Genomic DNA, 57,671 nt, shown 5'->3' with positions numbered 1-57,671 from the left:
TTAACGGTCGCGCTAGAACATCTCAAACCGCTGCTGAAGAAGCAGCAACCTGGCACGCGAGTGTTTTCGCTTTCGTTGTCATTCGCCACAGGACTGTCGGCTCCCAAAGAAGCGGTGGGCGAGTTGTTCCAGCGAGCGATGCAGACGCCCGCGAAGAGTAGCTTGGAGGTGCACTCCGCGACGGTGAACTATTTGCTGCCACGATGGCACGGAAACCCGGGTGATTTTGAGAACTACATCGAACGAGTTTGCGAGCAATTGGGCGGCGCTGACGGCGATGCCATGTACGCTAGGTTGATAGTCAGCATCGCCCGCTATTACCCTAGCGGGCAACCCGCCAGTGACTTCATGCGATTCGATCCTGACCGAGTCTTGGCGGGAATGGATGCGTACTATGCCAAAGACCGAACCAGCACACGTTGGTTTGAATTGGCGGAGCGACTCTTTCAGCGGGAGCAGGATGCGGAAAGACTTTCGAAGCTCCAGCAATTGATCGTTCGTCACCGGATTTATTTTGGAGAGTGATTGCGTTCGGATGAGAATAACATGACTACCTGGGATGACTATCGCCACCGCCGCAATATTGCTTGGATCGTGCTGCTGACCTATCTTCCCGGCGTGTCCATCGTATCCATTGCGATGCGGCAGTGGAGTAGATCCGAAGATGCTACGATTGTCCTTGCCGTTGCTTGGATGGTGGCGTACGTAATTGCTGCCCGGCGGTGTAGTCACTTCGCGTGTCCTCGCTGCGCCCAGCCTTTCTTTATGTGGCACTTCACCTACCATGTTTTTACCCGGCAGTGCCTGCACTGCAATCTTCCGAAATGGTCCGATCCTGGCCGTCAGGGTATCGGGTCTCTCGATGCAGGCCATACAAATGACGCCATGGAATGCCCGGTATGCCACCAAACGATCGAATCTGACAACGACACTTGTGATCAATGCGGCTGGTCGTACTTAGAACAAAGCGATGCGCACGAAATCGCCGACAGTGCCAATTCAAGTGGGCCGTCGTTTCCGACGGCCCGTTGACTCGATACATTTAGGTCCATTCGGGTTTTTCGTGGGTAACTCCAGCGTGTTGGATTTTAGAGGTATGGCGGTGGCGTCCGAAATGAGCGATGCCATCTCTGAAAAAATGCGGGATGAACGCCAAGTTCAAACGCCCGCGGTCTCGGGTAGCTGAAATTCGATGCCCGAGATTTGATTGCTTGCGCATTTGCGACGCGATACGATGACAGTACCGCCGGTCGTATCGTGTGTCACTGAGTGCATGATCAAGCGTACGCTACGAATAACGGCGTTGCACTGGAGCATTCAGGTTCAGCCATGCAACTGGAGGCGAGCGATGAAATCAAATGCGGAACGATGGCGAGGGATGGCGGTCTGGATGGGTTTGGTCTGTCTGGTGTTGCTGCTGGCGCCGTCCCTGTCGGCACAAGAACCCAGGCTGCGGGCTATTCTCACCGGGCATACCGGTGCGGTCGTCGGTCTGGCGTTTAGCCCGGATAGCAAAACTTTGGTATCGGCCAGCTATGATGGGACGCTGAAAACATGGGACATGACCACGGGCAAGGAGCGAGCAACCCTGGGCGAGTACAAAGGCTGTCTCGGCTACGTTGCGTTCTCCCCCGACGGGAAGACGCTAGCAACCGGTGCAATCGGCTCGCCAATCTCCTTCCCCGACCTCGGGGACGTCAAGTTGTGGGACGTCGCCACTGGCAAAGTACGGAGCATCCTCAAGGGGAGTGTTGATGATCTCCTCACGGGAGCGGCCGGTGAGGATGTCCACGCCGTGGCATTCAGCCCGGACGGCAACACGCTGGCCGCGATGAACGGCGACGTCACGCTCTGGGACCTGGCCACCCACAACGAGCGAACCGTTCTGACGGGGCATACCGAAGAGGATCGGGAGACGAGCGAAGCCGCCTATGGTGTCATGTCCGTGGCGTTCAGCCCGGATGGCAAGACGCTGGCGGCGGCAAGTCGTGACATGACCGTGAAGGTCTGGGACGTGGCGACCGCCAAGCGGTCCACCCTTTCAGGACATACCCATGCGGTCTATTGCCTGTCGTTCAGCCCGGATAGCAAAGCTCTGGCGTCGGCCAGCGGCGACAAGACCGTCAGGCTCTGGGACCTGGCCACCAACACGCAGCGGGCCATTCTCAAGGGGCATGCCGAACCAGTAACGTCGGTAGCATTCAGCCCAGATGGCAAGACCCTGGCCTCAGCGAGCTACGACAAGACTGTCAAACTCTGGGATGTGGCCACCGGCACGGAGCGAGTCACACTCAGGGGAACCCAGGCCGTAAGATCTGTGGCGTTCAGCCCGGATGGTCGGATGCTGGCCTCTGCCGGCGGATCGATCAGCAACGCGCCGGGCGAAATGAATGTCTGGGACATCGCCACCTACAAATAGACAGGACTCGAGAGAACAGCCGCGTGAACTGGAGTGGCGATTCACGCCGGGACTGAAATCAACGTCAACCATCGCCACACGATTATGCCAAACATTCTATCCTTGAAAACGGCATGCGCCGCAGCTACACACTGCTCTCATTTCCAGGGTATGACCCTGGCGATGAGCTTTCGCTTTACTCTGCATTTCTCAACCTAACCGTTCACCGATTTGGCAATTTCGTCGTGGATCGCTCCGCCGATCCATCGCTTCTCCAAATCGGTATCCAATGCTGGTCGACGCTGGACACAACGGTAGGCAACTGATCAGCGACTATCATATGCCACTCGTAGTTGCTCCGAAGCCTAGCGGCATCACTTTCCTTACCTCCTCCCAAACGCTCCAGTCGTCTGGTTCGTGTCAATCCGCGACTATCCGTGGGTGCAACGCTCCCTTGCAAATCCGAGTAAATGCGTGCCGCTTTTGGAAACCTGTTGTGCTCACACCGGTCCTCCGTGGTGGCATTGCGCGAGAATCTCAGCCAGATCGAACGCCAGGTTCCAGTGCCGCAGTCTCGGGCTGCTGAAAATCACTGCGCCGAGAAGATTTCTAGCCGGCGTATTGGCGAGGCAATCCGATAGCGGAATCGCCGGTCGTGTAGTGTGTGGCTAAGCGCGTGATCAACGGTGCACTAGGAACAACGGCGGTGTACAGGAGGAACGCGTCACCTCCACGGCGGCGGTCGGAGTCGCTATTTTGCCGCCTCTGCTGCGCTGCCACGTTGTCCGGTTATTGCAATTCGTTCTGAAGCGAACATGTTCCATGCGTAAAACGACACTCACGCTCAATTCAATCGTCGTCGTATTCTTCATCTGCTTCCTTGCTTACACGTTCATTGCACAAGAGCATCTTGGATCTCTCGCTCGCGATTTTGTCACCGAAAAGACGCTTGACTACTCCAATCCAATCGTGGAAATCGCCGACAAAGCACTCGGTTCGCCGTTATCCAAAAAAGCCCTGTCGGATGCACAGGCAACCGCCATCCGCAATGAGATTGCGAATTACCAGAACGATCCCAGAGCTTACATTGCAGATTTGACCCGCCAGCAGGTACACGAAGCGCGGATGGCAAACGGAAAGCCACTGATCGAAAACGTCGCTTCCATCAAGGCCAAGATACGGACGTTTTACGATAATACCCTCAGCGCTTTGATCGCTGACCTTCGGGTTTTTTCGGTCTCAAATCTGATTGCTGGATTGATCGCATTTGGCTTGGCATATCGTTCTTCATCGGAAATACGCAAACCGATCGTCTGGTTTTCATTCCTGATCTTTGTTGCCGTGCTCTACTGCTCGTATTTGTACATTGACGACCTCACATTTTTTCGCATCCTGTTTCGGACGCACATGGGTTGGTGGTATTTTGCTTTCTTGTGCGTCACGATTGTCGCACTTCACTTGGACTACGGTCGGTACGCGAATTCCAGAGAACAAGGTGATGCGCACGAAGTCGCCGACAGTGGGAATTCAAGTGGGCCGTCGTCTCCGGCGGCCCGTTGACCCGTTGACCCGATACACTTTGGTACCAAGTGGTCTGCTAGTTGACGCTGCATGCCAGGCAGACTCTCGATCAAACGGGTGCGGGGACCGATCGTAAGTGCGCGGTAGACGTGTCCCAAATGGAAGCGTGGACGTAAGGCGTCTGGTAGGATAGGACGGGGTAACCCCGTCGCGTTGGCCAACCCATGGCCACGTCGATGCCCAATCGCAACGCGATCCAACGGCGAACCGGCGGCCCGTCTGGTTCCTAATGGACACTCGTCTCTCGGTTCCCACTGATCACCACCGTTCCCTGTGCTAAGTCATGTTGATTATCGACGATCGTAAATTCGTTCTTACCAAGTTCGACACTGAAGACGAACTTGAACGTGTTGTCGTTGCCAACGCGGAGTACATCTTTGGGCCGTCGTCAATTTATCTCCCAAAATCCCTGATTCGCACTGCCGATGGTGCAGGAACGATCCCCGACGGATACGCAATCGACCTTGATGGGATGCGCTGGTACATCGTCGAAGCGGAGGTCAGCCAGCACAGTGTATGGAGCCACATCGCCCCACAGGTTGCAAAGCAAATAATTGCTGCCAACAACCCAGTGACAAAGCAAAAGCTGATCGAGACGGTCATTGACCGTGTTCGTGATGATGAATCGCTTCAGGAAAAGTTTGCCGAGCAAAACATCGAACCGATCGATTATCGACAGGCCCTCGCTCACATATTTGCAACGGATCCAATCATTGGGATGCCAATTGACGCTGTGAAAAACGACCTCCGTGAATGGGCGGCTACGCTCAAGGTCGACGTTCGACTCTGGATCGTCCAGAAATATGTCGAATTCAATAATCCACAGAGCATTGCGTATGAGATTCCCGAGGAATTTCGTCCCGTTTTTAACGCATCACCCGATGAGTCAAAGACGACTGTACAGGTTGCGAGGTATGACGTGTCGCTCACTGACCTCATTGAGGCAGAATTGATTTCTGTCGGTCAAAGGCTTGAAATGCGCTACAAGCCAAGAAACGGAGATCAGAAAATTTACGAGGCCTTTGTTCAAGATGATGGTTCGTTGCAAGTGTTAGGCCGATCGTTCTCGGCCCCAAGCTATGCTGCATTGTTCGGCATCCAAGACGCCGGCAGCGCACGGTCAACTGTCAACGGCTGGACGGCTTGGAGGCTTGACGACGGGTCGACTTTGGCTGACATCCGCGACCGCCTGTTGTCTAATCGCATTGGGCAGTTCGACATAAATGACAGGTAGCAATCCAATGCAACTGAGTTGGAAAGTCGGGCGTTTTCAAATAGGCGATCAGCTCTCGCCGCCGGTTGTTCGGCGGCGTTGAACTGAATTAAATTGCTCCGATGTGAGGTGTGACACTTCGCAGGTGGCTGTCCGCATCGTTGGAATCGCTGTCGCCGTGTTGGACGACACGCGGGGTCGGCACCGCGTGCTCACGGTAGCACCTCGATCGTGATCGGGTAGCTGGTAATGCCTTTGTCCGTTTGCGCCTCCAGGAAAAACGATCGCCGGCCCAACTGGCTGACGGGATCGGCGGTGAGGAAGAACTCGCGCTCGGTCATCCCTTGGAGGGCCAGGAGTCCGTTAAGTCCAATATTGTCGACGTAGACGCCTTGCGTTGTATTGTGCCCAGCGGTCTCGTTGCCGAACTTGACTTCACCGTCGAATCCGTCTTGCCGGTCCAGGACGACGCGGGCTGATACGGTTTCACCGCGTCGGATCTGCAATGTCCAATCTTTGCCCGCTTCCACGGTTCTGTCTGAGGGCTGGAGAACTGGGATGACCTGAGGCCTCTCGCCGACTTCCAGCTGGCCCACCGGCCCGACGGTCCGCTCGACCCTCTTTCCGTGGATCTGGGCGGTCGCTGTGATTAACGGAGATCGGCTGCCAACCCAACCCTGATGATCTTTGGGAATATACAGCGTCCCTTGGGCGTACCGCTGCCCTGGTTCGATCGTCAGTGGGGTATTGGCAATAACACCGGGTGGCAGGTTTTCGATTTCGAAAACAACGGGGCCATCGAACCCATCGATGCGATCGACGCGCACTGTGAACTCGCGACCAGATCCCTTGCGGAGCTTCTCCTTGACCGGATCGATCGAGGCGGTGAATCGAGGTTGGGCCGCTCGGATCGAGCAGGTGTAGCCGTAGTCGTCTCCGCCCTCGGCGCGTGTATCGGTGATCCGAGCAACGAAAACGCCGTCATGCGGGGCAGTAAACAGCAGCCGGCTGTTCTTACCTGCGATTCGCATCGGATCGTCATCATTATCGTAATACAGATCAAAGACGGGCAATCCGTTGGCAGTGGGGGATTCGCCGACTGCCAGTTCACGAACGATGTAGGCGGGTTCGCCGAGCGCGTGGGTCAAGTGCGACGTGCCGAAGTAGGTCCAACGTTCGGATTCGTTGGGGTAGACATTGAACCCGGAATCCGGGCCGCGGGGATACATCGACAAACGCACGACTTCACCCGAAGCATACAGATACTCGTTGAGGCTCATTTCACGCCAATTGAACAAGCGAAGATCATTGGTTTGGCTGCTGTTCTTGCCGCGGAATGTAAAGTACGTATCACGCACTGCTTGCAGCCGAGTCCGCAGCACGGGATTGCCATTGTGGTCGAGCACGGCAACCCGAGGATCGAGATTTCCTTCCGAATTCGAGTCCACGTCAATCGCCCAGACCTCTCCGCGGCGAGCCGTCCAGCGATAAAAGTCCTCTTGGGCAGGCAGCGAAATCTCGCCGGTGATTTCGGCTCCACGCGGGACATCGACCACCGCGGCGCTGTTGAAAACATCCTCGCTGACGTGCGTCGCCGCAGACTCATCTATTTTCCGAAGTTCGCCCAAGTCGAGATAGATCGGCAAGAGCTTTTGAACGTCTTGATCCTTGCTCGCTGCCAGTTTCGGGATGGATCGATGGGCAACCTCGCCGTTCATTAACGAGACAAACACGTGGCGAGAATCGGCGTCGATGCACAGGTCGCTGCCACTTTCGGGCAACTTCGGCAGGCTAGCGACTTGGCTCCAATCCGAAACACGCAGTACTTTCAGGTTTCCTGATTCGCAAAGGACGACGATGAACTGTCCGTCGGGTGTGATGCTGAAATTCACCAGCGGCGACTCGTCGACGAAGCGGGTGGCCAGGAGCGGATTGATCTTGGGAGTGTCGGTGGACCGCAGCGACCAAACCCGCAGTCGGTTGTCCGCGCTGGCCGCGATCACGAACTTTCCGTCGTGGGTAATGTCAACGGCCAACACTTCACCTTCGGGTTGGCTAAGCGTGTCGAGTCGTTGGCCCGATTCCACATTCCACACCTTCGCGGTCTCATCGGCACAGGCGCTGACTAGCAGTTTGCCATCGGGTGAGAAGGCCAGGTCGAAGATTGCTCCGTTATGACCGAGCAGCTTGCTGATCGGCTCGCCGCTGGCAACGTCCCACACCACAATCTCCCGGTCGTATCCAGCGGTCGCGACCCGCGTTTCGTCGGGTGAGAACACAGCGGCGTACAACGTGTCGCGATGACCAACCCACTCCTTTTCGAGTGTGCCCGACGCGACCGAAAACAGCAACGCGTTTCCATAGGCACCGGCCACGCCTGTCGCGACGAGGAGTTGGGAGCCATCTTTGGAAAACGTGACAGCATTGACCTTGCCGAAGTCTGCCTCGAGCAGCGAGATCGGTTTTTCGTTCTCATCGAGAATTGTGATCTCACCGAACCGTGCAATGGCCCTGTATTTGCCATCACGAGAGACCGCGATTGCCGTAACGGGTAGGTGCGCCGTGTCCTTCGTCGCGATCTCTGGTGTTCGTAATGGTCGCTTGCAAGGCAGTTTGCTAGCAGGGCCGTTTGCACCTTGATCGATCCAATCTTGGAGCAACGAAAACTCCTCGTCGGTCGGTTGCGCCTCGCCCTCCGGTGGCATCGCCGGTTCCATCTTTCCCGACACCATCAAGAGCATACGACTGCTGGCGGCGGCCCCGGGTGTCACTGCCGATCCCGAATCGCCACCGGCGATAAGAGCCTTGTGGGAATCCAGCGCAAAGCCGCCCTCGCCATCTCCGCTCGTGTGGCAACCCACACAGTAGGTCTCCAGGATCGGTAGGACGTCTTGGGCGAAGTCGACAGGCTCCGCCGCTGGGACAGCGACAGGCGAGGTTGCCAATGCGACCAATACAAACAGCTTGAGGACGGGGATGCAACGTGTCATGGAATGAGCGGCGTCAAAGGGTGGTGATCGATCAGTGATTGAAAACGAACTCGGTGCTGGTAACGACGCTCCACGCGACGTCCTGCAGCGCGGTCAGCCGATCCTCACCATACTCCTCGATCACACTCTGCAATCGATCTCGCTCCTCATCGGTGGGATGGCGGGACAGACCGCTGAGGAAGAGGTGATCGATGATGGCTGCGTCGCTGGCGTCTGCATCGACCATCCGGGCGATGACCCCTTCACTGTCCGCCAGTTTGGTGTTGAGGGTATCGCCATTGGACAGGTGCAGCACTTGGACCATGCTCGGTTCGCTGCTGCGTTCGCACTCGCAAACGATTTCACGCGGGTTTCGCCCGAACGTTTGCAGGAAGTAGGAATCGACAGCCGAGTCGTACAATTCGATCGCCCGCGTACCGGGTTCGTAGAAATCCGTTTTCTGTCGATCGGCACCTGAGAACGAGACTGCGGTAAAGCTCGTTTGAGTTTCCAGAGTTTGGTCGATCGAATCGAGCAACACCTCCGCCATCATGCGGCGTGGGTAGTAGCGGCTAAGGTATTTCTGTTCGTCGCGATTTTCGTCCAAAGGTAAACTGCTGCGGCCGTACGTGGCGCTGCGGAGAATGGCTCGCATCAGCGATTTGAGGTTAAAATCCGCATCAATCAGGTGTTGGGCCGCCGCCGTCATCAACGGTTCATTGGACGCCGGATTGCTATGCCGCAAATCATCGACTTGCTCGACCAAACCGCGACCAAAGAAGTTCGCCCACACACGATTAGTGATCGCGCGAGCAAAATACGGATTAGAGGAATCGGTCATCCATTCGGCCAACGCGATCCTTCGGTCGGCGGGATCATCGATCGGCAGTGGTTCCGCATCCAGCGCCGCCGGTGGCTGTGGCTTTCCGCTCTGGGGCTGAATCAAATCTCCTGTGTCGGAAACGTACAGAGTGCGATGTCCGTTGCCGTTTCGTGAGTCGCCGCCCCAGCCTTTCGCTCGCACGCGGGCGAATAGATTGGCCATGGAGTAGTACTGATCATTGGTCCATTTTTCCAGCGGATGGTTGTGGCACTTGGCACAGCCGATCGATAGGCCCAGAAACGCTTGGCAGGCGTTCTCGGTCATCTCCTCAGGGGTTTGGTGAAGCGCGTAGAAATTGGTCGCTCCGTTTTCGATGCTGCTGCCGGTGGCCGTTAAGACATCGTTCACCAATTCGTCCCATGGCTGGTTACGCTCGACAGCAGCGTGCAACCACTGGTAATAGGCCTTGACCGCATCGGGACGCAAGCGATTGCCGTTGATCAGTAGCACGTCGCTCCAGCGGTATGTCCAGTAGTCCACGAAGTCGTCGCTGGCCAGCAAGCGATCGATCAACTCATCGCGGCGGGTCTCACTGTCGGCGGCGAAGTAGCGTTCGCGTTCTCGGTGTGTGGGGAGGCGACCGATCGTATCGACCGTGGCTCGGCGGAGAAACGTCTCATCGTCGCAGGCCGGTGAGGGCCGCAGCCGTAGGGTTTGGAGCTGCGTCAGGTTCAGCTCGTCGATGAAGTTTCTCCGTTCGGCGACGGCATAGACGTCAGCAGGGATTTCGTTGGGATACGGGACCGTCATCCGGGCCAATGCCACCCGGCTGCCGAACCAGACCAGAATCGCCGCCTCGCCGCTGCCACGGACGAGGACCTTGCCATGCTCGTCGACGCTCGCGATCGATTCATCGGTCGCGGTGAACTGGGACCAATGGGTCACATCGACGATGGTCTCATCGTCGTAGTGGGCATGAACGAGAATGCGGGATTGATCGCCGGGGGAGAGTAAAGCGGATTCAGGCGAGACGCTGATCCGTACCAGCTGTGGGTCGTCAGCCTCGGGCGCGGCCGCGCCAGCAGCGATCCAGTCCGCGATGACCTGGTAATCGCGTGACGCAGTGTCCAGTTTCAGACCTCCCTTGTGAGGAAGAGCAGCCGACGGTTTCGCCAGCACGAGACTCTGCCCGGGATCTCCGATCTCAATTCGTCTCCCGTGTGCCTCCCGCGTGATTGCCAGGTAATCAGCGTCGCTGTCGTATCCCTTGAGTGACAGCCGGAATCCACCTTTGCCCGCCAAGGCACCGTGGCAGGCGCCCGCGTTGCAGCCTGCTTTGGTCAAGATGCTCTGCACATCGTTGCGGAAACTCCAGTTGTGTTCGCTGTTGACACCGGTGACTTCGACCTCGGCGGTGGCGGTCCGGCCTGCGGACAGGCGAGCGGTGATCGTCGCGTTGCCGCTGGATACCGCGTGGGCCACTCCACCGCGAATCTCCACGATCTCCGGTGCATCGGATTCGAGCTGGACTTGATCCGAGGGAACGATCGCGGAAATTTGGTTTTCGCGAACCGTGACGGTCGACAGTTGCTGTTGAGATTCGCTTCCCGAGAGCAGGAAGGCTTCCGGCAGCAATCGAACTTCTTCAGCGGGCGAGACGGCAACACCGACAGAAAGTAGGAATAGGAAGGTGAAAATACGTATCATCAAACTATCGATGGTAGGGTGGGAATGAGCGGCGGCAACCGAGGGAAGCTCGGTGTGGTAGCGATGCTCGGGAACGAACGGTGGACGCCGCCCAACCGAACATGCCACCAGGTGGTGACCCGAGGCCGTCTATGCAAACAATTCGCTGATTTCGCGGACACCGAAATCTACCAGTGGGAAGGGGCGGCCGCCGGGACCTGGCATCTCGGCGTGCAAATCCAGTCCGAGGCTCTTGAAGATCGTCGCGATGATCTCGCCCGGGTTCGTCGGTCGGTCCGCGGGCACGCCTCCGATCGGATCGCTGGCGCCGATCGCGCGACCGCCCTGCACGCCGCCGCCTGCGAAGGTGCAGGAGAAGCATTGTGGCCAGTGGTCGCGGCCACCGGCGGGGTTCACCTTGGGCGTGCGACCAAATTCGGCCAATCCACAAACCATCGTGTCGTCGAGCATGCCGCGTTCGTCCAAGTCAGCGATCAACGCCGAATAGGCTTGATCGTACATCGGCGCGACGATGTTTTTCATCCCTTCGATCGTCGTGAAGGGTTTACTGCCATGGATGTCCCACGTGATCTCGTCGAATACGGTCAGAAACGTGTTGACGGTTACGAATCGAACCCCCGCCTCGATCAATCGCCGAGACAGCAGGCAGCATTGGCCAAAGCGGTTCATGCCGTAACGCTCACGGACAGCGGTGGGTTCTTTCGATAGATCGAATGCTTGACGCGCCTGCGGGCTGTTCATCAGCCGATAGGCAGCTTCGAAATTCTTGTCGAGCAACTTCGCTGTTTCGGTTTCCTCGAATTCCCGCATGCGGTCTTCGATCGCCGCTCGCATCCGGCGGCGGCGATCGATGCGAATGTCGCCGAGTGTCGATGGCGGTAACAGATCGGGAACCTTGAAATTCTCTTTGCTGGGGTCGGCCATCAGTGCGAAGGGGTCGAAGGCTTTGCCGAGAAACCCGCCCGCCTGTCCGTTGGGTAAGTTGCCGCCGCCTCGGCCCATGGTTTCGGGCAAAACAACGTGGGCGGGCAAATCGCTGCGCCGACCTCGCAGGTACTGCACCACCGCACCCGCGTGCGGGAAGTTCACGCCGCCGGTGAACTGACGGCCGGTCTGCATCATCTGCCAACCCGCGTCATGGACCGCCGCAGCGGTATGATGACAGGACCGGACAATTGAGAACTTGTCAGCGACCTCGGCATGCCTCGGCAAAATTTCTGATAGCTGAAAATCGCCTTTCGTCGAGATCGGCTGGAAGGGACCTCGAATCTCCGCAGGTGCATCCGGCTTCATGTCGAATGTGTCGAGTTGGCTCGGCGCACCGAGATTGAAAATCATGATGCACGAGCGTTTCTCGCTTGCCGGATCGACTGCGCCGCGCTCCGCAGCAGCGAGTAACTGGGGCAGCCCCAGCCTGATCGCGCCGAGCGTTCCGACCTGAAGGAAGTCGCGACGCGTCGTGCCGTTGCAAGTGTGAGATTGGCCGCGTGAGGTGAGATTGAACATAGGGAGGGGACCTGGGTGGGATTTCACAGCGGCGGCGTTGCTGCCGCCCCGGTGTGATTGGGGCATATTCTACCACGTTTTCGCTGCGGATGAGCCCCTCACCGCTCTGCACCGATCAGCCCGTTGCAGTCTCTGCTGGAGATTCGGTCTCCTCGTGAGATTCGGTTTGCGGAGGTTGCTGAGCGTCGTACAAACCAAATGCCCGGAAAAGCAACGGCGCCCAAAGCGGCAAGAAAATCAGGAACTGCGCCATCAAGCCGCCGTTTGCGATCCCCATCGCCGGTCCGACACCTTCGCGAACCACCGGTACGATCCACAGCATTGGGATGAGGAAGAAGTAGGCGACTTCGGCAACGAAAATTCGCGTGATGGCACGGGCAGCCCCCGGGAACCCCTTCCAAAGGCACGTGCTCTGGTAGATCAATGCGCAGTAGAAGCAGACGCAGATTGCTGCCATCAAAAAGTAGGCAAACCGAAAATACGGCGGGTCGATCGGGCCACCTTCGCTAACGCTGAGAAGCGAATCCGGAGGTGGCAGGTTGTAGAACAGCCCGAATCCAGCGGTGATGAAAACGCAGACGGCGATGCATCGAGCCACAATTAGCTGGCTCCGTGTCCGGGGCACTCGTGCGTCGGCATCGTCAGGCGATTGACGAGGAGGGTCATACGGCGTGATGGTTCCTGCCCCCCATGCAGATTAGTGGCCGCGGATCGACCGGGTTCGATCGCAGCTTCGCTTCAGCCGATGGTGATTGCTTCGGCGACAGGGATGGTAAAGATCTTGCCATCACCGATCTCGCCCTGTGTGCCCGTTTTCGCCGCCGAGCGGATGATTGCGATGACCTCGTCGGCGTCATCGTCATCGACGATCAGGCTGAGGATCACCTTGCGCAGCAGATCGATGCGATATTCGTTGCCTCGAAACGTGGCCACCTGTCCTCGTTGGCGTCCATAGCCGGTCGCATCGCCGGCCATGGTTTCACCATATCCAGCTTGCTCGAGCGCCTCACGGACCGTGGACAGGCGGATGGGCTGGATGATGGCTTGGATCAGTATCATGAAAACCAAAGGCTGTTAGGACGAGACGTGATCGCTCGACATCGATTCGCTCGATCCCGATTCACTCGAGGAAGACTCATCCTCGGTGGCGCGTTTCGCTTCGGCGACGACGGCCATGGCGGCCCGCAATTCGAGTTGCGAGAAGTAGGGGATGTTGCCGGTGTAGGTGTTCTCGACGCGATTTTTGCGGGCGAGTTCGTTCCAGCTCAGATTATCGGTCAAATTCCATGCGGCTGCTTGAGCGGTGTTCTGGGCGACTTGACCGCTGCCGACGGCGTTGCAGATCAGAGCAACGGCGGGATCTTTGGTGACCTGTTCGAGCGGCACGATGGCGTACTTCATTCGCGGGGTGGGATCGGGCTTGCCGTGTTCGAGGCAGACTGTGCTGAGTGCCATCTTGTGCGTGCGTCCTGGTTTGACGGTGAACATACCGCCTCCCATGCCGCCGCCCATGCCACCCATGCCGCCGCCCATACCTCCCATGCCGCCGCCCATGCCGCCGCCCATACCGCCTCCCATTCCACCGCCCATGGATTGGCCACCGCCACCCATGCCGCCGCCCATACCACCACCCATGCCGCCGCCCATACCACCGCCCATGCCACCCATGCCGCCGCCCATTCCGCCCATCATTTGAGCGTTAACGGGGACACCGGCGAAGGTCTTTGGCATCTCGATGCGGAGTGGTTTTTCGGTGAGATTCTTGACGAGCAGGTTGGCGCGGGCAGGGCTGAGTGGAATGAATTCCGCTTCGACTTGCCCCGCATCCATCGCAGCAAATAGCGCGGCACGGTCTGCGGTTTCATTGCCTCCGGCGGACACCGTGCGAACAGTGACGGACGACAGGACCATGGCGCTCATCGCGATCATGGCGGGCAAAAACAGGGTACGGGCAGAGGGAAAGGCAGTGCGTCGCATCGCAGTGATCCGCGTGAAAAGAGGGGGAGATGGATCGAAATCGAGGAGTTAGAGTAGATAATTCTACTTGACCAAACGCGGTTTCACAAATTTTTCCCCGCAAGGAAGCGTCAAATTTATTTTTCAGCCTTGCGTTTGCCACTGATCGGGACCGCCAGCGGCCCCCCAAAAGCATCGTAAATGATGAGAATATTGAGTAACCCGGCGATCATCGTGAACCAGGTCCCCATTTCGTAGCCACTGCCTCGTCGGGCGTACCACGCAGCCACTTGGTCGGCTTCGCCCTCCAGGACAGGGCGGTGAGGAGGCGCCATGTATCCGTTCCACAGCGGCTCGTAGCTGTCCACGGTGCGGCCGCGCGGGTCGGTGCTCTTGCGCATGCGATCGCCTTGTATCAGGGCGGGCAATGCTGCCACGCCTACGCCGGCTTGCAGGAAATAGTGCCAGCGACGGTCACCGGGTTGCCAGGAGGCGTAAACCACGTTGCGTCCGCCCAGGGAAAAACCGATGAACCACGTCGACAGCACGCAGAGCAGAAACAGAATGGCCTTGGCTCGACGACCTTGGTAGAAATGCCCCGCACCTGGAATCAACCACGCTAACAAGGCGGCGAAGTACCGGTTGCGCAGGTCGACCTCGATGCCGTCGACCTCGATCAGCGTCTCGCCGTTGAGCACGTTCGGTGACATTTCAATCTGGTTGGCACCTTTGCTCTCGCCGGATTGCTCGGATTTGCCAGCCGAACTGCCGCTTTCGGGCGATGTCGTATCGCCGCGATCGCCAGCTTTGGCCGTTTCACGGGTGGCCGCATCTGGGGCAGCGGGTGGGGAAGTCCGAGAGCGTGAGGCCATGAGTGATCGAAGCGGTTCGGGAAAATGCGGCGGAGGAAGGAAACGCCATGGGGTGGTGCAGACATTGTGCGAAATATTCGACCGCAGCGATAGCCAAGCCAATCCGTCAACAGCTAGCCGGGAAATCTGCGTGTCGCCGGATCAGCCCAAAATAATCCTAAAACGCCCAGGCATCTCGGGCTGGCCCCCACTTGCGGATTGGCCGTCGGTTAGAATCGAGCGTTATGAATGATTCATCCGTTGCACCCACATTCCTTTTTGATCCCGCCCGTCAGCGGCGATTGATCGATGGCTTTGTCGGCAGGGTGTCTGAGTCGCGCAATGAACACCAGCGTCTGCTCAGCGACCAATCGGCTCAACACCACGACCTCGAACGCCAGCTCGCCGAGCAGCTTTCGGAAGTCACGCTCAACTGCCAGAAAGACCGCCAAAGCACGTTGCGGCAGTGGGATGACGAACAGGAAAAAGCGATCACGGCCTACGAAACCGCTTCGATCCAAACCCGCGACCAGTTGCTGCGGACACGAATCAAGTATCGCAAGGCCTCCGCCGATCAGACCGCCGTGATCGATGGCAAGTACGAGAAACGGTTGTTTGCGATCGAGCATCAGTACAAACAGCGTAAAGTACAGCCTAAAAAGCAACAGGCCGCCGAATCACGGCTGCTCGATGAAGCTCTCGCAGCCGGCGACAAGGATCTCGAGTGGTCACGCGCCCTGACGCTCCGCCGACTCGATCAATTGCTCGAGGTCACCTTTCCCGAAGACCCCTACGCTGAGTTCGGTGAGTCAGAGCCAGCGTCGGTGCGCGACGCCGTCGATCTGATCGGTCGTCAAAACCGCCGGGTGAAGGCCGTTACGGTGGACATGCAGAGTGGATTTGCGTCCAAAGTCGTCGATTCATTTTATCTTCCCGGAGCGGTAGCGGTGTTCATCGCCATCGGGGCTGTCATCATGTTGGCGATCCAGCCACAGCCCCTGATTTGGTGGCTGTTAGGATTGGTCGCGGTCGCCGGTACGCTGGGTTTTGTGGTGTACGCCATCCTGCTCTTTCCGCTCCGCAAGATGACGCGGAAGCTGCACCCGCTCGCCGAACGCATCCGCCATACCGCCGAGACTGCTGCCGAGCGAGCGCGGGCGATCTCCAAAAAACAGGCAGAGGAAGCTGCTCACGAACTGCGCCAACGGCGCAAGGCACATCTCGCCGAAGCCGCACGCTGGAAACGCGATCAGATCGCTGATATGCAGCAGAAACTCGATGCTGCTCAAACCGCCGAGCAGACCAAGCTCCAAGGCCAGGTCGACCGCATCGACGCGCAGTTCCGTAGCGGTTTTGCCACTCTCCAGCGGACGATGCGGGAGCGCGCCGAAACGATTGATTCCAATATCACGCAAGTGATCGATCAGAACAAGGAAGTGGCCGGCCAGACGCGAGCGAGAACGCAGCAACAGCACCAGCACACCCTGGCCTCCTTGTCGGCGAGATTGGAGTCTGGCCTGCGGCGTGGGATGGATCGCATCGCCGCCGCAAACGACTTGGTCCAATGCCGATTCCCGTCCTGGGAACAGCTCGTGACGTCGCCAGCAGACACGCATCGCAACATTGATTTCCTACCCTTGGGGCAACTGCGATTGGGAAACCGACTCAAAGGGAAATTTGACAAGGCCCTCGGGTACACGCATCAGGGCGATGCACCCGATGAGGCGGACATTCTTTCGAAGATTGAGATCCCCGACACGATGCCCCTGGTGATCCATCGCCGCTGCCATTCGGGGGTGCTGATCGATACGCCGCCGCAGAAACTCGATGATGCGATCGCGATCGCCCATCAAGTGCTGTGGCGGTTGCTCAGCAGCGCCTCGCCGGGCCAAGCCAAGGTCACCTTGATTGATGCCAACAGCCGTGGGCAGCATTTCGCGAGTTTTATGGCCTTGGCCGATCATGACCCATCGTTGATCCATCACCGTGTGTGGACGACCAGTGACAAGATCACGCAGCGGCTCGCCGAACTGACCCACCATGTCGAAGATGTCCTGCAGGCAAGTCTGCGTGATCGATTCGAACGCATTGAAGACTACAACGAAGTCGCCGGTTCACTCGCCGAGCCCTATCACGCGATCGCTGCGGTAGGTTTTCCCGATGGGTTGTCGCGCGAATCCTACATGCACTTGAATTCATTGATTCAAAGCGGAGGGAGATGCGGTGTGTTCGTGATTTTGGTGCTCGAGCAAGGCAAGACGTGGCCGGCCGATATGCCGCCGATCCAGAGCGACAAGCTGCTGCGAATCGAGAACCGCGACGATCACTGGTACTGTGATTATGAGGGCATCGACGACCTCGAGTTCTGGCCCGCTCCGCCACCGACGGCCGAGACCCGCGAACCGATGATTCGCCGCATCGGCAGAAGTGCTCTCGAAGCTTCTCGGGTCGTGCTGGAACTGAAGTCGCTGCTGCCTGGCGAGGCTGTCCCGGTCCAAGGCCAAACCGAGTCGACGGCGGCAGGACTCGCGATCACGATCGGCAGCCAAGGGGCCGGACGGACCCGCCGCCTGCAGCTCGGTGAAGGTGTTCGCCAGCACGTTTTGATCGCCGGTAAAACCGGTTCGGGAAAGAGCACGCTGCTGCATAGCATCATCACTGCTGGCGCCGCCGAGTACTCACCGGATCAATTGCAGTTCTATTTGCTCGATTTCAAGAAAGGGGTCGAGTTCAAAGTCTACGCCGACGCGAAACTGCCTCACGCTCGTGTGATCGGTATCGAGAGCGAACGCGAGTTTGGTCGCAGCCTGCTGCAGCGGCTCGATGCCGAGTTGGCTTCTCGGGGGGAAGCATTTCGAGAGGCGGGGGTCCAAGAGCTTGCCGAGTATCGCGGTCGACGCTGCCAGGCCAACTCAGAATCCCCAGCGGAGTCTGCCGCCTCGAGCATGCCGCGAATCATGCTCGTGATCGACGAATTCCAAGAGTTGTTCACGCGTGACGATGCCTTGGCCGCGGAATGCACGGCGTTGCTGGATCGGTTGGTCCGGCAGGGGCGTTCGTTCGGCATCCATGTGGTCCTGAGCAGCCAATCGCTCGCGGGGGCGAACAGTTTGCCGCGCGCGACTTTGGGGCAGATGGCGGTGCGCATCGCGATGCAGTGCAGCGATTCCGATGCCGCCTTGATTCTATCGGAGGACAATACTGCGGCGAGATTGCTGTCGCGTCCGGGGGAGGCGATCTACAACGACGCCAGCGGATTGCTGGAAGGAAATCATCCGTTCCAGGTCGCCTGGTTGGGGCAAGCCGATCACGCAGCGATGCTCGAAGAAATCGTTGCACGTGACGACGCCTATCGCGAATCACTGGGGCCGCCGATCGTCTTTGAAGGCAATCGGCCGAGTCGATTTAGCAACGAACTGACCGGCGCTGCCCTGGCATCGCTGAGTCCGGCTGACAAGGTCGCGGGGCTGCTCGGTGAAGCTGTCTCGCTCGGACCGCCGACCACGTTGCGGTTCCAAGCCGACGCCGGTCGCAGCGCTGTCGTCGTTGCCAATCCCAAAATGCGCGTCAGTATCCTCAGTGCATTCATCGCCTCGGCGCTCCGCCGGACGCCCGATTTATCCATCGTCGTCTTCGATGGCTCCCGCGCCGATGATGGGCAATCCATTGCCGGATGGATCGATGCCTCCGGGATTGAGGCCAAGAGGGTTCGCAACCGAGACAGTGAAACACAGATGATCCGACTGGCGAATCTCGTCGCGGGGAGAATTGCTAAAGAGTCCGGACGCGAAGCCGATGGGGGACTGTCGGGCCCGCCCGCACAATCCCGTTTCACGGGCACGTTCTCGTTGGATGCTCCGGCGGGATCGTCGGACAATCCTGCCGAACCGGTCGACGGCCCAGCCCGGGAAGGCTCCGGGCACGACGACGGTGCTCCACAGGATGAGCCGGAGTTGGTCGAGGACAACGGGGAAATGATACTCGTTGTCGTCGATGCACTCGATCGGCTCCGCGATCTGCGACAAAATGAATCGTTGGACTTTTCTCTCGATTCTGCGAGCAAGCAGAGTGGTAGCAAAGCGTTTCAAGCCGTGCTCCGCGACGGTCCGACTGTGGGGGTGTTCGTGATCGTCACGCTGCCCTCGGCCGAGGTCTTCACGAGGTGGTTGCCACGCCAAAGCCAGAATGATCTGGAGCTGCGATTACTCGGGCCGATCAACGCAGCGGATTCGTCACTGCTGATCGATTCACCCGCCGCATCGGAATTATCACCCGCCACGATGATTCTTTACGACGATGCGGATGGTCGTACGACCAAGTTTCGGATCTGTGATCCGCCCACAGTCGACCAGGTTCGAGCTTTGTCGGTTTCGTAGCTCGCTGAGCACGGTGCGGTAATTCCTCGCCTTTCCCCCCGTTCGACGTGGCAGCGTGAAAGCATTACATTCACCGCGTTCCCGTTTCCACCATTGCCGTACTGCTCCGACCCAGCCTCATGTCTGCTACCGTTGACCAGCCGATTTCGGTCCCTTCCTCAATCCGCAAAATTTGTTGCATTGGCGCCGGGTACGTTGGCGGCCCCACGATGGCGATGATCGCCAAGCAGTGCCCTCATATCGAGGTCCATGTCGTGGATATCAATGCGGCCCGGATTGCCCAGTGGAACAGCGACGAGTTGCCTGTTTATGAACCGGGCTTGCTCGAGGTGGTCAGTGAGTGTCGCGGCCGGAACCTGCACTTTTCGACAGAAGTGGATTCCGCCATCGCCGAGGCTGAGATGATTTTCATCTCGGTCAATACGCCGACCAAGCACTTTGGGGTCGGCGCGGGACGGGCTGCCAACTTGGAGTTCATTGAAAAGTGTGCTCGCAAGATCGCCGAGGTGGCGCGTGGGCACAAAATTGTGGTCGAGAAATCAACTCTGCCCGTTCGCACCGCCCAGGCCATCAAGACAATTTTGGCCGGGGTTTCGACAGGAGCTACCTTTGACGTCTTGAGCAACCCCGAGTTCCTCGCCGAAGGCACCGCGATCGAAGATTTGCTCATGCCCGACCGTGTTTTGATTGGAGGCGAGAGCCAATCTGCGATCGATGCCCTCGTCGAGGTCTACGCCAACTGGGTTCCTCCCGAACGGTTGCTGACGACGAACCTGTGGAGCAGCGAACTGTCGAAGCTCACCGCCAACGCCTTCCTTGCGCAGCGAGTCTCGTCGATCAATTCCATCTCCGCTCTCTGTGAAGCCACCGAAGCCGATGTCGATGAGGTTGCCGCTGCGATCGGAATGGACTCGAGGATCGGCCCCAAGTTCTTGAAAGCATCGGTTGGTTTCGGTGGTTCGTGCTTTCAGAAAGATATTCTCAACCTGGTCTACCTGTGCGAGTATTTTCGTTTGCCCGAGGTCGCTGAGTACTGGGAGCAGGTTGTCAAAATGAACGACTATCAGAAGAGTCGATTCGTCAGCCGGATCGTTCGCACGCTCTTCAATACCGTGTCGGATAAGAAGATTGCGATCTGGGGATTTGCTTTCAAGAAAGATACCAACGACACTCGCGAGTCGGCTGCGATCTATGTTTGTCGTGACCTGCTGCGGGAACGGGCCAAGCTCAGCATCTATGACCCTCGCGTCAGCCCCGAGCATATTCGCCGTGAGCTCACCGACGCGATGCGCAACGGTGACGCCGAGCTCAACGCGACCTCCGCGAAACTATTGGCTGAGAACGTGGAGATCGTCTCAGACATCCACGTTGCTTCGAGCGACGCCCATGCTGTCGCGCTGCTAACGGAATGGGACGAGTTCAGAGAAGCGGATTTCCAGCGGATTCATGACGGCATGAAGAAGCCTGCCTTCCTCTTCGACGGCCGTAATCTGCTTAAGGACATGTCGCTCTCCGATTATGGTTTTGATTACCACGGCATCGGGTTTTCGAGCTGAGTCGTCGGCGAGAGGTGACAGCCGACGTTCGGGCTGTCTATTAATTGAGCCGAGACGCGTAAGCGGCGTTACCGCGGCCTGACGGCGAATGGCACTTACTTTAAGTTTGCGAAGCGGTCTGGATAACCCGACGCGTGAGCGAGGATGATCCGTTGACCACGCAAAGCACTGCATTTTCCTCGCTGACGCATCGGGTTGCCAACCTAGCAACACACGATGAATAAGTGTCGGTTTTAGTAGTGGACGGGTCCTGCGGCTTTAGACTCGTCGCCTGGTCCACTACGACAGAAATTGATCGTGCGTTGCCTAGTCATGCCCCAAACGGGGCCAAGGCAAGTGCCATTGGCCTCACGACCCTCGGCTCACCATTGCGGGGCCAATCTGGATTCAGGCGATAGACTGTTTCGCCAGCGGTGGGGGGATCGCCTGAGGGTATCGAGTTGCGATCGGGACCTCGCCTTTCAGGCTATTTCATCGTCCATTCGGGAGGTGGTTCGATTTCGCTCGAGACGGGGCCGCCTTGATCTTTGCGGCCACTGCCTTCGAGCCGGCTGATCAGCCGGACGTTCATGTCGTCTTCGCATGCGATCTGGCAACTCAGGCGAACTCCAGGTTCGGAGACTTCACGCACTTTGAGCAGTTCCTTTTCAGCGAGGGTGATCTTTTCAGGTTCTCCCTCGATGAATTCCACGCGGCAGGTCGTGCATTTGGCGGCACCGCCGCAGGCGTGCAGTTGGTCCGTTCCCGCGTCTTCGATGAGAGCAGAGATCAGACGTTTTCCCGCGGGGATATCGAAAGTTCCGACGTTCTCTACGGTGAGTTTTGGCATGGGATGAAGTGAGGTGGGAAGGAGGGTCAGTGGAGGGTGAAGTTGTTCCGCTGGGCGGGCTGGCGTCCGCCCGTCGTCTGTAGACGCTGGCCAGGACGCGAGCCGGTCGAGCTAGCTCGGCTGCCCGCTGGTGGCGGTTCGCTGCTGAGCTACTTTGACGGTATCAAAATCGACGGTGGCGAAATAGTCGTCGATTGTTTCAGCGCGGCGAATTTCTCGGACTTCGCCTGCATCGTTGTACAGGACTTCAGCCGATCGCAACCGCCCGTTGTACTGGAATCCCATCGAGTGACCGTGTGCTCCGGCATCATGGACGACGATGATATCGCCTACTTCTGTTGCGGGGAGTTCGCGGTCAACGGCAAATTTATCATTGTTTTCGCATAGTGAACCGACGACATCGACAGTTTGCGTGGCGGGTTCCTGCTCTTTGCCGAGCACGCTGATATGATGATAGGCACCGTACATGCCTGGCCGCATCAGGTTGCTCATGCATGCGTCGACGCCGACGTAGTTCTTATAGGACGTTTTTTGGTTGATCACCTGGGTGACCAAAAATCCAAATGGGCCAGTCATGGCTCGGCCATTCTCCATCATCAAGCGAACCGGAGCGAGGCCCGCCGGTACTAGCTTGGATTCGTAGAGCGACTGCACGCCGCGGCCGAATTCTTGGAGATTGACGGCCTCTTGGTTGGGGCCATAGGCGACGCCGATGCCGCCACCGAGGTTGATGCATTCCACGGCCACTCCAGTCCGCTCGTGGATCTGAACGGCCAGCTCAAACAGCATTTCGGCGGTCTGCAGTAGCGCGTCGACGTTGAGTTCATTCGAAACGACCATCGCGTGCAGGCCGAAGCGGGTGATTCCGAGTTCGGCACAGCGGGCGTAGCCCTCAAAGATCTGTTCGCGGGTGCAACCGAATTTCGCTTCCTTGGGATCCCCAATGATCACATTGCCCTGCCGCTCGGGACCAGGATTGAAGCGAAACGAAACCATCTCGGGCAGGGCGTCGAGCTGTTGGAGCTGGTCGATATGGTGCGGGGTATCGAGGTTGATGATCGCCCCGAGTCGGGCCGCGACAGCGAATTCCTCGACCGTCGTATTGTTGGACGTGAACATCACATCATGGCCGGTGATGCCGAGGCGTTCGCAAGTGATTAGCTCGGCCACGCTACTGCAATCCGCACCGCTGCCCTCTTCGGCCATCATCGCGACGATGTGTGGATTGGGGGTCGCTTTGACCGCGAAATACTGTTGGAATCCCTCGTTCCACGCGAATGCGTCGGAAAGTTCTCGGGCCCGACGCCGGATACCGTCTTCGTAATAGAGTACTAATGGGGTGGGGTGATCAGCGATGACCTGCTCAATGAATGAACGATTGAAGGGCAGCGATGGGGTGGGCGAAGTGTTTGCCATGAGGGTCCAAGCCGGAAAGAAGCGTGTCTGACGTCAACACGGCGCGTTCTCCCATGAAGGACACGCCGCACGCGTCCGGTCAGGATAGTCGCCACCGCGTTTTTGGAAAACCGCACCCATTTGGCGCGTCGCCCCCGAGTCACGTCCTGATAGCTGGAACGGCGACGGTTTCTTAGGCTGGGACAGCTTGATCTGCGTGCAGCGGCAGCGCGATCACTTCGCCGTCGATAGACATCACCCGGGGGCGATTGCTGTCCCGCCCCGCTGCGGATCGGCGTGATTTTCGAACTTGGGGTGCGGGCACACTTGCGCCGCTGCTCGCGGTATGGGGCACGAGTGTTGTTCGCATCGCTGCCCACTGGTCCAGGGTCAGTTCCATTTCGCTCTGAGTGAACCAACCTACCGCGGGGCTGAACGATTCCTGCCGGAGAACGATCGGGCGATCGCGGATCGCTTGGATCTGTTCACAAAAAGGCCGCGACGCTGGCGGCGCGGCTTCCGCGGAGGGTTCGTCGGGGGAGCTGGCAAGCAGCCCGTCGGGATGGTGCAAACGAACGGGGCCCACGCGCATCGCATCACGCTGTTCGAGCGAGCGATGCACAATCACCAGTCGCTGCTGCTCAGTCACGCCAGCGACAATCGAGAGAATATTTTCGTTGTGAGTCACGTTGAACGGGAAGCCTTATTTACGAGAAACGTCCACGAGTTCAAAGGGCGGGGCCGCAGATCACTTGGTGAGAATCAGTTTGCCCTGGCGGGTTTTCCGCAAGCGATAGAGTTGGCCGTCATTTTCGATCCAAATTTCTTCACCGCAGCGGGCGAGACTTTCAAACCGCACGACTTTCAGGGTGTGAGCGGAATCACAGTCCTGGGCGAGCGAATTTTGACCGGGCAATGATCCCATTACCCGCGTCTCAATTTCAGCAGACTCGGTGACCGCAGCCGCAGCACGACCCGCTGGAGCAGGCGTGTTGGTGGCGATGGCCGCGTCGGTAGGTCGGGAGGTCGGCGGCGTCGAATCCATCGGAATGTCGCTGATCCTGCTCGCGGAGTCGGGTGGGAGGCCTCGAGCGTCGGCTCGCGGAAGTGTGTCGAGACCCAATCTAAGCAGTTCCCAGCCGCCGATCAAGTCTTATTGCGAATCATTAGCAATAAAAAAGTCAGTATCCATAGCGGGTGAAATAGTTGCCCCACCGCTCCTGCAGCTGCTTTTCCTGTGATTCGGACAAGCGGTGTTGATTGGGTTGATAGGAGCGATGTTCATTGTCGGTCCAGGTCTGGATTTCGTCGCGAACGGTTTCAAAATCAGCCAAACGCAAGGAGTCGTAGATCTTTTCCAAGGTCGCTACGGGGTCGGCGATCAGATCCTCGTAACGGATCTCGATCAGATGTTGTTGATCGATTTGAGGTCGTTGTTGTTCGAAGGCGGTGTACATGCGTGAGAAACAGTCGAGCACGTATTCTTCGATCCCGTCGTCGGTCGTATCGGCGGGCGGTGCTTGCAGCGATTGGATTTCGTCAAGGCTCCGCCACAGCCGGCAGGTGCTCGGGAACAGTTCACGCGGGTCGCGGGTGATGTGAATGAAGCGGGCTTGGGGAAACGCGTCGGCGAGGTATCCGATCCGGCCGGTATGCGTGGGGCTTTTGATCACGAGCGGCCGTGTCGTCGAGATGCTCACGCGGTGCAGGAACGATTTCAGTGTGGACAGCCAATCTTGGCGTTCCGCTTCGCTGACGCCTTGGAAGTCCAGATAGTTCATGTCGACGCCACCGCGGCGGGGGAAGGCGATACGGCGATACGGTGAGGGCACGCCGAGATTCACGAGCGCAAACTCATCCTCCTGAGGCCGGTCCCACCCCGTCGCCATATTGTCCATCGGGCGTTTGCCCGGTAACAGCCATCCGGCGAAGGTGCGAAAAAACCACTGCGTCAGCAAGAAATGCGAGGGTGCGAAGCACTGGTAGGTCGATGGGCTGCTCCAGCGTTCATCTCGAACCATCAGTTCGTGCAGCAGCGTCGTACCGCTGCGCCAGTGCCCGATGATGAAAACGGGGGGCCCATGCAGTTCCGCGGCGCGGAGGCGGCGATGGAAGAAGAGTTTCTCCAGGAGCATCAGGATTGTGTTGAACGGTGTCGCGATGCTCACCGAGATCGCCAAGCCGATCCGCGAGGGGCTGATCGAAAAGTCGCCCTGACGGAGTAGTTTCCACCACGCCGAGGGACGCATCCCGTGCCAAAATCGCGGGCTGTAGAATGGGTAGCGATTCACCGATGATTGGGACATGGAGGATGGAGAGCGGACTCGAGGGCGGGAGTGGAAAGAATTGTTGGCGACGGGCCAGGTGCGCAGTGAGGTCGCGGCGAACAAAAGTGGCCAATTCTCCGTCTAGCGGTCGAGTGCGCTCAGAGGAACAGCGTATTCTGTTTAGCGGAGACGGGGGCGTTCGTGTTCGTCGAGGTTGGACGCGTGTCGCTGGATTTTGGTCGGCCACTCGCTAGGAAATTGACTCAGCCTCCCCCGCAATTGGCGAGGTTAGATTAGGCTCTAACGGAGAAAGGGGAAAGCGTCAGTTTCAAGACGCCCCGCCGTGGTCGCCTTCGCGGCACGAATTTTATAGATTTTGCAGCGGCAGCGGGTTCCCGTTGTCTCCAAAACTTCTGTTTTTAATAACATTGCATTGAATAGCCTGATGGATACCCCCCCGAACGACCTTTCCATTGCGGATCTTCAGCAGCACATCCGCCGCATGTATTACGACAAAGACGTCGCCCGAGGCGTCGATGGCACGTTCATGTGGTTGATGGAAGAGGTCGGTGAGTTGGCGTCGGCCCTTCGCGGCAGTGATCGCGAAAACCTGCAGGAAGAATTTGCTGATGTGATCGCTTGGCTGTTCACGATTGCTAACGTCGCGGACGTGAACTTGGCGGACGCCTTGTCCGCCAAATATGGCCAGGGGTGTCCTGGGTGCCGGCATTTGGAGTGTCAGTGCAGTTTGGATGAGAAGCCATGAGGGAGTGCTCCTGTTTCGCGACTGCATCCCGGCCAACGGTGACGCTCGCTCACGCCATTTCGCTCCGCAACGCCCCCGAGGTACCATCGTGGGGTCTGTTGCTCGGTGGATGGGCGGTCATCGTCGCGGCGTTGTTGTCGCTCCCTGCTGCGACCGCTCAAGAATCGCTCGCGTCGGAGCCGGATATCGCTGAGAGGCTGGGTATCGAAGGGCATTATCGAGCCGGGCATTGGGCCTCGGTGCGGTTGCCACCGCAGCACGGCGGTTCGGTCGAATTGGAGACGACCGACGGCGATGGTGTCGCGGTGGTCTATCAGCAGGAGTTCCTGCAGGCGTCACACGGGCAGGGTCCGACGTCGAGTTTTGCCTACGCGATTCCGGGGACGGAAGCCGCACCGCTGATCCTCCGCAGTCGCGATTCATCGTCAGCAGCCCAGGCGTCTGGTGAGGATGCCGGTGGTGAGGTGATTTGGGACACCCGTTTTGCCGAAGTTGGGGTGCCCGCCGAGGGACCGTCGATGGTTCCTGTTGGCATGCCTTGGGCCGTCGTTATCGGTAACCCACTGGGGATCGACACGATTGGTGCCAACGAGTTGCTCGACCGGAGCGCCACCGTAGCGGTCACCCGTGTCGACGAGGCGGGGGCCGTGCCTGATCACGTGCTCGGATTTTCCGGTGTCGATTTGATGTTGATCACCGCCGAAGGCACTGATGTGTTGTCTGGACTTTCCGCTGCGCAAGGCGAGGCGATTGCGAGTTGGGTGCGAGGTGGCGGCCGTTTGTTCGTGACTTTGGGTGCCAAGGCGGGACCACTGTTGGAGGCCGCCGGGTGGCTCGCCGAGCTGTTGCCTGATCAGATTGTTGAATCCTCCGTAGTGAGCATGGATCCGTCCGGCTTCGAAACGTTCACCAACAGTCAGACGCGTTTGCAGGGCTTTGACGCGTGGCAGTTTCCCAAGGTCATCGGCGCCGGTGGCACGACGTTGTCGCGCGTTGGCGAGGTGTTGATCGCGGGCCGTACCTCACGACGCATTGGGTTGCCTCTGGCGATTCGCTATGCCGCAGGGATGGGCAAGATCACGCTGGTTGCCGCCGACCTCGATGCGGCACCGTTCACTCAATGGCCTGAGCGTCTCGATCTGGTTACGAAACTGACGGGAGACGTCCTGAGTGAGAAACGCAGTGAGGTGGGTAGCAGTTTTCGCGTCAGTGGGTATTCGGATCTGTCGGGGCAAGTGCGGCGGAGTTTGGATCATTTTCCGATCAAACGCAGCGTCGGGTTTTCGATCATCGCGCTCATCATCGCTGGGCTGGTGGCGCTGGTGGCGCCGTTGGACTACCTGGTCGTGCGGCGTGTGTTTGGGAACCCATTGCTAGGTTGGATGACGTTTCCCATTGTCGCGGTGCTCCTGTCGGTTGCCTTGGTGATGGCGGCGGCCCCCCGAGTCGAACTCGATTCGTCGGTCGAAGCGGCGGCCGCGGAGAAGGATCCCTTGCTCCGTCAACGCGGTTTGGAGATTCTCGATGTCGACGGCTCGACTCGAACAACGCGTTTGTTTCATTGGTCCTACCTGTATTCGCATCCTGCTCAGAGTGTGAATGTTCGCGCCGTGCCCAGCGAACCACTCGCTGAGCTGACGGACACGACGACGTATCAGGTATTGCAACCCTTTGGTGCTCCAGGCCGCGAGATGGGGGGCATTCAGATCGATGCCTGGAATGCGCCGATCCATGTTCCACTGATGTTGCTGGATCCTCCTCGGGAGTCGCAGCAGGGCCAGGGTGAACCCAGTTTAACGAGCCGTATCGACTCGCTCGAACTGGCGCCGCGTAGCAGTAAATCATTGGCGTTGCAGATGCAGCTGAGCACCCATGTGAACGCCTCTCCGGTGCAGAGGCGGCGCGGTTCCGAGCTGTTGCAGGGCGAGCTGATCAATCCGTTTCCAGTGGACTTGCTCGATGCGATGTTGATTTATCAGAACTGGGTTTACTTTCTGCCAACACGATTTCCCGCGTCAGCAACAATCGAGGACATCGACAGTCTGCGGCAAAAGAACTTTCGTTGGCAATTGTCGCGTCAGCGAGCTCTTGAAAGCTCCTCGCAAACCGAGGCGTGGGACGTGACCCAAACCAACCAGCCCGTGCGGCTTGCCGAGATGGTGATGTTTCACGGTGTGGTTGGTGGAACCCGCTATACGGGACTGCAGAACGAAATTCTGGGGCATCTCGATTGGACGGATCTGCTCAATGAAGACCGCTGTATCCTCGTTGCACGGTGCCGTGACCCGTGGACGACTCTGAGCATCGAGGCGGACACCCAGGAACCCTCTCCCGCGATCGTGCCGCCGGGTGAGACAGATAGCTGGGTTCGCATTGTCCTTCCTGTTGAGGAAGGACGCCGCGAGTGAGGGACAGGCACGCGGCCTGTCAAAGCGTAGGACTATTTGTGCCTGTTGATTCCATCTTTTTTACTTTTCTCCGGCTAGTATTGTCGTGATCAAAACCGTTGACTTGACCAAGAAATATGGCGATGCGTTCGCTATCCGAGCTATCGACTTGGACCTCGAAGCGGGCGATCTGTTCGGCTTCATCGGACCCAACGGGGCTGGCAAAACGACGACGATGCGGATTATCGCCACGCTGCTCGAGCCGAGTTGGGGCGAAGCCTATGTGTGCGGGCACAGCGTCCACACTCAGCCCAAAGAAATTCGCCGATTAGTCGGCTACATGCCCGACTTCTTCGGTGTCTATGACGACATGACCGTGGTCGAATATCTCGAGTTTTTTGCGGCCGCGTACCGGATCAACGGGCCCGATCGCCGCAAGCGTGTCAATGAGATGCTCGATATCGTCGATCTCGACTTCAAACGCGACGCGTTTGCAAACACCCTCTCACGGGGCCAAACGCAACGCCTCGGGCTCGCCCGGACCCTGCTGCATGACCCTCAGGTTCTGCTGCTCGACGAACCTTTGTCGGGGCTGGATCCACGGGCCCGGATCGAGATGCGGAACTTGCTGCGGCGTCTCGGCGAGATGGGAAAAACTGTGATCGTCAGCAGTCACATTCTGCCCGAGCTAGCGGATGTTTGCAATAAAGTAGGGATTATTGACCGCGGCGAATTGAAGCAGAATGCCAGGGTCACCGAGGTGATCCGGATGGTGCGCGAGCATACCGTATTGATTATCCAGCCTAGCCAACGGGATCAGATGCAACAGATCGCAGATCTGTTTGAGAACCATCCACTCGTCCAGTCCACCCAGCCCGGTGACGACGCGGTGCGCGTGATTCTCAACAGTGATACGGATGACTACAGTGAGCTACCCAAGCTTCTCATCGAGAACGGTATCAATCTCCGCCGCTTCTCCGAAGAAGAGCTCGATCTGGAGTCCGCCTTCATGGCGCTCACCCAGGGCACGAGCACTCGGATGTGATCTGGATGTTGTTTCGCATCCATCGTCAGCCATGTCGCTATCCGTACGGTAATTATGAAACGTTGTGAACTCGGTTTTCCTCAGCATCGGTCGGCACGGAATTGGCTCGATGGTTGTTTACGGATTGTCATCGCGGTCCAGTGTTTTGGTCTGGCGGGGCGCTATCTGTTCTCGCCGAACGAGCGAGAGAGTGATGTTTTTGAGTGGCTGCAGTTTGATTTTCACTGGCCCGAACCGCTCGTCCAATCCATCGACAATGCCGGGGCGTGGTTAACGCTCGCCGCAGGTTTACTGCTATGTGTGGCGGGTATCGTTCGTCCCAGAATGGATCCCGAATCGATGCTGGGTCGATCGCTGCGGTGGCTCGACGGCACCGCCGCTCTCTGGATCGCCGTTTGGGTTTTTACGATGGCTGTTGCGCATCGGATGCGGGCGACGCTGTATGCCGATTTAACGTTTGCAGAGGACGCCGTCCGGTACGTCGCTCCGCTGGCACTGCTGCTGTTGATTAATCGTCCGACTCGCCGTCTCGAGATCGAACGGGGCGGTTTCCAGGCTGAGCGGGCGGCAGTGATATTGCTAATGCTGGCCGCCGCCGCGACGTTCGCCGCCCACGGCTACAAGGCGATCGAGTGCTATGGTCCCTTCATGGATCTCGTTTTGCTTTCGGACATGCGTTGGACGCAGTTTTATCCGAGCGAGTCGACCGTGCAGCGGTCTCTGGTCGCGATCGGCGTGGTGGATCTGTTGGTCGCCATCTTGCTGGTCGTCGCACGCTGGCCCGCGGTTGCGTTCTACATGGCGGTGTGGGGCGGCGTGGCGGCAGCGAGTAGAATGACGGCGTTTGGGTTCAGCGCCTGGCCGGAAACTCTCCTCCGGGCCGCCAATGGAGGCGTGCCACTAGCGATTCTGGGATACTGGATTGTTTCCCGCCGCCAGCGTTCCGTTCAGCCAGAGACGACCGCTTCGCCCGATACTTCTACACCTCACCAATGCGAGACCCCATGACACTGATATCGATGATTCAGCCAACCGCCCCTTCGCGCCCGGCGCGTACGGTTGCTTTCCTAGCCGCTGTTTTTTTGGCATTCATTTCTAACGCAAGAGCCGACGCTCCTTTGGAGGGAACCCAGCCCGCGCAGTGGCGTGTGGTCTGGGCAGACGATCCAGCGACATCGGCGACGATCGTGTGGAGTACGGCGGAGCCGGGAAGACTTCATTCCGTTGAGTACCGCGTGCGAGGTGAGGATGCCCAACCCGCCGTCCAGCTCGCCCGTTCAGGACGGTACACCGGTGGGGACGCCGAACTCTACTACCACCGCGTCGAGCTGACCGAGCTGGAGCCCGCGTCAGCATACGACATCAAGATGATTAGTGATGACGAAGAATCACCGGTGTTCTACTTCGTGACGGCCCCACCCCATGACCGCGATTTCAGCATCCTTCATGGCGGGGACTCGCGTTCGGACCGGGACACTCGGCGAAAAATGAATGCGATGATGGGGGAGATGTTTGCGAGTTCCCATGATAACGATGAACCTGCCGACGATATCCTCGCTGTCGCCCATGGTGGCGACTATATCGTCAACGGAACGAAAATGAAGCTTTGGTCGGAGTGGTTGTCGGATCATGAATTGACGACCACGCCCGACGGCCGGCTCCTGCCGATCATTCCGGCTCGCGGCAACCACGATCATGGCAAACCATTCAATCAGGTCTTCGGGTTTCCCGAGGGCGATTTGAATTACTACGGCCTCAACATCGGCTCCCAACTTCGCTTCATCACGTTGAATTCCGAAATCAGCACGGCCGGCGACCAAGCCAGTTGGCTCACCGAGGAGCTCGCACGCAGCCGGCCCAAAAATCGCTGGCTGCTCGTCCAGTACCACCGGCCTGTCTATCCAGCGGTGAAGGGACCCGGCGCGGGGCTGCAGAGCTGGGTTCCGCTCTTCGAACGGTTCAATGTCGATTTGGCGTGTGAAGCCGACGGGCACAATATCAAACGCACGGTGCCGATCCGCGGTGGTGCCATGGACGAGTCAGGGGTTATCTATATCGGCGAAGGTGGATTGGGCGTCCCGCAACGAACACCCAAGACCGATCGTTGGTTCATCCAATCTCCCGGGATGGCAGACAAGGGGAACCATGTGTTCGTGCTCACCTTTGGGAAGCAAACACTCCATGGAAAGTGCGTCTTGCTCGGCGGCGAGGTGCGAGATGAATTTTCAATCGACGCTCGCACCGCGCCATAAGCTCGATAGGCGGGGGGGCGTCAGTCGATCGCCCGCAGCGGGAACTCTTTGCTAGGAACGTGTTCGCGGCCTGCGATGGATTCGACCTTTGCGATCACATCAGGGTGTTCCGCAGCGACGTCGGTGGTTTCCCCGACGTCGTTGGCCAGGTCGTAGAGCTGCCATTCGGGGACGCCAGCGTTTGCTTTGGGGCGTCTCGCGAGTCCTTTGCGGATCGCTTTCCAATCTCCCACGCGGACAGCTTGTTGCCCGCTGTAGCCAGGCGATTCCCAGTACAGGAATTCGTGCTGCGTTTGCTGGTCGGTGTCGCCCAGCAGTGTAGGCAGAAAACTGACCCCGTCGAGGTTCGGTGGTGGTGTTTGCCCGGCGACGTCGCAGAGCGTGGGCAAGAAATCCCACCAGGCGCCGGCCCAATCGCTTTGCTGCGGTCCTTCGATATGGCCCTGCCAGCTAGCGACCAGGGGGACGCGGATCCCGCCTTCATCCATCTGGCCCTTCAGACCCTTGAACGGCCCTGCGGAGTTAAAGAAATCGCTATCCGATCCGCCCAGACGATCGTAGGTGGGGCCGTTATCGGAGGTGAACAAGAACAGGGTGTCCTCACTCAGGCCGAGCGACTCAACCTGGTCGATGACTTGCCCGATTCCTGCGTCCATGTGAGTGACCATGGCTGCGTACCCAGCGCGTGGGTGGGGGTGCGGTAAATAACCCCTGTGAACGTGATCGGCTTCCTCGATGGTTTCGAGGTAGGGCTGCAGAGACTCCTCGGGGACTTGGATCGACAGATGGGGGACGGCCATCGGCAGGTAGACAAAAAACGGTCCTGCAGCCTGGTCCTCGATGAACGAACAGGCTTCGTCGATGAATTGATCTTGCGAGTAGGTCTCGCCCGATTGTGATCTTGTGTTGCCTGCTTGGAGTTCTTTTTGTCGATTACGCCACAGGAAAGTGGGGTAGTGGTTGTGAGCGTGGACTTGGCAGTTGAAGCCATAGAACAAATCGAATCCCTGCGTGTTCGGGTCGCCGGAGGTGCCGAAATGGCCGAGGCCCCATTTGCCGAACGCGGCGGTAGCGTAGCCGCGTTCTTTGAGCAATTCGGGCAGCGTGATCTCTTCGGCGGGGATCGGGATTTGACCAGGGAATTCGAATCCCATCTGCTCGGCGAACTCGGGGTCGTGCTTGGGATTGCCGTTGCTACGTACGAAGGCGTGGCCGGGATGTTTGCCGGTGATCAGGCAACAGCGACTTGGGGCGCAAACCGCGTTGCCGCTATAGAAGTTCGTAAAACGGACGCCGTTTTTCGCCATCGCATCGATCCGCGGCGTGCGAATGATCTCCTGGCCGTAGCAGCCAAGTTCTCCATAACCAAGATCGTCGGCGACAAAGAGCACGATATTGGGGGGTGAGTCGGCGGGCCGCTCAGCGAGAACGGCTGCCGGTGATGCGCACGTCAGCAACGCGGAAAGTAGAAATGGGATGCGTCTCATGGTTTAGCTTAGTCCGTTCATCGTACCGGTGCTGCTGGCGAAGTTGTCTATCTCGAGCCCATGCTTTTGCAACAGGGACACGTAGAAATTCGCGAGCGGATAATTGTTCTTTTGGCTGAAGGCCAGGTGCCCAGCATGACAAAATGGTCCGCCGCCGACCATCACAGGCATATTTTGGTTGCTGTGGTTCGATGCGTTCCCCAAGTTGCTCGTCAACATGGACGTGGTATCGTCGAGGAGGCTGCCGTGCGCATCATCCACCTGTTCGAGTGATCGCAGGAACTCGCCCCACTGGTCGACGATGGCCTCTTCGACGATGGCGAGTTGCGATAGCTTGGCTTCGTCGCGTCCGTGGTGGCTGAGTGAATGGTACCCTTGGTCAACGCCTTCGATAGGGACAACACCGCCGCCGGCGGGCAAGTGCAACGTGATGTACCGAGACGAGTCAGTCTGCAGAGCGAGGTTCACGACATCGCACATGGTTTTGAAACGCCCGATCAGATCGCTCGGATTGCGAATATCCACGGGTTGTTCGGCATCGACTTCGGGTTTGGGACGCCGCGCCCATGCTTCGGATTGTTGCATGCGGTGTTCGAGTCCACGGACGCTTGTGAAATAGGCGTCGAGGCGATCGCGATCTCCGCGGCCGAGAGTCCGCTGCAGCGAGCGAGCGTCTTCGGCGACAACATCCATGATACTGCGTCCTTGCCGCACCCGAGCGGCTTGCTTGCGTCGCTCCGCGCTTGATTTGTCAATAAACAGTTCTGCGAACAAGGACGCAGCGGAAGTGGTGGGTGAAATAATCGCGCCGCTCTCGGTATAGCAGGGGCTCGACGTGCCGCTCGTCGCCAAAACCAAGGAAGGGAACCTGGTCGCGTTGCCAAGATGTTTGGCGAGTAGTTGATCGATGGAAATCGAATTGACCGCCCGCCCCGCCGACCCCATCGGTATGCCTGTCAAAATGCTCGCTTCGGCGCGGTGTCCGCCCGTGACACCGGGGTGCGAGACCCCCGAGGCGACTGTCAAGCGATCACGCAGATCCGAGAGTGAGCGGAGATAGCGAGAAGGCTTGTATTGCTTCCCTTCGCCCTCGGGCATCCAGTTCTCGCTGACCAGCCCGAGGCCCATCGTGACGGCCACGAATCGCCGTGGTTGATCGCGAGCATTGTCATCGCTTCCGGCGTCGCGTGCGAAGGCGGACCGCATCGCCGACAGCCAAGGTAGGCTCATCGCAACACCACTGCCTTGCAGCACGGCACGGCGCTGCAGTCGCTTTTGAAAATTGAACTGAGTGGATCGATTTTTCATGGTGATAGCCTACTTATTAAGGAATGTATCCGACGCCACGACCGCGTGCAGGATCGAGCGGAATCCGTAGCCAGTCGACCGCGTCTGATCGACGATTTGACGGAGTACTGGACGGTCCGAAAATTGGATTTTGGCGGCGGTGGCGTACACGAGGAGCTGAGATGCTAGGTTCGCGGCGAGTCGTTCATCGTCCGCAGCGACGAGCTGACGGAACTCGTCGAAGGTCTCAAAGGACTGTCCATCGGTCATCGTGTAGCTGGGGTCGACGCGGGGCCCGCGTTGGTACTTCTTGCCTTTGAGTTGCAGATAACGATCACGCCATTGTCCGCCCGCGTCGAAGACCTCCATGGCAAATCCAGGAGGGTCAAAGTGGCGATGGCAGGACGCACAAGATGCGTCCGATGCGTGTTTGGCGAGCAATTCACGGATGGTCGTTGCACCACGAATATCGGGTTCGACCGCCGGGATATTGCTGGGCGGTGGCGGAATCTCCTCTCCCAGCAAACGCTCGCAAACCCAAACCCCACGTAGCACCGGTGAGGTATCATTGCCGTTGGCCGTGACCTTCAATACCGAGCCATGGCTGAGCAAACCACCGCGGTGCGTCGTTCGATCGAGCGAGACGCATCGCATCTGATCGTCGAGGGAAACGTCGTCTAGAATCTCGCTCTCATCGATACCGTAGTAACGCGCCAAACGCTCGTTGAGAAATGTCTCGTCACTATCGATCAGCTGAGCCACGGGGCGATTTTCGTCAAGCAGCTTTTGTAGGAACAGATGGGTCTCTTGCAGCATCGCGTTTTGGACCAGCAGGTCGAAGTCGCGAAACAGGCGGCGGTCAGGTTCCGTGTCATTGATCTCAGTGAGGTCAAGCCATTGGGAGGCGAAGTTCTCAATGAATCGCTGGCCACGTGGCGTTGCGAGCAAGCGGTCGGTGTGATGCTGCAATTCGCTCGCGGAGTTCAGTTCACCCTCGGCCGCGGCGTCGCGGAGTTGCTCATCGGGCATCGAACCGCACAAGAAATAGCTGAGCCGGGACGCGACCGACCAATTGTCCAATCGCCCTTCCCCATCGGTGTATTCGCAGAGATAGAGAAACCTGGGAGAGCACAGCACCGCGCGGTAACCCGCCCGCAGGGCTTCGACGTAGGCGTGTTCACGGTCGGCGCCTTCGGCCATGCTCTGATGCCACGCTGCAACAGTGAAATCCGCATAGGGCTGCCATGCCTCCCGCTCGGTCGGTCGGCGAAACGCCAGCTGAGAGAAACGCTGGATCTGCTGCGACAATCGCCCTGAGACATCGGCATCGTCGAGTTTCGAAAGATTCGGGAGGCTGCGTTTGGCCTGCTTGCTGAAGTGCAGTGAGTCGCGGCCGAACAACGCCCGTCGGACGGTGTTGACCTCGCCAGCGGGATGGATCCGTTCCATGGTGAGGTGATGAATCGCCACCCCTGGTACGTTTTTGTCTTCGCCTTCGCCAAAGCCGACTTGACCTCCCTGGAACCCCGCGCGCGGCAGCGTCATGTCGGCGGGACGAATCTCCAGTTTGTGGTCCGCCGACAACCAGGCGTCCCAGGTCATCGTTTGTGGCTCTTGGGTCGCACGGAACGAGCCGATCCAGTTCAGCAGCGGCGAGTGAGAAACGCATTCTCCGCTGCGGACGCTGCACCAAACACCCGGTTCGGTCGCCGTAGTTGGGGGCGTCTTGGAGTTCGATCCGGCAGTCGGTTTGACCGCCGATGCTGTCACCGTGATCCGGTACCAGCCCGGATCACGCACTGTCGTTGAGCTGATACGACCATAGAAAATCAAGCCGCTCGACCAGGTCACCGCGAGTCCTTTGCGGAGTTCGGGCTCGCGGTTGCGCTGGCCGGGTTTCTTTCTCGCGATTTTTGCTGGAGCGTAATCGAGCGACAGATCGCGGGACGGGCGTGTCGCGCGATCGATCGTCGCGTCGAGGGCGGCGTCGATCACCCGCAGATGAGTTTTCAACTGGAAGTGAGACATCGTTTGGGCGTCTGCCAAATGCACGAACCCGTTCGATCGCGACTCGGGCGGCATCAATCTCGCCAACGGGACGTCGATCCGGAGCAGGTCTTGGAGAGTGCGTTGGAGCTGCAGATTGGTCAGGCGGCGGCCCTGGACGCGGCCATCACGCTGGCGGTAGAAGCGGGCGGCGGTCTCGAGGGCATCCCCGGTCGGTGGGAGGAACGATTCCAGTTCTTGGCGATCCAAGGCACCGTCCTCTGGAGGCGGCATCTCACCTTTCTCGATTCGGTCGTAGACCCGCACCCAGGTTTCATAGTCAGCCGGATCGTCGAGGTTTGTGACCAGCGACGTGACATCCATCCCGCCTTCACCATCCGGGCCGTCATGACAGTCCAGGCAGTGCTCCTGCAAAAAATCCACGGAGGATTGGGGGATTTCACCCGCGGCGGGAGTCTGCGCCACACTGACGCCCGGCGTCCATAAGATCAGCCCTAGAATCAGCCACGGGGCGACGATCGGCAGGCTAGAGAAAGCACGCATGATCTACACATCGGTGGTTTTGAGGTGGGGAAACAACTGCTGAGGGTGGGGGAGGAAGAGATGCAGTCATCGGGGAGGGGCGGCCATTTTAACGCATTGAATCACTCATGGGAAACGAAATTCAGCTTTTTTCGGAGTATCCTATGACGTCTCGCCGCTCATGTCGGTTCCGGTCGTGCGGGATTTCCGATGCCAATTGGATCTTGCGGGAGTTGCTGCCGACAGCAGTTCTATCGCCTCGCCGCGCCTCAATGGGGGGCGTCGGAGGCACATGGCATGGTCGCGCGTCTGAACAGGCAGGAAAGTAAAATTCATGGAATTCCTTCGCAACTTCATTACTGACGGACCGATTCTGCCGCTCTTTCTCGCCATCGCGATCGGCTATGCGATTGGCAAAGTCCGCATCGGGCCCTTCTCGCTGGGGGGGCTTGGGGGCACGCTGCTGGCTGCGATCGGGATCGGACTGTTCGGTGTCGAGACCGATGAGAACATCAAGTCGTTCGCCTTTGCGATGTTTATTTATTCACTTGGCTTTGTCAGCGGCCCACAGTTCTTCGGCAGCCTTGGTCGCAAGACGCTGGGCCAAGTTCATCTCGCATTTTTCTCCGCATTCGTGATTTTCTTCACGATCTGGGTTTTGGCGCAAGTCTTCGGGCTCGATAAAGGTACGGCAGCAGGACTGCTGGCCGGGGCGACCACCGAATCGGCATCGATCGGGACGGCGGGCGAAGCGCTGCGGAATCTCGATTTGCCCGATGCCGAGGTCGACCAACTGGAGAACAACATTGCTGTGACCTATGCGGTGACGTACCTATTTGGGTTGATTCTTGTGGTGACCTTTGCCAGTCGGATCGCGCCGAAGTTGATGGGGGTGAAGAACCTGAGTGAATCGGCTCAAGAACTGGAGCGGAAACTGGGGAGCACGACGCGGCTGCATCCGGGGCAATTCGAATTTTTGCGAGATATCGTCGGCCGGGTTTACGAGACGCACTCCGACGTCGGGGCGGGCACCACCGTGGGCGCCCTGAGGTCTCGTTTTGGTCACGCAGTCACGATCCAGTCGATTGATCGTAATCAAGAAGCGATTGGGGTCGGTCCCGATCTGGAGCTTCAGGCCGGGGACATGGTCACGCTGTTGGGGCTGCCTTCTGCCGTCGTCGCCGCCGGCAGAATGCTGGGGCCGGAATCCACCGAGAAGCGATTGACCAAAGGATTGATCGGCGAAGTTCGGGACGTGGTTGTGACCCGGGTCAATCGCAACGGCACGACCGTGGGCGAACTGCGCCAGTCGATCGATCCTGAAAAGCAACATGGCGTCTATGCAATCGAACTGATGCGGATGAACCGCGAGATACCGCTGTACCCCCAAACAGAGGTCCAGCGTGGGGACGTGGTGCGATTGGTGGGCATGCCTGAAGCCGTCGACCGGGTCGCCGATGAACTCGGATATCAGATCGAACCGAGCGACGCGGTCGATTACATCTACTTGGCGTTGGGGATTATTGCCGGGATGCTCATTGGTAGTGTCTCGATATCGATTGCGGGCTCTCCCGTCTCGCTGGGCATCGGCGGCGGATGTCTTGTGTCCGGGCTCGTTTTCGGTTGGTTGAAATCGCACTATCAGACCGTCGGAAACCTGCCTCCGGCAACCGCACTGCATCTCCGCGATTTCGGTTTGGCGGTCTTCATCGCCAGTGTCGGCTTGGCTGCGGGGCCGCAGGCCTGGGACGTGATCAGTGAGCGTGGCGTGTTGCTTCCTTTGCTTTCCATCTTCGTGGTGCTCGTCCCGATGATTGCCTCGATGCTCTACGCGCGTTTTGTCGTCGGCATGGATCCGGTACTCGTGACCGGGGCACTGGGTGGTCTGTTGACCTGCACGGCAGCCCTTAACGCTTCGGTGGCCGAAGCCGACAGTGAACTGCCTGTGTTGGGGTACACCGTCCCTTACGCGATCTCCAATGTCCTGCTCACTCTGCTCGGGCCCGTCATCGTGCTGACGGTTTAGGGGGCGTGTCCGAGACGGGGTACTTCTCCGCATTTCGGATCATCTTGGCGCGGAGGGTCGTCGAAAGGTCGATGTCGAGCCTGTTGGCGATCGCCAGCAGGTAGGCGAGGCAATCGGCGACCTCCTCGCCGACCGCCTCGCGAGATTCGGGCGCATCCATCACGGCGAGAGATTGCTCGGCCGTGAGCCATTGAAAGTGTTCCATTAGCTCCGCCGTCTCAATCGCTAAGGACATGGCGAGGTTCTTCGGGTTGTGAAATGCGTGCCAATCTCGCTCGTCGACGAAATCATCTACGACGCGTTTGAGCTGAGTCAGGGTAGTTTCGTCGTCGGTAGGGGCGTCGTCGGTGCCGGCGTGCGATTCTTTCATCGGGATGACTTTGGAGGGCGGTGAGGGGTTTGTTGGGTGAGGGGAAGTGTGCCCATTGTACGCCTTGGTGGGAATGCGCCGGTCGCGATCGAATTGGCAGTTCAGATCGGGAGGCCCTGCAATGATGGTCGATGACGAAGAAACCGATAGGCAGTTTCCATGCACCCACTCGGTTCCCGCAGATCCCTACGAATGGACTCGTATGTTTTCGCTGATCACTCGCTACCGCCACTCGTGTCGACACGTCTGCTCAACCAAGATCTCCGCGCTGCGATGCGGGTTCGTGGCACTCGTCGTATCGGTCGTGGGGTGTCAATCGCCAATTCGGGCGCTCGTCGGTGGCAACATGAATCTGGCTGGCAACATGGGAGTTGATGGTGACATTCAGATGAACGGTGAGATGGTGACGGTGACCCGTACCGACAACACCGCCTCCCCCATTCAGAGCGTCGTGATTGATGGGCACGCCGATCATACGAGTGGCCGGATTGCGATTGTGGATGTGGACGGCCTGATCGTGAATCGAAATTTCAGTGGCCTCAACTCCATGGGTGAGAACCCCGTGGCGGTGTTTCGAGAGAAGATGCGTCGGATTGAATGTGACGGCTCCATCTCGGCGGTGGTCCTGCGGATCAATACGCCCGGCGGAGGCGTGACCGCTACGGATATTCTCGCCCATGATGTGGCTCGATTGAAACAGTGCCGAGACATTCCCATCGTGGCATGTTTGATGACGACGGGGTGTGGCGGTGGGTACTATCTGGCGACCCATGCCGACCAGATTGTCGCTCATCCGACATCGGTGGTGGGCGGAATCGGCGTGATTCTCAATAGCTACAACATGGAAGATACGCTGGGGCAATACAACATTGTCCCCGTGCCTGTGAAGTCGGGCGACAAAATTGATCTGGGGTCCCCGCAGCGGACGATGGAGATCCCCGAGCGGGCGATTTTGCAAGCGATGGCGGACCAGTTTCATGAACGCTTCATCGAGCAAGTCAAACGCTCTCGGGGTGCGAGGCTGCCGGCCCAAGAGTCGCCTCTGACGCTGGGGCTGAGCGACCAAGAACGGGACGCTGAGAATGCTGGCGCAGTCGCCTCATTCGATCCCAACGAGATTTTTGATGGGCGCGTTTGGACCGGCATGCAGGCGGTCGAGCAAGGCTTGGTCGACAGTACCGGGTATCTCGATGACGCGATCGATATCGCGGGGCGGATGGCGGGGTTGGCTGGCAACGCACCCGTGGTATTGCTACGCCGCGACAATGATCGAGCCCTGAGTGAATTTGATGTCACTCCGAACTCGCCGATGAGTTCGTTGCTGCCGATCAGCATTCCTGGCCTCGATCGCGCCAAGATGCCGACCTTCCTCTATCTCTGGCAGCCCGAACCCAGTTTCGTGACGGCCGCAGGTTGACCAGCAGGCACCGATTGGGCGATGGCGATCCCGTCGACTGCTTGTCTCAATTCTGCTGAGCTACGCTGTGAGGTTAATCGACCGAGCCACGTACCGAAACACTTTTGGCATGCGCAGTGAGCCCTTCCTTCTCGGCCAATCGGACGACATCGGCCGCGATGGCTTGCGTCGCATCGGGAGCAAAGGAGGTGACGCTGCCCGATCGCAGGAAGCTGTTCACAGACAATCCCTCAGCCCATTTGCAGGTCCCCCCGGTCGGCAGCACATGGCTGGGCCCGGCAGCGTAGTCGCCCAACGCCACCGGGGTGTGGTGGCCGAGAAAAGCGGCGCCACTGTTGCGAATTTCGGCGATCAAGTCGTCAGGGGCAGCTGTTTCGATATGCAGGTGTTCGGGGGCGAACGAATCGGTGAGCTGACAGGCTTGCTCGGCGTCTCGCACCAGGATCAGGGCGCCGAAATCGGCTAGTGCGTCGCGCACCAAATCGCTTCGCTGGAGATCAGCCAATTGCCTTCGCAGCTCGGTTTGAACGGGCTCGATCAAGTCGGCGTGCCACGTAATCAGAATCGCCGAGCCCGGGGAGTGCTCGGCTTGAGCGAGCAAGTCCGCGGCCACGAATGCGGGGTTTGCGGTTTCGTCTGCTAGCACAATGACTTCGCTCGGGCCTGCGAATGAATCGATATCCACTGTGCCGAAGACCTGCTTCTTGGCCAATGCGACGAATAGGTTTCCCGGGCCGACAATTTTGTCCACGGCGGGAAGTGCATCGCAGCCGAACGCCATCGCGGCAACCGCTTGAGCTCCCCCGCACCGATAGACTTCGCGGAGCCCGAGTTCGTGGCAGGTTGCGAGCATGTCGTTGTTGTAGGCACCAAAGGGCGTCGGCGGCGCTACCACCGCGATTTCGTCAACGCCAGCGACTTGGGCGGGGACGGCCGTCATCAGCACGGTCGAGGGGTAGGCCGCGGCGCCGCCGGGGACACAGATCCCTACCCGGCGCAGCGGCACGTAACGCTGTGTCAATCGCACGCCCTGCCGCGGTTCGATGCTGACGTCACTGTGTCGGATCGCGGTTTGGAATTGGATAATGTTGTCGCGGATTCGCCGAACAGACTCGAGGAAATCGGGATCGGCTGCCGCGTGAGCGGCCGCCAGGTCGGCGGCGGGGACACGCAAGGTTTCGCCGCTGAGATCGGCGCCATCGAGGGCACTCGTGTAACGCAGCAGAGCCGTCGTTCCCTCAGCCTGGACATCGCGGCAGATCGTGTCGACCACCTCAACGGGTGTCAGGGGTTTGCCAAAGACCGCTTGGGTTAATTCACGCCCCCGAGGGCTGACCAAGTCACCACGCGGGCTGAGCTTCTCACGCAGTTGGGCGAGTACCTCGTCGCCGCCCTGACGCGCATCAACGAATCGAATCATGGAATCAGTGGGTTGGGTCATGACGATAGCTTGAAGGCCGATTGCGGTGGAGGTGTGGTGGTGGAGCGGCAGGATTCTGTGCGATAATCTAGGCGTCCATCTTAGCGTTGCCACCCTTGTTTTGCTAAGAGCCCAACCGAAAAGGTCAATCCCGTTGCCGGGGATCACCATCATTCTCACGCCCTCTCGGACGTCTCTGTCATGATCGATTTGCGAAGTGATACGGTCACCCAACCAACGCCTGAGATGCGTCAGGCCATGGCGAACGCCTGCGTGGGAGATGGCGTGATTGATGTCGATCCCACCGTCGAACAGCTCGAGCGAGAAACCGCCTCGATATTGGGCAAGGAATCCGCCTTGTTCATGCCCAGCGGATCGATGGCGAACCAGATCGGTGTTCGCCTTCACTGTGACCGTGGTAGCGAGTTCCTATGTGAGGCGGATTGTCATATCTATCAATACGAACAGGGTGCGTTTGCTCAGTTGTCTGGGTTGGTCGCCCAGCCGATTGTGGGCCGCGAGGGGGTGTTGGAAGTCGAGCATGTTCGTGGAGCGATCCGTCCCGAGAATGACCATATGGTCCGCACCCGGCTATTGTGTCTGGAGAACACTCTCAATCGTTGGGGTGGTCTCGTGATCCCCCAGGAGACGATCGAGTCGGTCTGCCACTGGGCTCACGAACACTCCTTGAAGACGCACCTCGATGGGGCGAGGATCTGGAACGCGGCCGTAGCCAAGGGGCTGGATCCATCACAGATGGCGGCGTCATTCGATTCGGTCAGTGTCTGTTTTAGCAAGGGGCTCGGCGCGCCGGTGGGTTCCGCGTTGGCGGGCTCGCGGGGACTGATTGAGCAGGCCCGTCGGGCGCGCAAGTTGTTTGGAGGAGCGATGCGGCAAGCCGGGATCATTGCCGCGGGAGCTCTGCACGCGCTACACCATCATCGCGATCGTTTGTCGTTCGACCACGAAGCGGCACGGCAGCTCGCCGACGCCACGTCCGACTTCTCCGCAGTCAGCGTGCGGGGCGGGCGGGTGGATACGAATATCGTCATGCTCGTGGTCGATCCGGCTTGGGGCTCCGCTGCTGCACTGCAATCGCGTTTGTACGAGGCAGGCGTGGATAGTTTCGCGATGGGCGATGAGATCATTCGGTTCGTGACGCACATGGATGTGACCGCCGAGCAGATCGACCAGGCGTGTCGCATTCTGCAAGGCATCCTCGGTGAAGCGAGCGCGTCCCATTGATCCGGTTCGCTGCCCTTGTCAGTGTTTTCGTAGTCGCCGTTGCGGTGCGATGGCCATCCTGTGGTGAGAGTTTTTGGGTGGATGAACTTCACTCGGCGTGGTGCATCGCTGGTACCTTGGGCCAGGTCGGTGAGCGGGCGGCGATCGGCAATCAACAGCCTGCGTACTTTATCGCCCTGTACCTGTGGCGGCATCTCGTACCGGCGAGTCTCGTAGCCGTCTATGGCATCGAGGCGACGCTGCGGGCGACGAGTGTCCTCATGACGTCCTTGTCGGCGGCTTGGCTGGTCGCGATCGTGAGCGGTACAGGCATCCGCTCGAGAGCGTGGCGTCCGCCGTCCCGAAATCCAAGTTCGGACGCAGCACGTGGCGGTCGGTTTTCGCCAACACGCAACACATTGGTCGGTGGTATCGCGGCGGGGTTGGCATTCGCGTTACAACGCGATGCGATCTTCTTCGGCACCGAGCTGCGTCCCTATGCCGCGATCATGCTCATCACCACCGCAGCTCTGGCTCTCGCCCGCCATCTGACGCTCACCGGCTATTCGATCGAAGCTGAAACGCCCGGCAACACGCTGCCGATCGGGAGCGATGCCGCTTCGCGGAATCCCGCTTCACCGGAGTTCGTGCAACCGCGTGGATGCTGGGGGCGTGCCGCATTGCATGGATTGGTGATGTTTGCTGCGGCGGTGCATGTCACCTCGCTGATCGTGCTCGCGCCCCAGTTGATGGTTTTCGCGATCTATGATCTGTGGCGGCATCGCGCTCATGCGCCTTCGCGTCGCGCGATCGGGATCACGCATGTTGCCGCTGGAGTGATTTGGATAGTGGGTGCAGTTTTGTGGATCTGGTCCCACGGGGAGCTATGGCAATCGCGAGACAATTGGAATTCCTTTGCCATTACGCAGGGTTGGGGTGATCTGTGGCGGATGTGGCCTTGGGGGGCGCTGGTCATTGTGCCGGTCGTCGGCTGGGCGGTGGCCGCTCGATTGGGGGCATCCATTTCATGGCTGCGCCGCGGGGCGTTTCAGGAGCCTCGCGATGACAGCGGCAGGCGACGTGACCTGCTCATGGCAGGTCTGGTTCTCGCCGGTGTGATCGGATCGACCGTCGTGTGCTATCTCTTGTCGGCATACGCGGGTGTACCACTCTGGCATCGTCGTTACCTGGTCGCTTCGCTGCCCTTGTTGTGCGCCGTGATGGGGTGGTTCATCGGAGCGACGCGCTGTTTCTCGCAGTCGGCAACGCTTGTCGTTCAGATCGCGATGGCGTCGGCTTGCCTCGCTCTGCTATTGACCGCTCAGGGTGCATTGGCAACCTGGGGTCGCGGTGTTTCGCAACTGGCGCGGCGGGGCGAGGACTGGAGGTCCGCAGTGGCCTGGGTCCGAGATGCCGCCGATGACGACGACCAGGTTTGGATCGACGCAGGCCTGATCGAACAAAACACGCAGCCAACCCTCGTTGCCGATCCCAAAGTAGAGGAGTACCTCCGGTATGTGACCGCGGGGCCGTATCGGTTGGGCGAGCGGGTGCACTGCGTTGCTGCCGGACGTGACGCGATTGCGGCGTGGCTCGCCCCGTCAGCGCCTGACGATTCCGGTCACTCGTCGACCGATCTCATCGCCTCGCAATCACGATTTCTGATCACCCGGCGGCAATCGCATCGGTTCAATCGCCTGCCGGTCGGTATCAAGGGGTACCGTTTCGGTCGGGTTACTGTTTTGACTCGACGATGAAGTCGTGGAGAGTGGTGCGGAGCGGATCGTCATTTTCGCCGCAGAAACCACGGTGTTCGCGTCGCCGCCAACCCTCGGCATGTTCAAACTTGCCACTGAGTTCGCCCACATGCCTGGATTCGTCGAGCATCGTTTCGAGATAGCTCTCCAAACCCTGGCTTTCATCGAGCCACTGTTTCTGTGAGGCGTGGCATGCCAGTGCTTGCGTTTTCTTTTCGATCACCGGGGCGGTATCGACATAGAAATGGGGGTGGATGAGCTCGCCGGTGGGATGTCGGTTACCCAGCGGTTGAGCGTGATAGACCGTGACGGGGGCATCGTAGTGCGGTGTCGGTGGGATGCTTTCCAGGTTCGGCATCGCGTGGCTGAACGCAGCGCTGACACCGAGTTTGCACGCCACCTCGTGATCTTCCATGTAGTCGATCGGCGAATGGACGAGGACGATTGAAGCCTGCGATTCGCGGACGACTGCCGTGACCTTCTGCAAGTTCTCGGTCGTGTAGGCGATCTCCATGTCGTGGCAGATCGGTTTGTGGAACTTGGCACCAATCAAGTCGGCGGCCTGTTGGGCTTCGGCGAGCCGAGTTGCTGCGCAGGTCTCTCGATCCATCGTCGTGCTGCCACGCGATCCATCGGCCACGTTCATGTAGTGCAGGTCCCAACCCTGTTTAGCGAGCATGAGCATGGTTCCCGCAAAGAGAAACTCGATGTCATCGGGATGGGCGGCAATGGCTAGGACGGACGGCATGGCGGGATCCTTTCGAGAGATAGCGGTCGGAGAGGTTTCTCGGTACGCGAGAAATACTCCGATTCAACTTCAGTAAGCAGCGTGAACTTGGTGTGTGGCGTCAATTTATCGCAAGTTCGTAGCAATGCCAATTGAGTCCTCGCTGTGGATACCCGTATCGCCGCTTAGGGGCATCGCGGTCCGTTTAGCCAACGCACACGTGGGGCGGAAACGCAACAAGTTTGTCCGGGCCGGTCCGGCGGATCAGCCCAGCGGATCGGAGAGCGTCCACGTCGGATTCCAAATCGAGTATCCTGAGCGGGGTCCTTCCGACGCAAGTCTCTCGTATTTTCCCACCACTGTATTGTGCATTCGCTATGTCGATTCGCTGTTGTCTGCACCCCGCGCCCCGATGGGCTGGCGTTTGCTCGATCCTGCTGTTGGCTTTGCTATGCGAACGGTTCGCAGTGGCGAGCGACACTTGGCCAGAATTCCGAGGGCCCCGTGGCGACGGGATTGCCGTCGACCAGTCGCCACCGATTGAGTTTGGGGATGACAAGAATCTCACGTGGAAAACGCCGCTGGCCGGCAGGGCATGGTCGTCGCCGGTGATCGCGGATAACGTCATCTGGTTGACCACGGCGATCGAACGCAGTGCTGAGGAAGTTGTTGAATTGAAGCTCCTCAGCTTGGACGCCGAGACAGGCGAGCTGCGAAAGACGATCGATTTGAGCACGGTCCGTGCGCCCGATTCGATTCATGCGACCAATTCGTATGCATCACCGACACCGGTGATCGATAATCAATCTGTCTACTGCCATTTCGGTACCTATGGGACATTTTGTGTGGACCGGAGTTCTGGTCAGGTTGTGTGGCAGCGGACTTTGCCACTCGAGCATGGCGTCGGACCAGGCAGTTCACCGATCGTCCATGAGGGGCGGTTGATTCTGATCCAAGATGGGATGGATCAACAGTACGTCACCGCGCTCGCGGCCGACACGGGGCAAGACGTTTGGACGAAGCAGCGTCCGCCGATGGAAGCCCCTACGGGTGATCAAAAGAAAGCGTACTGCACACCGGTCATCGTCACGGATTCGCTCGGGCGTGAGCAATTGTTATGCATGGGATCGCAGTGGATGGTCTCCTATGACGCGGAGAATGGCGAGGAATATTGGCGGCTGTATCATGGCAAGGGTTATTCGGTCGTCCCGCGTCCTGTCGTGCTCGGCGATGTGGTCTTTTTTGCGACGGGTTTCAATACCCCTGAGTTGTGGGCTGGCCGAATCGATGGTGAGGGAGATGTCACGTCGACGCACGTGCAGTGGGCGGTGAAGAAAGGCATCCCCAGTAAATCGTCGCCGGTGCTCCACGATGGCTTGCTGTATCTCGTCGATGACAATGGCGTGGCGTCTTGTTTCGATACTCAAACGGGCGACCGAGTTTGGAAGAAACGGCTGGGCGGCAAGTTCTCAGCATCGCCGATCCTCGCGGGAAACCACCTTTATTTTGGCAATCACGAAGGCGAGGTATTCGTGCTGACACTCGGCGACGACAGCGAAGTGGTGACGACCAATCAGGTCGAAGGACAGATCATGGCGTCGCCCGCGGTGATCGACAACGCGTTGATCCTGCGAACGGATGAAGCGATCTACCGGTTTGAAAACCCCAGTCCCGCTTCATGATGGAACGCACTGAAACATCAGGTCGCATTTGGTGGGCGGCGCCTGGAGATATCAACGCCTTCTTCGGGTTGATGCTCGATAACGTGGCGGGACTGTTGTTGATGGTCGCGTTGCTGGCCGGATTCGGATTGCCGGCGTCCTTTACGGTTTCCCATATGGTTCCGGGCACCGCTATTGGCGTTTTCGTAGGTGATTTGGCCTTTTTCTTCATTGCGCTCTCGTTGGCCCGTCGCGAGCAGCGCGTCGATGTGACGGCGATGCCGCTGGGGCTGGATACTCCCTCGACCTTTGGCATGATCCTGTTGGTGTTGGGGCCCGCCTTCACTGCAGCGCGCGCAGCAGGGATGGAGGTGGAAGCCGCCGCAACGCACACCTGGTATATCGGGATTTGGTGTATCGTTTTTTGTGCAATCATCAAACTTGCCTGCGCACCGTTCTCGCATTGGGTTCAGTCGGTTGTCCCGCGGGCCGGATTGCTCGGTTCTCTCGCTGCGATCGCGTTGGTCTTGATCAGCTTCTTTCCCTTGACGCATATTCTGGGATCACCGATACCCGGCATCCTGGCCATGGTCATTGTGCTGGGGACACTGATTGGAAAGGTGCCCTTGCCGGGACGCACACCCGGAACACTAGGGGCTCTGATTGTGGCCGGTGCAGTCTATTATCTGATGTGTGCTCTGGGTTGGTTCGGCTACGAGTTTCCCGAGGCTGTGGGGGTGCACTGGTTTTCGACGCAGTGGATGGAGAGCTGGCGGGGTGGATGGATCGACGCTTTGCCTGCCGCGATTGCGTATCTGCCTTTTGTCCTGCCCTTTGCATTAGTCACGGTCGTCGGCGGGATTGATTGCACCGAGAGCGCTGCATCGGTGGGCGACGTATACGATGCACGGGTCGTGATTGGGGTTGAGGCCATCGCCACCCTGATTGCTGGCTTGTCGGGCGGTGTCATTCAAACGACGCCTTACATCGGCCATCCTGCCTACAAAGCGATGGGCGGCCGGGCGGCGTACACCTTGGCGACGGCCCTGTTGGTGGGGACGGCGGGAACCTTTGGCTACTTCGCTTGGCTCAACGCGTGGATTCCGGCACCCGTCGTGTACCCGATCTTGGTTTTCATCGGTTTGGAGATCACCTCGCAAACATTTCAGGCAACGCCGCGTCGGCACTACGCCGCTGTTGCGATTGCCTGCTTGCCCGCGTTGGCGTATTTGGCGATCAGTTTGCCCGATCGTATCTTCGGTGATGCGACCATGTTCGCTGCCGGGATTTCAATAGCGGATCTGGCCAGCGAATCGCTGCGAGACGACATGCAGACGCTACGGATGTTGAGCAATGGGTTCATCATCACAGGCTTGTTGTGGGCTTGGATGCTGGCGGCGATGGTTGACCGCCAACTCAGAGTTGCCGCATGCGTGTTGTTTCTCTGCGCCGGGTTATCGTTCGTAGGAGTGATGCACTCGCCGCTGCAGGGCAACCGCTTGTTCATACCGTTCTTATTGGGCCAGGATAGTCCGCTCGCCCTGCCCGCCGATTCACTGCCAGCGGTACTGCAGTATGTCCTCGGCTATTCGCTCGCTGGATTGTTCGTTGGGGCCTGGTCTTGGGTTTTGCCCGCCGATTTTCGGTCGCCGGGTGAAGGGGCCCCATGACGCTCCCTGCGGACTCTATCAGGTTCCGCCGCTCTCTATGGGTTCAATGGTGTTGCTGGTGCGTGGGGATGTTTGTTTTGGTGGTGCTGCATCCGCTGGGGGCGCCACTCTCATCGCTAGGTCTCGGTGAGATGGTGTGGATTGGGGCGCAGTGCGTATTGCTGCAGTTCGTTCCGCTGTCAATTGCTGTGGCTTGGTCTGTTCGACGCCCGGCTGTCGCTGCGAAGTACGGCCCATATTTGTTTGTAGGGGTGCCGATAGGATTCGCGGTGGATGTGGTGGTTTTCCGCAGCAGTGGGATGCATTTCTTCTCGGCAGACTTCGCTGAATTGGCCCGAAACCACTTGCCGAGACTGATGGCGTTCTTCTCGTGGGGCATGTTGGTGCCGCTGTTGGCTATTGGCGGTTATGTGGGTATCGGGTTGGTATTGTCAAAGCACTGCGGACGGTTGGCTGTTCGAAATGAGCAAGTGAACCGTGTGTGCCACGCGATATCATGGGGCCTGCTCGTGATCGCAGCATGCGGCGCGGTGCGTTGGCTGACCTTCGACCCGATCGAACGGATGGCAGTCCAGCAAGCCCATGCGACCCGTCATCCGTTTTACGCAGTCCCTTGGAGTGGCGCGCCGATGGCTGCGTCGGCTGGCGGAATTGATCACGATCGGTCCATCGTCAAGCCGGTCGAACCGTTTACGTTTGACCGCAACCGATTTGCTGGGCAGGTCAGCGGTCGGATTCAGCAGATGCGGATGAACGTGGTTGTAGAGACGGACTCAGATGGCCCGCCTGATGCGCGGCCGGATATCCTAATTGTTGTGTGCGAATCCCTCCGCAGCGAAATGCTTGCGCCGGACGTCATGCCTCACACATTCGCTGCAGCGCAATCAGGGTGGTGGTTGAAACAGCATTTCTCGGGGGGAAATGCCACGAGTCTGGGGATGTTTTCCTTGGTTAGCGGACTGGAATCGATCTGGTTCTATCGATCGCAAGTGCGCTTCGCCCCAGCTCTGAATCGGCTCTTTCGGCAAGCCGGATATGAACTCGGCTTCTTCGCTGGGCACGATGATTGGCGGGCATTTCAGATGGACGCGTTTCTATCTCCGGAGCAGTTCGACCGGTATGAGATCGAGCCCATGGATTGGCTGGAGTCCGATCGGCGATCGATTGCGAGGGTGAAAAGGTTCCTCCGCAATCGTGATCTGCGACCGCTCGCTTCGCCGCGTCTCGCCATCTTGTTTCTCTACAGCACGCATATGCCCTTTGCGGTCGACGATGCCCAGGCGATGGACCAGCCTTCGGCGTCAGCCGACTACCCGATCCCTTTTCCAGAGTCGTGGCGTGAGAGCGTTTGGAATCGCTACCGCAATGCCGCCCGCACGCTCGACGCAGAGCTGGCGGGCCTATTCCACGAGGAGGCGGTTGTCGTGTTGGTTGGCGATCATGGAGAGTCTTTTCTCGATGATGGTACCGTCGGTCACGGTACGAAACTATCACATGCGCAGACACAGACCGCAGCCATGGTTACCGGGCCGGGAGTTCCCTCGCGACCGATCCATGCACGTACCATGCACGCGGATATACTTCCGACGCTGCTGGCCATTGCTGGGATCGACGTTTCGATGCCGGATCAATTCGATGGCGTAGATTTGGGCGCGGCGACCGAGGAAACGCTGCGCTCTCGTATCTTTTCGATCTCTAACTTGGTCGGTCGCAATCTGGTTTTATTGCCACCTGCTGAAAGACGGTCACGGGACGGATGGGGGACTCGCGTGGAGTTCTCGTTACTCGACAATACGATCCAGCCGCATGGCAAGATTGATCGAAACGGTGATCCGATCGGACCGCCCGATGAGGATAGATTGCGTGATTGGATGAAGCGGATCGTTCGGTGATACCAGGTGGGCTCTAAGTGGGGTGGGGGTCTGGCAGGTGCCGGGTTGTGATCCCGACCACTTGTTCATGGAGTCGCCCGTTGCTGGCGACAACGCTGGTGCTGCCGATGGGCAGTTCATTGCCGCAGGCGTCGGTCACCTGGCCGCCCGCTTCCTCGACGAACAACGCTGCGGCGGCGAAGTCCCATGCAGAGAGATTGTATTCAAAGAACGCATCGAGTTGTCCGCAGCCGACCATGCACAGATCGAGCGACGCGGTCCCGAAGCGACGTATGCCGTGGATGTCGTGGGAGAAGCATTCATCGATCGCAGCCAGGGTCGATCGCATCATCGCACCGCGATCATAGTAGAAGCCACAACCGATCATGGCTTGTCCGAGCCGATCCGTGGTACTGGCATGGACGCGCTGACCATTTCGAAACGCACCCTGGCCTCGGACTGCGGTGTAGAGGTCATCGTGAAGCGGTTGGTAGACCGCGCCCACGACCGCCCGCCCGTGTTCGTAATAACCTACCGAGACAGCAAAGTGCTCGATCCGGTGGGCAAAGTTGTTGGTGCCATCGAGCGGGTCGATGATCCAGAGATGGTCCGCATCGGCATCGCCTTGTTGCAGTGACTCCTCGCCGAGGATCGCGTGGGCGGGGAAAGCGGTATGTAAAACCTCGGCGATCAGCCGCTCACTCTCAATGTCGGCATCACTGACGAGATCGTAGGACTTGCCGCCTGTCACGGATTTGTCACGAATCTCGACACCCCGGTGGAAATATTGGCGTAGGCATTCGCCGCCCACGCGAGCCGCCTCTGCGGCGGTCTTCATCTCGTCTTGGAATTCGGTCATGGGTGAGAGCTTATCAGGTTTCCAGCTGCTTTCCTGCCCGTGATTGATGATATCGCAATTTTGTGGTTCACTTGCCTCAATATCTGAATTTAACAACTCTTCTTTGGTAGGAACGACAAGATGATTGGTTCGATGATCGCAGATTCGGCAGCGTTGGGTGTGGTCAATTGCAAGAAACTGCTCAAGGGGATTCCCAGCTCGCAGTTCGGTCGCTTTGCAGAAGTCAATGGACAAGTCATCCAGTCCAATCATCCGGCATTCATTCTCGGGCACCTCAGCCTCTACCCGAGTCGCGTGGTAGCCGAGTTGGGTGGGGATGCCAGCGCGGTCGCCCCGACGAGCCAGTACGAAGCATTGTTTGCGGCATCGGTGGCTTGTGTGGACGACCCCGACGCGACCGTGTACCCCGCGATGGAAGAGATCACAGATAAGTTTTTCGCTGCCCAGCAGGCTGCGATTGAAGCTGTCAAAGCGAGCGACGATGCGCTGTTCGCTGAAGAGAATCCCAATGAACGGATGCGAGAAAAGTTCGCAACGATTGGATCCATGCATGCCTTCTATCTGGGCGGTCACGTGATGTTGCACATGGGGCAACTCAGCGCGTGGCGTCGCGCCGCGGGAATGGGCCCTGCGTAGCGTACGCGAGGAACGGTCTGGACGACGAATTGGGATGCATCGCTGCGTGTTTCTCAGTGTCGCGTTGGACGCCGTCAGGCATGGTGTTATAACAGGGGCGCGTTGATCGCGTTCCAACCTGAACCGATCGTGTCGACTGCTACGGGCGCCGGCAATTTGGCGAGGACGTGAGTGCTCGCTCTTGAATGGTGCCGTAGCTCGTGGACAGTCTTGCTACCGAACCTCGCCATTCTTGGTGGCTGGTGTCGCCACCCCAAAACGTAACTGAACACATCCAGAGGCAATCGGCGCGAGTGTGATTCCGGTGCGTGAGGTCATTCGCAAAACAACAAATAGTTGCACTCGTTTTAGAAAGCCATGGCAATGAGGACCTTATATTCGTTCCCAGCAAGTTTGCTGGGAATCGCCTTCTGTATCATCAGTCCGGTCGGTCGAAACTCCATCGGCGTGGCATTGGGTGAATCCGTTGAGCGTCCAGTCTCGACCGCGACCACCAGTTTTGAAGATGCGAAACCGGGGCAGTTTGAGAAATTCGAAACGGGCGTTGGTACCTGGACGTCGGATGCAGGGGTCGCCATCGTCGATGCAACGCATGCCAGCACAGGCCGGCAATGTCTGCGTCTGACGGGAGATCAGAAGACTGTTGTTACACTCCAGCTCAACGATGCAGTGGACTCGTCTGGAGCTCTTTCGTTTCGAGCGGAACGCTGGACGTCTCGGCCACCCTTCGAGTTTCGCATCGAGAAGAACTCCGGCGATGGCTGGGAAGAAATTCACAACGGTGACACAACGGTGCGTGTCGGGCGAGCTTTCTTAAGTCAGGTCATCGTACCACTCAACGACGATCAAATCGAGCAACTGCGAATCACGTGTGCCAGTCCTCCGAACACCGGGATTTTGATCGATGACATCCGCATCGCGGCGGCTGAGCAGCAGAAGATTACTCGAGTGGAGGCTGTGCCGTTCACGCTGCCAGTGCTTGTCGGTGCCCCAGCCAGCCCCCTCGCTAAGCTGAAGATTGACACGACGGGGATCTTGAACCCGATCTCCGTCACGGAAGTGCGGGCTCGGATCGAAGGCATCGAACAGATCGAATCACTGCAGGTCGCCGGCGGCGACTCCGTTGCTACGGCGGGCCTCTCCGAGACGGCCGCTACGCAACTCGGAGTGTCACGGGAATTGAATGAAGGCGAGAACATCGTCTGGGTTCGTTGCCAACTTAAAGCAGACGCCGACATCGACCAGCAGGTCGGCGCGTCGGTTGAACAAGTTACGTTTTCCAATAAGGAGACCGTCAAGCTCGATTCGCCCATTTCGAGACAGCGGATGGGAGTCGCCTTGCGACAACGGGGTGACGACGGTGCGCATACCTACCGCATTCCGGGACTGGCCACGACCAACGAGGGCACATTGATCGGCGTCTACGATATTCGGAGGCGTCGTGGCAGCGATCTTCCGGGAGACATTGACGTTGGAATGTCTCGTTCGACCGATGGCGGTCGAACATGGGAGCCAATGAAAGCCATTCTGAACATGGGCGACGACCCCGAGTGGAGGTACGACGGCGTTGGCGACCCCGCGGTGCTGGTCGACCGAAACACGAACACGGTCTGGGTCGCGGGGACATGGAGTCATGGCGATCGAGCATGGCATGGCTCAGGACCAGGGCTCGCACCGGAGGAGACCGGGCAGTTGATGCTCGTTCGCAGTGACGACGACGGTGTCACCTGGTCAAAGCCAATCAATATCACCGAGCAGGTCAAGCGTCCTGAATGGAGTTTTATCCTGCAGGGGCCAGGCAAGGGGATCACGATGCGCGATGGGACGATCGTGTTTGCCGCCCAGTACCAGGACTCCCCTCAGCAGCAACGACTGCCGCACTCAACGATCATCTATTCCGAGGACCACGGAACGACTTGGCAAGCGGGCACGGGGGCACTGGATGACACCACGGAGGCTCAGGTTATTGAGTTAGAACCGGGTGTGTTGATGCTGAACTGTCGATACAACCGGAAGTCGGCTCGAGCTGTGATGATAACGCGAGACATGGGGAAAACGTGGCAACAGCACCCGACGTCTGAGATTGCTTTGATCGAACCGAAGACGTGCATGGCCAGTCTGATTGATGCCGACCGAGAAGTTGGAAGGGACATTGGTGGTTGGTTGCTGTTCTCTAATCCCGATAGCCTGCGTGGCCGGAATCACATCACGATCAAAGCATCACCCGACCGCGGAATGACGTGGCCGAAACAGCAGCGACTGTTACTTGATGAAGAAAACGGTGCTGGTTACTCATGCATGTCCATGATCGACGAGAACACCGTCGGGATCTTGTACGAAGGCAGTCAGGCCCACATGACATTCCAACGCGTTCCGCTGAGCGACATTCTCGCAGGTTCGAGTGGCAGCGATGAGGAGCACGCGGACGCCGACGTGCCGACGGACCCTGATTCGGCAACTCTGCAGCTTCCTCGAGTTTTTGGCAGCCACATGGTGATGCAGGCGGAGGCACCGTTGCCGGTATGGGGCAAGGCAGCGGCGAACAGCAACGTCACCGTGAAGCTTGGCAGCGACACCCTCGCGACGACGGCAGGCGGCGATGGAGAGTGGCAGGTCTGTTTTGCGCCTCGAAATGCATCGTCTGCTCCTATCGTACTGACGGTGCAGTCCGGTGATGAGCAGCTTTCTCTTAGTGACGTGCTGATTGGAGAAGTCTGGGTATGTGCCGGTCAGTCGAACATGGAATGGCCCCTGGATCAGTCGACCAGTGGAGAAAATGAATTGGCCGAACTCGCCGGGCACGGCAACGACAGCATACGTCTGCTCGACCTGACCGACGGCCCGCGGGCACTTCCACAGAACTACTCGCCTGGCGAACTTCCGCGACTGGCACCCGACGCATTCGTCGACGGCCAGTGGAGCGTCGCGTCGGTCGAGGCGGCCCGCGAGTTCTCCGCGGTCGCTTGGTATTTTGGTCAGTATCTTCAAGACCAGCTGAATATGCCGGTCGGTTTGATTTGCCCGGCTGTCGGTGGTTCTCCGGCGGAATCATGGATACCTCGCGAAGCAATGGAGCAAGATGCTCGATTGAAGGGGATTGTCGCTGGGAACTGGCTCCGTAGCGAGTTGCTCGGCGAGTTCTGCCCAATGCGAGGCCAGCAAAATCTCCAGGAGGCGATCCAGGCCGGTGAGACGGTCCCTGGCGATCAATTCGGCCCTAACCACCCCTTCAAGCCAGGGTTTCTCTGGTCCGCTGGAATCGCACCGCTAATCCCCTACGCGATACGAGGGGTCGTCTGGTATCAGGGTGAATCAAACGCTGAAACGCCCGAACGGGTTCGCCAGCACGAGCTATTGTTTCCACTCTTAGTTAACACGTGGCGCCGTCAATGGAATCAGGGAGATTTCCCGTTCCTATTCGTGCAACTGCCCGCGATCGATCGCCCCGAGTGGCCGCTCTTTCGCGATGGACAGCGCCGAGCTCTCCGCCAAATCGAAAACGTCGGCATGGCGATTACGATCGACAGTGGGCATCGGACCGATGTCCATCCAAGACTGAAGCAACCGGTGGGCGAGCGTCTGGCGAGGTGGGCGATGGGCACAACCTACGCGTCGGGCGTGCACGCGACCTATTCGGGGCCGCTGTTTGATACAGCTCAGCGAGAAAACGATTCGATGATCGTCTCGTTCACGCAGGCTGGAAAAGAACTGCGTTCTTCCGATGGCGATACTCTCCGGTATTTCGAACTCTGCGGCCACGACGGCGTCTTTCATCCAGCAGTCGCGACAACTATCGACCGATGTACTATCTCTGTCTCCAGTTCGAGCGTCGCACACCCCGTGGATGTCCGCTACGCTTGGTTGCCGTATCTCGATCCTCCCGTCAACCTCGTCAACAGCAAGGGATTGCCTGCGTCGCCATTCTCCACGCAGTACGAATGACCGGCGTTGTTAAATAGCAAGCCATCGCCCGCCTGCAAGCAGTCGCTCGACGCTCTTCGGTTTTTGAAGTTGGGGGATTAAATGCCTTGGCAACGCACGATCAATTTCTGTCGTAGTGGACGCGGCGACGAGTCCAAAGCCGCAGGACTCGTCGCCGCGTCCACTACAAAAACCGACACTTATTCATCGTGTGTTGCTTAGCCGACCTCGCGTCATTTTTGTTTGCCTCGAATCGCTGCGAACGGCTTTCATCGATCGCATGACCCCGCAATCTGATAGCATGGCATCAGATTGCGTTCACACTCGTTCGCTTGCGTTATCCATCTTTGTCTTGCAATGGATTTTCGAAATGATTTGTCGTTGGGGCATAACACGGTTGCCAGTCTTTGTCGCGACCGCGTTGTTAGGATTCGTCGCTATCAATTTCAATGTTCTCAACGCGGCCGAGCGTCAAGATTCTCGCCCCAACATTCTGTTCATCGTTTCGGAAGACAACAGCGAGCACCTGGGGTGCTACGGTGAACGTCGCGTGCACACGCCCCACCTGGATAGTTTAGCAGCGGGAGGAGTTCGCTACGCACGAGCCTATGTGCCGTACTCGGTGTGCAGTCCGTCGCGGGCCGTGTTTTTAACCGGATTGTATACTCGTCAGACTGGACACATTGGCCTAGCGACTCATCGTTTTTCAATGTGTCGTGATTTCAAGACGATGCCAGCCTACTTTCAGGAAGCGGGGGGTGCGATCCGCGTAGTGCGCCTGTGATCCGGCGAGATTGGTATTCATGAAAAGAGGCTTCCTCCTGCAAAATGTTGGTGCTCAAACTAACACCGCAGGAAAGGAAGCCTCATGGATGTCAAAGGTATCGTCGGAAGCCTCACTCAAGCAATCGCAGATTCTGAAATTCAATCCC

Annotated in this window: 41 protein-coding genes (1 of these 41 running past the window's edge); 22 read left to right on the top strand and 19 right to left on the bottom strand. The window is 58.7% G+C overall.

The window, feature by feature from the left end; genetic code table 11:
- The 5 genes from CA85_RS00205 to CA85_RS00185 form a co-directional block, all read left to right on the top strand.
- A protein-coding gene (locus CA85_RS00205) for a WD40 repeat domain-containing protein (protein WP_146389079.1) crosses the window boundary here: on the top strand, positions 1-525 show its end. Its footprint begins 4,023 nt before the window's first position; the window shows 525 of its 4,548 coding nt (coding positions 4,024-4,548); the start codon falls outside the window, past its left edge; it ends in the stop codon at positions 523-525.
- Between the two features lie 21 nt (positions 526-546).
- Positions 547-1,032 carry a hypothetical protein gene (locus CA85_RS00200; RefSeq protein ID WP_146389077.1) on the top strand — a complete coding sequence of 162 codons (486 nt, stop codon included), beginning with the start codon at positions 547-549 and terminating at the stop codon, positions 1,030-1,032.
- Positions 1,033-1,348: 316 nt separating this feature from the next.
- On the top strand, positions 1,349-2,419 hold the full coding sequence (locus CA85_RS00195; RefSeq protein WP_186774658.1) for a WD40 repeat domain-containing protein: 1,071 nt from the start codon (positions 1,349-1,351) through the stop codon (positions 2,417-2,419).
- Between the two features lie 801 nt (positions 2,420-3,220).
- The gene (locus tag CA85_RS00190) at positions 3,221-3,958 is read left to right on the top strand and encodes a hypothetical protein (RefSeq protein WP_146389073.1); all 738 of its coding nucleotides are present in this window, start codon (positions 3,221-3,223) and stop codon (positions 3,956-3,958) included.
- Between the two features lie 304 nt (positions 3,959-4,262).
- Entirely contained in the window at positions 4,263-5,213 is a 951-nt protein-coding gene (locus CA85_RS00185) for a restriction system modified-DNA reader domain-containing protein (RefSeq protein ID WP_146389071.1), read from the top strand.
- Positions 5,214-5,404: 191 nt separating this feature from the next.
- On the opposite strand, the gene CA85_RS00180 is transcribed toward CA85_RS00185, so the two are convergent.
- From CA85_RS00180 to CA85_RS00150, 7 genes are all read right to left on the bottom strand, one after another.
- A complete protein-coding gene (locus tag CA85_RS00180) occupies positions 5,405-8,182 on the bottom strand; it encodes a c-type cytochrome domain-containing protein (protein WP_146389069.1) in 2,778 nt (925 codons plus the stop codon).
- Positions 8,183-8,213: 31 nt separating this feature from the next.
- Positions 8,214-10,691 carry a DUF1549 and DUF1553 domain-containing protein gene (locus tag CA85_RS00175; RefSeq protein ID WP_146389067.1) on the bottom strand — a complete coding sequence of 826 codons (2,478 nt, stop codon included), beginning with the start codon at positions 10,689-10,691 and terminating at the stop codon, positions 8,214-8,216.
- 129 nt (positions 10,692-10,820) lie between these two features.
- On the bottom strand, positions 10,821-12,197 hold the full coding sequence (locus tag CA85_RS00170; RefSeq protein ID WP_146389065.1) for a DUF1501 domain-containing protein: 1,377 nt from the start codon (positions 12,195-12,197) through the stop codon (positions 10,821-10,823).
- A 115-nt stretch (positions 12,198-12,312) separates the two neighbouring features.
- Positions 12,313-12,795 (bottom strand): hypothetical protein, encoded by a 483-nt coding sequence (locus CA85_RS00165; RefSeq protein WP_146389063.1) that lies wholly within the window; start codon positions 12,793-12,795, stop codon positions 12,313-12,315.
- A gap of 140 nt (positions 12,796-12,935) precedes the next feature.
- Positions 12,936-13,256, bottom strand: a complete 321-nt coding sequence (locus CA85_RS00160) for a P-II family nitrogen regulator (protein ID WP_146389061.1) — start codon at positions 13,254-13,256, stop codon at positions 12,936-12,938.
- A gap of 15 nt (positions 13,257-13,271) precedes the next feature.
- Positions 13,272-14,174: a hypothetical protein gene (locus CA85_RS25520; RefSeq protein ID WP_246112361.1), complete on the bottom strand. Its 903-nt coding sequence runs from the start codon at positions 14,172-14,174 to the stop codon at positions 13,272-13,274.
- A 116-nt stretch (positions 14,175-14,290) separates the two neighbouring features.
- Complete coding sequence (locus CA85_RS00150) at positions 14,291-15,025, bottom strand: DUF6677 family protein (RefSeq protein ID WP_146389059.1); 735 nt, start codon at positions 15,023-15,025, stop codon at positions 14,291-14,293.
- 224 nt (positions 15,026-15,249) lie between these two features.
- On the opposite strand from CA85_RS00150, the gene CA85_RS00145 reads away from it, so the two are divergent.
- Together CA85_RS00145 and CA85_RS00140 are read left to right on the top strand one after the other, a co-directional pair.
- Positions 15,250-19,380, top strand: a complete 4,131-nt coding sequence (locus tag CA85_RS00145) for an FtsK/SpoIIIE domain-containing protein (protein WP_146389057.1) — start codon at positions 15,250-15,252, stop codon at positions 19,378-19,380.
- A 119-nt stretch (positions 19,381-19,499) separates the two neighbouring features.
- Entirely contained in the window at positions 19,500-20,936 is a 1,437-nt protein-coding gene (locus CA85_RS00140; RefSeq protein WP_146389055.1) for a UDP-glucose 6-dehydrogenase, read from the top strand.
- Positions 20,937-21,402: 466 nt separating this feature from the next.
- Here CA85_RS00140 and CA85_RS00135 read toward each other — a convergent pair whose 3' ends face one another.
- The 5 genes from CA85_RS00135 to CA85_RS00115 all read right to left on the bottom strand — a co-directional run bounded on the left by CA85_RS00135 (position 21,403) and on the right by CA85_RS00115 (position 25,466).
- Entirely contained in the window at positions 21,403-21,765 is a 363-nt protein-coding gene (locus tag CA85_RS00135; protein WP_146389053.1) for a 2Fe-2S iron-sulfur cluster-binding protein, read from the bottom strand.
- 111 nt (positions 21,766-21,876) lie between these two features.
- Positions 21,877-23,181: a diaminopimelate decarboxylase gene (locus tag CA85_RS00130; RefSeq protein WP_146389051.1), complete on the bottom strand. Its 1,305-nt coding sequence runs from the start codon at positions 23,179-23,181 to the stop codon at positions 21,877-21,879.
- Positions 23,182-23,353: 172 nt separating this feature from the next.
- On the bottom strand, positions 23,354-23,848 hold the full coding sequence (locus CA85_RS00125) for a hypothetical protein (RefSeq protein ID WP_146389049.1): 495 nt from the start codon (positions 23,846-23,848) through the stop codon (positions 23,354-23,356).
- A 60-nt stretch (positions 23,849-23,908) separates the two neighbouring features.
- The gene (locus CA85_RS24640; protein WP_186774657.1) at positions 23,909-24,205 is read right to left on the bottom strand and encodes a hemin uptake protein HemP; all 297 of its coding nucleotides are present in this window, start codon (positions 24,203-24,205) and stop codon (positions 23,909-23,911) included.
- 136 nt (positions 24,206-24,341) lie between these two features.
- The gene (locus CA85_RS00115; RefSeq protein WP_146389047.1) at positions 24,342-25,466 is read right to left on the bottom strand and encodes a sulfotransferase family protein; all 1,125 of its coding nucleotides are present in this window, start codon (positions 25,464-25,466) and stop codon (positions 24,342-24,344) included.
- Positions 25,467-25,872: 406 nt separating this feature from the next.
- Between CA85_RS00115 and CA85_RS00110 the strand changes: the two genes are divergently transcribed.
- From CA85_RS00110 to CA85_RS00090, 5 genes are all read left to right on the top strand, one after another.
- The gene (locus CA85_RS00110; protein WP_146389045.1) at positions 25,873-26,193 is read left to right on the top strand and encodes a MazG nucleotide pyrophosphohydrolase domain-containing protein; all 321 of its coding nucleotides are present in this window, start codon (positions 25,873-25,875) and stop codon (positions 26,191-26,193) included.
- Positions 26,190-28,601, top strand: a complete 2,412-nt coding sequence (locus CA85_RS00105) for a hypothetical protein (RefSeq protein ID WP_246112360.1) — start codon at positions 26,190-26,192, stop codon at positions 28,599-28,601. Before CA85_RS00110 ends, CA85_RS00105 begins: the two co-directional genes overlap by 4 nt.
- A gap of 85 nt (positions 28,602-28,686) precedes the next feature.
- On the top strand, positions 28,687-29,625 hold the full coding sequence (locus CA85_RS00100) for an ABC transporter ATP-binding protein (protein ID WP_146389043.1): 939 nt from the start codon (positions 28,687-28,689) through the stop codon (positions 29,623-29,625).
- Positions 29,626-29,679: 54 nt separating this feature from the next.
- Entirely contained in the window at positions 29,680-30,633 is a 954-nt protein-coding gene (locus tag CA85_RS00095; protein ID WP_246112359.1) for a hypothetical protein, read from the top strand.
- Positions 30,630-31,877 (top strand): purple acid phosphatase family protein, encoded by a 1,248-nt coding sequence (locus CA85_RS00090; RefSeq protein WP_246112358.1) that lies wholly within the window; start codon positions 30,630-30,632, stop codon positions 31,875-31,877. Before CA85_RS00095 ends, CA85_RS00090 begins: the two co-directional genes overlap by 4 nt.
- A 20-nt stretch (positions 31,878-31,897) precedes the next feature.
- Here CA85_RS00090 and CA85_RS00085 read toward each other — a convergent pair whose 3' ends face one another.
- Genes CA85_RS00085 through CA85_RS00075 form a run of 3 tightly spaced genes read right to left on the bottom strand, consistent with a single transcriptional unit; the run spans position 31,898 to position 37,201 of the window.
- Positions 31,898-33,364, bottom strand: coding sequence for an arylsulfatase (locus CA85_RS00085; protein ID WP_146389041.1), 1,467 nt, complete (start codon positions 33,362-33,364; stop codon positions 31,898-31,900).
- Positions 33,365-33,367: 3 nt separating this feature from the next.
- The gene (locus CA85_RS00080; protein ID WP_146389039.1) at positions 33,368-34,672 is read right to left on the bottom strand and encodes a DUF1552 domain-containing protein; all 1,305 of its coding nucleotides are present in this window, start codon (positions 34,670-34,672) and stop codon (positions 33,368-33,370) included.
- A 9-nt stretch (positions 34,673-34,681) separates the two neighbouring features.
- Positions 34,682-37,201 carry a DUF1592 domain-containing protein gene (locus CA85_RS00075; protein WP_146389037.1) on the bottom strand — a complete coding sequence of 840 codons (2,520 nt, stop codon included), beginning with the start codon at positions 37,199-37,201 and terminating at the stop codon, positions 34,682-34,684.
- A gap of 313 nt (positions 37,202-37,514) precedes the next feature.
- Between CA85_RS00075 and aspT the strand changes: the two genes are divergently transcribed.
- Positions 37,515-39,206 carry an aspartate-alanine antiporter gene (gene aspT, locus CA85_RS00070; RefSeq protein WP_146389035.1) on the top strand — a complete coding sequence of 564 codons (1,692 nt, stop codon included), beginning with the start codon at positions 37,515-37,517 and terminating at the stop codon, positions 39,204-39,206.
- Here aspT and CA85_RS00065 read toward each other — a convergent pair.
- The gene (locus tag CA85_RS00065) at positions 39,187-39,576 is read right to left on the bottom strand and encodes a nucleotide pyrophosphohydrolase (protein ID WP_146389034.1); all 390 of its coding nucleotides are present in this window, start codon (positions 39,574-39,576) and stop codon (positions 39,187-39,189) included. The genes aspT and CA85_RS00065 overlap by 20 nt on opposite strands.
- 283 nt (positions 39,577-39,859) lie before the next feature.
- On the opposite strand from CA85_RS00065, the gene CA85_RS00060 reads away from it, so the two are divergent.
- Complete coding sequence (locus CA85_RS00060) at positions 39,860-40,993, top strand: S49 family peptidase (protein WP_246112357.1); 1,134 nt, start codon at positions 39,860-39,862, stop codon at positions 40,991-40,993.
- Between the two features lie 73 nt (positions 40,994-41,066).
- On the opposite strand, the gene hisD is transcribed toward CA85_RS00060, so the two are convergent.
- Entirely contained in the window at positions 41,067-42,434 is a 1,368-nt protein-coding gene (gene hisD, locus CA85_RS00055; RefSeq protein ID WP_146389032.1) for a histidinol dehydrogenase, read from the bottom strand.
- A 180-nt stretch (positions 42,435-42,614) separates the two neighbouring features.
- Between hisD and CA85_RS00050 the strand changes: the two genes are divergently transcribed.
- The gene (locus tag CA85_RS00050) at positions 42,615-43,658 is read left to right on the top strand and encodes a threonine aldolase family protein (protein WP_146389030.1); all 1,044 of its coding nucleotides are present in this window, start codon (positions 42,615-42,617) and stop codon (positions 43,656-43,658) included.
- A 77-nt stretch (positions 43,659-43,735) separates the two neighbouring features.
- A complete protein-coding gene (locus CA85_RS00045) occupies positions 43,736-45,394 on the top strand; it encodes a hypothetical protein (RefSeq protein WP_146389028.1) in 1,659 nt (552 codons plus the stop codon).
- On the opposite strand, the gene CA85_RS00040 is transcribed toward CA85_RS00045, so the two are convergent.
- Positions 45,372-46,142: a PIG-L deacetylase family protein gene (locus tag CA85_RS00040; RefSeq protein ID WP_146389026.1), complete on the bottom strand. Its 771-nt coding sequence runs from the start codon at positions 46,140-46,142 to the stop codon at positions 45,372-45,374. The genes CA85_RS00045 and CA85_RS00040 overlap by 23 nt on opposite strands.
- Positions 46,143-46,498: 356 nt before the next feature.
- Here CA85_RS00040 and CA85_RS00035 point away from each other — a divergent pair, with 356 nt between their 5' ends.
- The 3 genes from CA85_RS00035 to CA85_RS00025 all read left to right on the top strand — a co-directional run bounded on the left by CA85_RS00035 (position 46,499) and on the right by CA85_RS00025 (position 51,344).
- Positions 46,499-47,803 carry an outer membrane protein assembly factor BamB family protein gene (locus CA85_RS00035; RefSeq protein WP_146389024.1) on the top strand — a complete coding sequence of 435 codons (1,305 nt, stop codon included), beginning with the start codon at positions 46,499-46,501 and terminating at the stop codon, positions 47,801-47,803.
- The gene (locus CA85_RS00030) at positions 47,800-49,452 is read left to right on the top strand and encodes a permease (RefSeq protein WP_246112356.1); all 1,653 of its coding nucleotides are present in this window, start codon (positions 47,800-47,802) and stop codon (positions 49,450-49,452) included. Before CA85_RS00035 ends, CA85_RS00030 begins: the two co-directional genes overlap by 4 nt.
- A gap of 68 nt (positions 49,453-49,520) precedes the next feature.
- Positions 49,521-51,344: a sulfatase-like hydrolase/transferase gene (locus tag CA85_RS00025; protein ID WP_186774656.1), complete on the top strand. Its 1,824-nt coding sequence runs from the start codon at positions 49,521-49,523 to the stop codon at positions 51,342-51,344.
- Between the two features lie 13 nt (positions 51,345-51,357).
- Here CA85_RS00025 and CA85_RS00020 read toward each other — a convergent pair whose 3' ends face one another.
- Positions 51,358-52,182 carry an inositol monophosphatase family protein gene (locus CA85_RS00020; RefSeq protein WP_146389019.1) on the bottom strand — a complete coding sequence of 275 codons (825 nt, stop codon included), beginning with the start codon at positions 52,180-52,182 and terminating at the stop codon, positions 51,358-51,360.
- 120 nt (positions 52,183-52,302) lie between these two features.
- Between CA85_RS00020 and CA85_RS00015 the strand changes: the two genes are divergently transcribed.
- The 3 genes from CA85_RS00015 to CA85_RS00005 all read left to right on the top strand — a co-directional run bounded on the left by CA85_RS00015 (position 52,303) and on the right by CA85_RS00005 (position 57,523).
- Positions 52,303-52,818, top strand: coding sequence for a DinB family protein (locus CA85_RS00015; protein WP_146389017.1), 516 nt, complete (start codon positions 52,303-52,305; stop codon positions 52,816-52,818).
- Between the two features lie 363 nt (positions 52,819-53,181).
- The gene (locus tag CA85_RS00010) at positions 53,182-56,760 is read left to right on the top strand and encodes an exo-alpha-sialidase (RefSeq protein ID WP_186774655.1); all 3,579 of its coding nucleotides are present in this window, start codon (positions 53,182-53,184) and stop codon (positions 56,758-56,760) included.
- Positions 56,761-57,109: 349 nt separating this feature from the next.
- Entirely contained in the window at positions 57,110-57,523 is a 414-nt protein-coding gene (locus tag CA85_RS00005) for a sulfatase-like hydrolase/transferase (RefSeq protein ID WP_146389013.1), read from the top strand.
- Positions 57,524-57,671: the final 148 nt, after the last annotated feature.

This window comes from Allorhodopirellula solitaria (genome assembly GCF_007859855.1).
Taxonomy (GTDB): Bacteria; Planctomycetota; Planctomycetia; order Pirellulales; family Pirellulaceae; genus Rhodopirellula; species Rhodopirellula solitaria.
This window is presented reverse-complemented; position numbering and strand designations above follow the sequence as displayed.

What these genes read in the sequence shown, in the direction of transcription:
- CA85_RS00200 (WP_146389077.1), top strand. Translation starts at nt 547, where the DNA reads ATGACTACCTGGGATGACTATCGCCACCGCCGCAATATTGCTTGGATC.
- CA85_RS00195 (WP_186774658.1), top strand. Translation starts at nt 1,349, where the DNA reads ATGAAATCAAATGCGGAACGATGGCGAGGGATGGCGGTCTGGATGGGT.
- CA85_RS00190 (WP_146389073.1), top strand. Translation starts at nt 3,221, where the DNA reads ATGCGTAAAACGACACTCACGCTCAATTCAATCGTCGTCGTATTCTTC.
- CA85_RS00185 (WP_146389071.1), top strand. Translation starts at nt 4,263, where the DNA reads ATGTTGATTATCGACGATCGTAAATTCGTTCTTACCAAGTTCGACACT.
- CA85_RS00180 (WP_146389069.1), bottom strand. Translation starts at nt 8,182, where the DNA reads ATGACACGTTGCATCCCCGTCCTCAAGCTGTTTGTATTGGTCGCATTG.
- CA85_RS00175 (WP_146389067.1), bottom strand. Translation starts at nt 10,691, where the DNA reads ATGATACGTATTTTCACCTTCCTATTCCTACTTTCTGTCGGTGTTGCC.
- CA85_RS00170 (WP_146389065.1), bottom strand. Translation starts at nt 12,197, where the DNA reads ATGTTCAATCTCACCTCACGCGGCCAATCTCACACTTGCAACGGCACG.
- CA85_RS00160 (WP_146389061.1), bottom strand. Translation starts at nt 13,256, where the DNA reads ATGATACTGATCCAAGCCATCATCCAGCCCATCCGCCTGTCCACGGTC.
- CA85_RS25520 (WP_246112361.1), bottom strand. Translation starts at nt 14,174, where the DNA reads ATGCGACGCACTGCCTTTCCCTCTGCCCGTACCCTGTTTTTGCCCGCC.
- CA85_RS00150 (WP_146389059.1), bottom strand. Translation starts at nt 15,025, where the DNA reads ATGGCCTCACGCTCTCGGACTTCCCCACCCGCTGCCCCAGATGCGGCC.
- CA85_RS00145 (WP_146389057.1), top strand. Translation starts at nt 15,250, where the DNA reads ATGAATGATTCATCCGTTGCACCCACATTCCTTTTTGATCCCGCCCGT.
- CA85_RS00140 (WP_146389055.1), top strand. Translation starts at nt 19,500, where the DNA reads ATGTCTGCTACCGTTGACCAGCCGATTTCGGTCCCTTCCTCAATCCGC.
- CA85_RS00135 (WP_146389053.1), bottom strand. Translation starts at nt 21,765, where the DNA reads ATGCCAAAACTCACCGTAGAGAACGTCGGAACTTTCGATATCCCCGCG.
- CA85_RS00130 (WP_146389051.1), bottom strand. Translation starts at nt 23,181, where the DNA reads ATGGCAAACACTTCGCCCACCCCATCGCTGCCCTTCAATCGTTCATTC.
- CA85_RS24640 (WP_186774657.1), bottom strand. Translation starts at nt 24,205, where the DNA reads ATGGATTCGACGCCGCCGACCTCCCGACCTACCGACGCGGCCATCGCC.
- CA85_RS00115 (WP_146389047.1), bottom strand. Translation starts at nt 25,466, where the DNA reads ATGTCCCAATCATCGGTGAATCGCTACCCATTCTACAGCCCGCGATTT.
- CA85_RS00110 (WP_146389045.1), top strand. Translation starts at nt 25,873, where the DNA reads ATGGATACCCCCCCGAACGACCTTTCCATTGCGGATCTTCAGCAGCAC.
- CA85_RS00105 (WP_246112360.1), top strand. Translation starts at nt 26,190, where the DNA reads ATGAGGGAGTGCTCCTGTTTCGCGACTGCATCCCGGCCAACGGTGACG.
- CA85_RS00095 (WP_246112359.1), top strand. Translation starts at nt 29,680, where the DNA reads ATGAAACGTTGTGAACTCGGTTTTCCTCAGCATCGGTCGGCACGGAAT.
- CA85_RS00090 (WP_246112358.1), top strand. Translation starts at nt 30,630, where the DNA reads ATGACACTGATATCGATGATTCAGCCAACCGCCCCTTCGCGCCCGGCG.
- CA85_RS00085 (WP_146389041.1), bottom strand. Translation starts at nt 33,364, where the DNA reads ATGAGACGCATCCCATTTCTACTTTCCGCGTTGCTGACGTGCGCATCA.
- CA85_RS00080 (WP_146389039.1), bottom strand. Translation starts at nt 34,672, where the DNA reads ATGAAAAATCGATCCACTCAGTTCAATTTTCAAAAGCGACTGCAGCGC.
- CA85_RS00075 (WP_146389037.1), bottom strand. Translation starts at nt 37,201, where the DNA reads ATGCGTGCTTTCTCTAGCCTGCCGATCGTCGCCCCGTGGCTGATTCTA.
- aspT (WP_146389035.1), top strand. Translation starts at nt 37,515, where the DNA reads ATGGAATTCCTTCGCAACTTCATTACTGACGGACCGATTCTGCCGCTC.
- CA85_RS00065 (WP_146389034.1), bottom strand. Translation starts at nt 39,576, where the DNA reads ATGAAAGAATCGCACGCCGGCACCGACGACGCCCCTACCGACGACGAA.
- hisD (WP_146389032.1), bottom strand. Translation starts at nt 42,434, where the DNA reads ATGACCCAACCCACTGATTCCATGATTCGATTCGTTGATGCGCGTCAG.
- CA85_RS00050 (WP_146389030.1), top strand. Translation starts at nt 42,615, where the DNA reads ATGATCGATTTGCGAAGTGATACGGTCACCCAACCAACGCCTGAGATG.
- CA85_RS00040 (WP_146389026.1), bottom strand. Translation starts at nt 46,142, where the DNA reads ATGCCGTCCGTCCTAGCCATTGCCGCCCATCCCGATGACATCGAGTTT.
- CA85_RS00035 (WP_146389024.1), top strand. Translation starts at nt 46,499, where the DNA reads ATGTCGATTCGCTGTTGTCTGCACCCCGCGCCCCGATGGGCTGGCGTT.
- CA85_RS00030 (WP_246112356.1), top strand. Translation starts at nt 47,800, where the DNA reads ATGATGGAACGCACTGAAACATCAGGTCGCATTTGGTGGGCGGCGCCT.
- CA85_RS00025 (WP_186774656.1), top strand. Translation starts at nt 49,521, where the DNA reads ATGTTTGTTTTGGTGGTGCTGCATCCGCTGGGGGCGCCACTCTCATCG.
- CA85_RS00020 (WP_146389019.1), bottom strand. Translation starts at nt 52,182, where the DNA reads ATGACCGAATTCCAAGACGAGATGAAGACCGCCGCAGAGGCGGCTCGC.
- CA85_RS00015 (WP_146389017.1), top strand. Translation starts at nt 52,303, where the DNA reads ATGATTGGTTCGATGATCGCAGATTCGGCAGCGTTGGGTGTGGTCAAT.
- CA85_RS00010 (WP_186774655.1), top strand. Translation starts at nt 53,182, where the DNA reads ATGAGGACCTTATATTCGTTCCCAGCAAGTTTGCTGGGAATCGCCTTC.
- CA85_RS00005 (WP_146389013.1), top strand. Translation starts at nt 57,110, where the DNA reads ATGATTTGTCGTTGGGGCATAACACGGTTGCCAGTCTTTGTCGCGACC.